General features: G+C 68.3%; 55 protein-coding genes (2 of these 55 cut by a window edge). 35 read left to right on the top strand and 20 right to left on the bottom strand.

Annotated features, from left to right (window positions below):
* The 10 genes from ACFQGD_RS19180 to ACFQGD_RS19135 all read left to right on the top strand — a co-directional run.
* Positions 1 to 708: the 3' portion of an AAA family ATPase gene (locus ACFQGD_RS19180; RefSeq protein ID WP_345390022.1), read on the top strand. Its footprint begins 504 nt before the window's first position; only the last 708 of its 1,212 coding nucleotides appear in the window; the start codon falls outside the window, past its left edge; it ends in the stop codon at positions 706 to 708.
* Positions 709 to 710: 2 nt separating this feature from the next.
* Positions 711 to 2,168, top strand: coding sequence for a CpaF family protein (locus tag ACFQGD_RS19175; RefSeq protein ID WP_345390025.1), 1,458 nt, complete (start codon positions 711 to 713; stop codon positions 2,166 to 2,168).
* Positions 2,168 to 4,183: a VWA domain-containing protein gene (locus tag ACFQGD_RS19170; protein WP_345390028.1), complete on the top strand. Its 2,016-nt coding sequence runs from the start codon at positions 2,168 to 2,170 to the stop codon at positions 4,181 to 4,183. The genes ACFQGD_RS19175 and ACFQGD_RS19170 overlap by 1 nt, the downstream gene beginning before the upstream one ends.
* Position 4,184: 1 nt before the next feature.
* On the top strand, positions 4,185 to 5,093 hold the full coding sequence (locus tag ACFQGD_RS19165; protein WP_345390031.1) for a type II secretion system F family protein: 909 nt from the start codon (positions 4,185 to 4,187) through the stop codon (positions 5,091 to 5,093).
* 159 nt (positions 5,094 to 5,252) lie between these two features.
* Positions 5,253 to 6,269: a type I glyceraldehyde-3-phosphate dehydrogenase gene (gap, locus tag ACFQGD_RS19160; protein ID WP_345390034.1), complete on the top strand. Its 1,017-nt coding sequence runs from the start codon at positions 5,253 to 5,255 to the stop codon at positions 6,267 to 6,269.
* 15 nt (positions 6,270 to 6,284) lie between these two features.
* Positions 6,285 to 7,496, top strand: a complete 1,212-nt coding sequence (locus ACFQGD_RS19155) for a phosphoglycerate kinase (protein ID WP_345390037.1) — start codon at positions 6,285 to 6,287, stop codon at positions 7,494 to 7,496.
* A complete protein-coding gene (gene tpiA, locus ACFQGD_RS19150) occupies positions 7,493 to 8,296 on the top strand; it encodes a triose-phosphate isomerase (protein WP_345390040.1) in 804 nt (267 codons plus the stop codon). The genes ACFQGD_RS19155 and tpiA overlap by 4 nt, the downstream gene beginning before the upstream one ends.
* Before the next feature lie 103 nt (positions 8,297 to 8,399).
* Entirely contained in the window at positions 8,400 to 8,630 is a 231-nt protein-coding gene (secG, locus tag ACFQGD_RS19145; RefSeq protein ID WP_034276840.1) for a preprotein translocase subunit SecG, read from the top strand.
* 62 nt (positions 8,631 to 8,692) lie between these two features.
* Positions 8,693 to 9,034: an RNA polymerase-binding protein RbpA gene (locus ACFQGD_RS19140; RefSeq protein WP_345390047.1), complete on the top strand. Its 342-nt coding sequence runs from the start codon at positions 8,693 to 8,695 to the stop codon at positions 9,032 to 9,034.
* 18 nt (positions 9,035 to 9,052) lie between these two features.
* Positions 9,053 to 9,652: a hypothetical protein gene (locus ACFQGD_RS19135; RefSeq protein WP_345390050.1), complete on the top strand. Its 600-nt coding sequence runs from the start codon at positions 9,053 to 9,055 to the stop codon at positions 9,650 to 9,652.
* A gap of 4 nt (positions 9,653 to 9,656) precedes the next feature.
* Here the strand turns inward: ACFQGD_RS19135 and ACFQGD_RS19130 are convergent, their stop codons facing one another.
* The 7 genes from ACFQGD_RS19130 to tkt all read right to left on the bottom strand — a co-directional run bounded on the left by ACFQGD_RS19130 (position 9,657) and on the right by tkt (position 19,407).
* Positions 9,657 to 10,838, bottom strand: coding sequence for a sensor histidine kinase (locus ACFQGD_RS19130; protein WP_345390053.1), 1,182 nt, complete (start codon positions 10,836 to 10,838; stop codon positions 9,657 to 9,659).
* 157 nt (positions 10,839 to 10,995) lie between these two features.
* A complete protein-coding gene (pgl, locus tag ACFQGD_RS19125; protein ID WP_345390056.1) occupies positions 10,996 to 11,751 on the bottom strand; it encodes a 6-phosphogluconolactonase in 756 nt (251 codons plus the stop codon).
* Positions 11,748 to 12,686: a glucose-6-phosphate dehydrogenase assembly protein OpcA gene (gene opcA / locus ACFQGD_RS19120; protein ID WP_345390059.1), complete on the bottom strand. Its 939-nt coding sequence runs from the start codon at positions 12,684 to 12,686 to the stop codon at positions 11,748 to 11,750. The genes pgl and opcA overlap by 4 nt, the downstream gene beginning before the upstream one ends.
* Before the next feature lie 37 nt (positions 12,687 to 12,723).
* Positions 12,724 to 14,241: a glucose-6-phosphate dehydrogenase gene (gene zwf / locus ACFQGD_RS19115; RefSeq protein WP_345390062.1), complete on the bottom strand. Its 1,518-nt coding sequence runs from the start codon at positions 14,239 to 14,241 to the stop codon at positions 12,724 to 12,726.
* A 54-nt stretch (positions 14,242 to 14,295) separates the two neighbouring features.
* Positions 14,296 to 15,918, bottom strand: coding sequence for a glucose-6-phosphate isomerase (locus ACFQGD_RS19110; protein ID WP_345390065.1), 1,623 nt, complete (start codon positions 15,916 to 15,918; stop codon positions 14,296 to 14,298).
* Between the two features lie 5 nt (positions 15,919 to 15,923).
* Entirely contained in the window at positions 15,924 to 17,039 is a 1,116-nt protein-coding gene (tal, locus tag ACFQGD_RS19105; RefSeq protein ID WP_345390068.1) for a transaldolase, read from the bottom strand.
* A 121-nt stretch (positions 17,040 to 17,160) separates the two neighbouring features.
* The gene (gene tkt, locus ACFQGD_RS19100; RefSeq protein WP_390221078.1) at positions 17,161 to 19,407 is read right to left on the bottom strand and encodes a transketolase; all 2,247 of its coding nucleotides are present in this window, start codon (positions 19,405 to 19,407) and stop codon (positions 17,161 to 17,163) included.
* A 215-nt stretch (positions 19,408 to 19,622) separates the two neighbouring features.
* Between tkt and ACFQGD_RS19095 the strand changes: the two genes are divergently transcribed.
* The 3 genes from ACFQGD_RS19095 to ACFQGD_RS19085 all read left to right on the top strand — a co-directional run bounded on the left by ACFQGD_RS19095 (position 19,623) and on the right by ACFQGD_RS19085 (position 23,709).
* Complete coding sequence (locus ACFQGD_RS19095) at positions 19,623 to 20,576, top strand: heme o synthase (protein ID WP_345402769.1); 954 nt, start codon at positions 19,623 to 19,625, stop codon at positions 20,574 to 20,576.
* Positions 20,577 to 20,741: 165 nt separating this feature from the next.
* A complete protein-coding gene (locus ACFQGD_RS19090) occupies positions 20,742 to 23,093 on the top strand; it encodes an ATP-binding domain-containing protein (protein ID WP_345402772.1) in 2,352 nt (783 codons plus the stop codon).
* 10 nt (positions 23,094 to 23,103) lie between these two features.
* The gene (locus ACFQGD_RS19085) at positions 23,104 to 23,709 is read left to right on the top strand and encodes an FKBP-type peptidyl-prolyl cis-trans isomerase (RefSeq protein ID WP_345402775.1); all 606 of its coding nucleotides are present in this window, start codon (positions 23,104 to 23,106) and stop codon (positions 23,707 to 23,709) included.
* 118 nt (positions 23,710 to 23,827) lie between these two features.
* Here the strand turns inward: ACFQGD_RS19085 and ACFQGD_RS19080 are convergent, their stop codons facing one another.
* Complete coding sequence (locus ACFQGD_RS19080; protein ID WP_345402778.1) at positions 23,828 to 24,796, bottom strand: quinone oxidoreductase family protein; 969 nt, start codon at positions 24,794 to 24,796, stop codon at positions 23,828 to 23,830.
* A 169-nt stretch (positions 24,797 to 24,965) separates the two neighbouring features.
* On the opposite strand from ACFQGD_RS19080, the gene ACFQGD_RS19075 reads away from it, so the two are divergent.
* On the top strand, positions 24,966 to 25,283 hold the full coding sequence (locus ACFQGD_RS19075) for a hypothetical protein (RefSeq protein WP_345402781.1): 318 nt from the start codon (positions 24,966 to 24,968) through the stop codon (positions 25,281 to 25,283).
* Positions 25,276 to 26,157, top strand: coding sequence for an ATP-grasp domain-containing protein (locus ACFQGD_RS19070; RefSeq protein WP_345402784.1), 882 nt, complete (start codon positions 25,276 to 25,278; stop codon positions 26,155 to 26,157). The genes ACFQGD_RS19075 and ACFQGD_RS19070 overlap by 8 nt, the downstream gene beginning before the upstream one ends.
* A gap of 49 nt (positions 26,158 to 26,206) precedes the next feature.
* Here ACFQGD_RS19070 and ACFQGD_RS19065 read toward each other — a convergent pair whose 3' ends face one another.
* From ACFQGD_RS19065 to mptB, 4 genes are all read right to left on the bottom strand, one after another.
* On the bottom strand, positions 26,207 to 27,211 hold the full coding sequence (locus tag ACFQGD_RS19065; protein ID WP_345402787.1) for a COX15/CtaA family protein: 1,005 nt from the start codon (positions 27,209 to 27,211) through the stop codon (positions 26,207 to 26,209).
* A 162-nt stretch (positions 27,212 to 27,373) separates the two neighbouring features.
* Positions 27,374 to 28,180: an ABC transporter permease gene (locus ACFQGD_RS19060; RefSeq protein WP_345402790.1), complete on the bottom strand. Its 807-nt coding sequence runs from the start codon at positions 28,178 to 28,180 to the stop codon at positions 27,374 to 27,376.
* A complete protein-coding gene (locus ACFQGD_RS19055; protein WP_345402793.1) occupies positions 28,177 to 29,136 on the bottom strand; it encodes an ABC transporter ATP-binding protein in 960 nt (319 codons plus the stop codon). Before ACFQGD_RS19055 ends, ACFQGD_RS19060 begins: the two co-directional genes overlap by 4 nt.
* Positions 29,129 to 30,802: a polyprenol phosphomannose-dependent alpha 1,6 mannosyltransferase MptB gene (mptB, locus tag ACFQGD_RS19050; protein WP_390183389.1), complete on the bottom strand. Its 1,674-nt coding sequence runs from the start codon at positions 30,800 to 30,802 to the stop codon at positions 29,129 to 29,131. Before mptB ends, ACFQGD_RS19055 begins: the two co-directional genes overlap by 8 nt.
* Before the next feature lie 135 nt (positions 30,803 to 30,937).
* On the opposite strand from mptB, the gene ACFQGD_RS19045 reads away from it, so the two are divergent.
* From ACFQGD_RS19045 to ACFQGD_RS18990, 12 genes are all read left to right on the top strand, one after another.
* Entirely contained in the window at positions 30,938 to 31,753 is an 816-nt protein-coding gene (locus ACFQGD_RS19045) for a helix-turn-helix transcriptional regulator (protein WP_390183388.1), read from the top strand.
* Positions 31,750 to 33,216: a Fe-S cluster assembly protein SufB gene (gene sufB / locus ACFQGD_RS19040; RefSeq protein ID WP_345402796.1), complete on the top strand. Its 1,467-nt coding sequence runs from the start codon at positions 31,750 to 31,752 to the stop codon at positions 33,214 to 33,216. Before ACFQGD_RS19045 ends, sufB begins: the two co-directional genes overlap by 4 nt.
* Entirely contained in the window at positions 33,213 to 34,403 is a 1,191-nt protein-coding gene (sufD, locus tag ACFQGD_RS19035) for a Fe-S cluster assembly protein SufD (protein ID WP_345402799.1), read from the top strand. Before sufB ends, sufD begins: the two co-directional genes overlap by 4 nt.
* 35 nt (positions 34,404 to 34,438) lie before the next feature.
* Positions 34,439 to 35,209, top strand: coding sequence for a Fe-S cluster assembly ATPase SufC (gene sufC, locus ACFQGD_RS19030; protein ID WP_345402802.1), 771 nt, complete (start codon positions 34,439 to 34,441; stop codon positions 35,207 to 35,209).
* Positions 35,210 to 35,285: 76 nt separating this feature from the next.
* A complete protein-coding gene (locus tag ACFQGD_RS19025; RefSeq protein ID WP_390183387.1) occupies positions 35,286 to 36,671 on the top strand; it encodes a cysteine desulfurase in 1,386 nt (461 codons plus the stop codon).
* Positions 36,672 to 36,674: 3 nt separating this feature from the next.
* A complete protein-coding gene (gene sufU, locus ACFQGD_RS19020; protein ID WP_345402803.1) occupies positions 36,675 to 37,139 on the top strand; it encodes a Fe-S cluster assembly sulfur transfer protein SufU in 465 nt (154 codons plus the stop codon).
* Entirely contained in the window at positions 37,136 to 37,555 is a 420-nt protein-coding gene (locus tag ACFQGD_RS19015; RefSeq protein WP_345402805.1) for a metal-sulfur cluster assembly factor, read from the top strand. The genes sufU and ACFQGD_RS19015 overlap by 4 nt, the downstream gene beginning before the upstream one ends.
* A 123-nt stretch (positions 37,556 to 37,678) precedes the next feature.
* Positions 37,679 to 39,292 (top strand): SLC13 family permease, encoded by a 1,614-nt coding sequence (locus ACFQGD_RS19010; RefSeq protein ID WP_345402807.1) that lies wholly within the window; start codon positions 37,679 to 37,681, stop codon positions 39,290 to 39,292.
* Positions 39,293 to 39,338: 46 nt separating this feature from the next.
* Positions 39,339 to 40,922, top strand: coding sequence for a sensor histidine kinase (locus ACFQGD_RS19005; RefSeq protein WP_345402809.1), 1,584 nt, complete (start codon positions 39,339 to 39,341; stop codon positions 40,920 to 40,922).
* Positions 40,919 to 41,605, top strand: a complete 687-nt coding sequence (locus ACFQGD_RS19000; protein ID WP_345402811.1) for a response regulator — start codon at positions 40,919 to 40,921, stop codon at positions 41,603 to 41,605. The genes ACFQGD_RS19005 and ACFQGD_RS19000 overlap by 4 nt, the downstream gene beginning before the upstream one ends.
* 124 nt (positions 41,606 to 41,729) lie before the next feature.
* On the top strand, positions 41,730 to 42,332 hold the full coding sequence (locus ACFQGD_RS18995) for a LemA family protein (RefSeq protein ID WP_345402813.1): 603 nt from the start codon (positions 41,730 to 41,732) through the stop codon (positions 42,330 to 42,332).
* Between the two features lie 43 nt (positions 42,333 to 42,375).
* Positions 42,376 to 44,379, top strand: coding sequence for a M48 family metallopeptidase (locus ACFQGD_RS18990; RefSeq protein ID WP_345402816.1), 2,004 nt, complete (start codon positions 42,376 to 42,378; stop codon positions 44,377 to 44,379).
* Between the two features lie 25 nt (positions 44,380 to 44,404).
* Here the strand turns inward: ACFQGD_RS18990 and ACFQGD_RS18985 are convergent, their stop codons facing one another.
* From ACFQGD_RS18985 to ACFQGD_RS18970, 4 genes are all read right to left on the bottom strand, one after another.
* On the bottom strand, positions 44,405 to 45,124 hold the full coding sequence (locus ACFQGD_RS18985) for a hypothetical protein (RefSeq protein WP_345402819.1): 720 nt from the start codon (positions 45,122 to 45,124) through the stop codon (positions 44,405 to 44,407).
* Entirely contained in the window at positions 45,112 to 45,708 is a 597-nt protein-coding gene (locus ACFQGD_RS18980) for a TetR family transcriptional regulator (RefSeq protein WP_345402821.1), read from the bottom strand. The genes ACFQGD_RS18985 and ACFQGD_RS18980 overlap by 13 nt, the downstream gene beginning before the upstream one ends.
* A complete protein-coding gene (locus ACFQGD_RS18975; RefSeq protein WP_345402823.1) occupies positions 45,701 to 46,759 on the bottom strand; it encodes an NAD(P)H-dependent amine dehydrogenase family protein in 1,059 nt (352 codons plus the stop codon). Before ACFQGD_RS18975 ends, ACFQGD_RS18980 begins: the two co-directional genes overlap by 8 nt.
* An 88-nt stretch (positions 46,760 to 46,847) precedes the next feature.
* Entirely contained in the window at positions 46,848 to 48,017 is a 1,170-nt protein-coding gene (locus tag ACFQGD_RS18970; protein WP_345402826.1) for a tyrosine-type recombinase/integrase, read from the bottom strand.
* A 94-nt stretch (positions 48,018 to 48,111) separates the two neighbouring features.
* Here ACFQGD_RS18970 and ACFQGD_RS18965 point away from each other — a divergent pair, with 94 nt between their 5' ends.
* Positions 48,112 to 49,326, top strand: coding sequence for a coiled-coil domain-containing protein (locus ACFQGD_RS18965; RefSeq protein WP_345402829.1), 1,215 nt, complete (start codon positions 48,112 to 48,114; stop codon positions 49,324 to 49,326).
* Here ACFQGD_RS18965 and ACFQGD_RS18960 read toward each other — a convergent pair.
* The 3 genes from ACFQGD_RS18960 to ACFQGD_RS18950 are packed head-to-tail and all read right to left on the bottom strand — an operon-like array spanning position 49,323 to position 51,298.
* Positions 49,323 to 49,757: a DUF5990 family protein gene (locus tag ACFQGD_RS18960; RefSeq protein WP_345402832.1), complete on the bottom strand. Its 435-nt coding sequence runs from the start codon at positions 49,755 to 49,757 to the stop codon at positions 49,323 to 49,325. The genes ACFQGD_RS18965 and ACFQGD_RS18960 overlap by 4 nt on opposite strands.
* Positions 49,758 to 49,781: 24 nt before the next feature.
* Positions 49,782 to 50,693, bottom strand: coding sequence for an SDR family oxidoreductase (locus ACFQGD_RS18955; protein WP_345402834.1), 912 nt, complete (start codon positions 50,691 to 50,693; stop codon positions 49,782 to 49,784).
* Positions 50,690 to 51,298: a TetR/AcrR family transcriptional regulator gene (locus ACFQGD_RS18950; RefSeq protein ID WP_345402836.1), complete on the bottom strand. Its 609-nt coding sequence runs from the start codon at positions 51,296 to 51,298 to the stop codon at positions 50,690 to 50,692. Before ACFQGD_RS18950 ends, ACFQGD_RS18955 begins: the two co-directional genes overlap by 4 nt.
* 229 nt (positions 51,299 to 51,527) lie before the next feature.
* Between ACFQGD_RS18950 and ACFQGD_RS18945 the strand changes: the two genes are divergently transcribed.
* Together ACFQGD_RS18945 and ACFQGD_RS18940 are read left to right on the top strand one after the other, a co-directional pair.
* Positions 51,528 to 51,797 carry a DUF433 domain-containing protein gene (locus ACFQGD_RS18945; RefSeq protein WP_345402838.1) on the top strand — a complete coding sequence of 90 codons (270 nt, stop codon included), beginning with the start codon at positions 51,528 to 51,530 and terminating at the stop codon, positions 51,795 to 51,797.
* The gene (locus ACFQGD_RS18940; protein WP_345402841.1) at positions 51,794 to 52,162 is read left to right on the top strand and encodes a DUF5615 family PIN-like protein; all 369 of its coding nucleotides are present in this window, start codon (positions 51,794 to 51,796) and stop codon (positions 52,160 to 52,162) included. Before ACFQGD_RS18945 ends, ACFQGD_RS18940 begins: the two co-directional genes overlap by 4 nt.
* A 12-nt stretch (positions 52,163 to 52,174) precedes the next feature.
* Here ACFQGD_RS18940 and ACFQGD_RS18935 read toward each other — a convergent pair whose 3' ends face one another.
* Positions 52,175 to 53,875, bottom strand: coding sequence for a bifunctional diguanylate cyclase/phosphodiesterase (locus tag ACFQGD_RS18935; protein ID WP_345402844.1), 1,701 nt, complete (start codon positions 53,873 to 53,875; stop codon positions 52,175 to 52,177).
* Between the two features lie 215 nt (positions 53,876 to 54,090).
* Between ACFQGD_RS18935 and ACFQGD_RS18930 the strand changes: the two genes are divergently transcribed.
* From ACFQGD_RS18930 to ACFQGD_RS18910, 5 genes are all read left to right on the top strand, one after another.
* Entirely contained in the window at positions 54,091 to 55,575 is a 1,485-nt protein-coding gene (locus tag ACFQGD_RS18930) for a deoxyguanosinetriphosphate triphosphohydrolase family protein (protein WP_345402969.1), read from the top strand.
* Entirely contained in the window at positions 55,572 to 56,240 is a 669-nt protein-coding gene (locus ACFQGD_RS18925) for an acVLRF1 family peptidyl-tRNA hydrolase (protein WP_345402847.1), read from the top strand. The genes ACFQGD_RS18930 and ACFQGD_RS18925 overlap by 4 nt, the downstream gene beginning before the upstream one ends.
* A gap of 122 nt (positions 56,241 to 56,362) precedes the next feature.
* Positions 56,363 to 56,590, top strand: coding sequence for a type II toxin-antitoxin system Phd/YefM family antitoxin (locus tag ACFQGD_RS18920; protein ID WP_345402850.1), 228 nt, complete (start codon positions 56,363 to 56,365; stop codon positions 56,588 to 56,590).
* Positions 56,590 to 57,003, top strand: coding sequence for a type II toxin-antitoxin system VapC family toxin (locus ACFQGD_RS18915; RefSeq protein WP_345402853.1), 414 nt, complete (start codon positions 56,590 to 56,592; stop codon positions 57,001 to 57,003). Before ACFQGD_RS18920 ends, ACFQGD_RS18915 begins: the two co-directional genes overlap by 1 nt.
* A 168-nt stretch (positions 57,004 to 57,171) precedes the next feature.
* A protein-coding gene (locus tag ACFQGD_RS18910; RefSeq protein ID WP_345402857.1) for an ABC-F family ATP-binding cassette domain-containing protein crosses the window boundary here: on the top strand, positions 57,172 to 57,435 show its 5' portion. 1,365 nt of this gene lie beyond the right edge of the window; 264 of the gene's 1,629 nt are visible here — the first part of the coding sequence; it begins with the start codon at positions 57,172 to 57,174; the stop codon falls past the right edge of the window.

The raw sequence follows: 57,435 nt of genomic DNA, 5'->3' as shown, positions 1-57,435 counted from the left end.
CTCGCGTTCGGGGACGTCGCTATCAACCTGCAACTCGATCCGAATCGGACACTTACCAACGCACTGTCGATGGTTGGGCGGATGGATGAGACCGGGGCGACGTCGCTGCTCACGCCGTATCGTGACGGACTGTCCGTGCTGATGGCGCCAGTGACGCCTGGCGAGGCGGAGAAGATCCCTGCCGCGCTGGTCACCGAACTGCTCGACGCGCTGCGCAAGACCGTCGACTACGTTGTTGTCGACACGCCGTCGCAGTTCAGCGAGCACGTGCTGAACGCGATGGATGCCTCGCAGCACCACGTGTTGCTCACGACTCCCGACGTGCCCGCGCTGAAAAACCTACGCCTCACCCTCGACATGCTCGACCTGCTGTCGTACCCGAGGGAGATGCGCTCGGTTGTGCTGAACCGCTCTGACGCCAAGGTCGGTCTATCCACTGAGGACGTCGCGCGAGTGGTGCGCGCTCCCATCGCGGCGTACATCCCGTCCAGCCGCGACGTGCCGATCTCGATCAACAAGGGCACGCCGATCTGGACGTCGACGCCGCAGCACGCGGTCAGCCAGGCGATCACGCGGTTCGCGCGGGAGTCCTTGGTGACGGTGAGCTCGGCGACCGCCGCCGAAGCGATCGAGACGTCTCACGACTCGCGCGTTCCCTCGCCGCGCAAACAGGGCACGTTCGCGCGGTTGCGCAAAGGGAGGCGATGAATATGAGCCTGTCCGATCGCCTCGCGCAGCGGCAGCCCGCGACCACGAACAACGGCGCGAGCGCCACCTCGAACAACGGCCATAGTGCCACCAACGGCAACGGCAACGGCACGGTAGGCACCGCCGCCGCGACACCGACGAACACCGATGGCACGTCGGTCCCGCGGCGGCAGGCGCGCTACATCGACCCGTTCGCTGGCGTCAAACGCAGTGTGCACGAGGGTCTGCTGGAAACACTTGGCCCGAAGCTCTACGACGCGCACCTCGATCAGCGTGAGCTGGAAGAGAAGGTGACGCAGACACTGCGCGCGGTGCTGCAACGCGACGAGACACCGATGACGGCGGCAGACCGCGCCAGGGTCGCTCAGGAAGTCGCCGACGACATTCTCGGCCACGGACCGCTGGAACCGTATCTGCGGGACCCGGAGGTCTCCGAGATCATGGTCAACGGCTACGACCAGGTCTACGTGGAGCGCGGCGGGCAGCTACACGCGGTGGAAGCGGTGTTCACCGATGAGAGTCACCTGCGCCGCACTATCGACAAGATCGTGGCCCGGATTGGCCGCCGCGTGGACGAGGCGAGCCCGATGGTGGACGCGCGTCTGCCGGACGGCAGCCGCGTCAATGCCGTGGTGCCACCGATCGCGCTGGACGGTTCGCTGCTGACGATCCGGAAGTTCGCCGCTGATCCGTTCACAGTGGACGATTTGATCGCGTTCGGCACCATGACCGCGCCAGTCGCGGAGCTGTTGCGGGCATGCGTGCGTGGCAGGCTCAACATCCTCATCGGTGGCGGCACCGGGTCCGGGAAGACGACCAGCCTGAACGTCTTGTCGTCGTTCGTGCCAGCTGACGAGCGCATCGTCACTGTGGAGGACGCCGCCGAGCTGCAACTGCGGCAGGAACACGTGCTGCGCCTGGAATCGCGGCCGTCCAACACCGAGGGCAGGGGAGAGGTCGCCATCCGCGACCTGGTCCGCAACACGCTGCGGATGCGGCCGGACCGCATCATCGTCGGTGAAGTCCGTGACGGTGCCGCGCTCGACATGCTGCAGGCGATGAACACCGGCCACGACGGCTCGATCACCACGGTGCACTCCAACTCGCCCCGCGATTCGCTCGCCAGGCTGGAGACCATGGTGCTGATGGCGGGCGTCGACCTGCCATCGCGAGCGATCCGCGAGCAGATGGCCTCCGCGATCGATCTGATCGTGCACCAAACCCGGCTCAAAGACGGCACCCGTCGCATCACCCACATCACTGAGGTCGTCGGGATGGAAGGCGAGGTTGTCACGCTGCAGGACCTGTTCCTGTTCGACTACCACGCCGGGGTTGACCCTAACGGCCGGTATCGCGGCACACTGCGCTCGGCGGGGTTGCGTCCCATGTTCCTCGAGAAGCTGCTCGACAAGGGCGTGCGAGTGCCGCAGGGGCTGTTCGAGTTCCAGGAGCCAGGCTGATGACGGCGCGGCGAACGCTGCTCAAGATCACCGCGGCGAGTGCCGCGGCGGTGGCGCTGCTCGCGGCAGGTCCCGCCATGGCCGGGGTGGCGAGCGGCATGGCAGGACCAGCGCCACGGCCACAGGCGCCGTCAGCGCAGATCGACGACGTACGTGTCTCGCCCGGGCGGGCGGAGGTCAGCCTGACGACGTCGGATCTGCCATCCGAGGTCTCGCTGTCCGATGCCGACGTGCGGGTCACGCTCAATGGCAGCCCAGCGCCCGCCGAGGTCTCATCGCAGGACAGAGACCGCACCGACCGGGGCTCCGGCGCGGCGCAGGAACCCCCCTCGCGCACCGCGATGCTGCTGCTCGACACCAGCGGCTCGATGGCGGGCACCAACCTGACGGCGGCAAGGACGGCGGCCCTGCACTACCTGGACTCGGTGCCAGACGACCTCCTCGTTGGTCTGATCACGTTCGCGGACAAGCCGGTGCTCGTTGCTCGGCCGACCACCGATCGCGCGCCGCTCCGACGTGGCCTCGACGGCCTGAAGGCTGACGGCGAGACCGCGCTACACGACGCCGTCGAGCTCGGTGTGTCCACACTGGACGGCGTCGAAGAGGCGGCGCGGCGCAGGCTCGTCGTGCTGTCCGATGGCATCGACACCGTCAGCGAGGCTTCGCTCGAGAAGGCATCGGGGTCGCTAGAAGACCAGGGCGTCGGCGTGGATGTCGTGGCGTTCCAGTACAAGAACGAAGACATCTCGACGGTGCGTGACCTGGCCAAGGCTGGCGGTGGTCAGGTGATCACCGCCGACGACGCGGGTCAGTTGTCGGCTGCCTTCCAGTCGATAGCGCGCCGTTTCACTGAGCGGGCGCAGGTGACCGTGACGATCCCGGATTCGTTCGCGGGTGAGTCGGCGCTGCTGCGGGTGCGGGTGGACTCCGAGGCGGGCGCGTTCGAGGCGAGTATGCAGGTGAGCCTGGCGGGTGCAGCTGCGCCCAGCGCCCCGGCCGAGCCGTGGTACGAAGCGTTGCTGCCGGACACGCGGGGCTGGACCTGGCAGCTATGGGTCGTCATCGGCATCAGCTTCGTTACGCTGCTGCTCGTGGGTTTGGTGCTGTTCACCAGCATGGGTCGCACCAAGGACACCGGGTCGCGCGTCGTGGCGGCGATCGCGCGATACGGCGAGAATCAGGAAGCCAACTCACCGGAGACCAGGGACGAGAACCCGTTCGCTCGGAGTGCCGTCGGGCTCACCGAACAAGTGTTGCGGTCTGGTGGTTGGGAAGCGGGGCTCGCTGAGCGACTCGACCTCGCGAGCATTCGGATGAGACCAGCGGAGTGGACGTTGCTGCGCGTGTGCGCCGGGGTGGTGCTCATCGCGCTGCTGACACTACTCGGTGTGCCGTTGCTGTTCAGCATTCCGCTCGGCGCGCTCGTGTCGTGGGCCGTGTCATCGGCGCTGGTACGGATCAAGATCAGCAGGCGGCGCGCCGCTTTCGCCGACCAGTTGCCCGACGTATTGCAGTTGATCGCCGGATCACTGCGGTCCGGATTCTCACTGGCGCAGGCCCTAGACGCCGTCGTCCGTGACGGGACCCAGCCCGCGGCTGGCGAGATCTCGCGCGCGCTGGCGGAGACCAGGATCGGCTCGCAGCTCGAACCCGCGCTGGAACGGGTCGCGGGCAGGATGGCAAGTGACGATCTGCGCTGGATCGTGATGGCGATCCAGATCCAGCGCGAGGTGGGGGGCAACCTCGCCGAGGTGCTACTGACCACGGTCGCCACCATGCGAGAGCGGGCGCAGGTGCGCAGGCAGGTGCGGGCGCTGAGCGCGGAGGGCAGGTTGTCGGCTTACATTCTGATCGCGCTGCCCATCGTCATTGGGACGTTCTTCGTAACGACCAAACCCGAATACATGGCACCGCTCTACACCACAGCGGTCGGGTGGCTGATGCTCGCTGGCTCTGTGGTGCTGATGGCTGTCGGCACGTTCTGGATGAGCCGTCTCGTCAAGGTGGAGGTGTGACATGAGCTTGCTGTTGCTGCTTGGCCTTGGCGCCATCGTCACGGCCATCGTGGTCACCGTCGTGGTCACCGTGACCCGCCCCGCGCAGGAAGGTGTCTCGCGAGGGTTGGCCAGCATCGAGGACACCTACGCCGCGCGAGAGGCATCCAGGGCGGAGGCGGTGCGGGACAGGTTCGAGTCGCTGCCCGGCTGGTTACGCTCGGTCGCGGAGCGGCTGTCACCCAGCGGGATCGCGGACAGGTTGCAGCACCAACTCGACCTCGCGGGTAACCCGGCCGGGTGGACACCGGATCGAGTGCTCGCCGCCAAGGGGCTCGGTCTGTTCGGACTCGCCGGCCTTGGTGCGTTGTATGGCTTGTCCTTCTCGGCCGGCTGGTTCATCATGTGCGCCGCACTTGGTGGCGCGTTCGGGTTCTTTCTGCCGGATCTGCTGGTTTACAACGCGGGCATCAAGCGTCAGGAGAAAATCCGCTGTGCCCTGCCGGACGCACTGGACATGCTGACGGTCTGCGTCGAGGCGGGGCTGGGGTTCGACGCCGCGCTCGCACAGGTCGCACGGAATACGAAGGGTCCGCTCGCCGCGGAGTTCTCGCGCGCGCTCAGGGAGATGCAGATTGGCACCTCCCGCAACGCGGCGCTGCGCGGCATGACCGCCCGAACAACGGTCACGGAGCTGCGCGCGTTCGTGTCCGCGCTGGTGCAGGCGACCGAGCTGGGCATCTCGATAGCTACGGTGTTGCGGGAACAATCCAGGGAGCTGCGGCTACGACGTCGGCAACGTGCGGAGGAACGAGCGCAGAAGGTGCCGGTCAAGATCCTCTTCCCGCTGATCGTATGCATCTTCCCGGTGATCTTCGTCGTCATCATCGGACCAGGGGCGATCACGATCTCGGAGACGCTGTTCCGCTGAATTCCTTCCCACGGCGGTCATGACCTGGGGCGCCGTGCGGCCTGTCACACACCCCGGACGCCTTCTCGTGACCATGGGCGGTTGCCGCTAGGGTGGCAACCGAAGTCAGCCCGGTTCCTGGATCGAATCAGCCAGGGGAAACGCAAGGAGACAACAGCAGTGACGGTTCGCGTAGGTGTGAACGGCTTCGGCCGTATTGGCCGCAACTTCTTCCGTGCCGTAGCAGCCCGAGCGGCGGCGGGAAACACTGACATCGAGATCGTCGCGGTCAACGACCTGGTCGACAACAGTGCTCTCGCCCACCTGCTCAAGTACGACAGCGTGCTCGGCAGGCTGAATGCCGAGGTCAGCGCCACCGACGAGGGCATCGTCGTCGACGGCCGCACCGTGAAGGTCTTCGCCGAGAAGGACCCGGCCGCGCTGCCGTGGGGCGACCTTGGCGTCGACGTCGTCGTCGAGTCCACCGGTCTGTTCACCAAGGCCGAGGACGCCGCCAAGCACGTCAAGGCTGGCGCCAAGAAGGTCATCATCTCCGCGCCCGCGAAGGGCGAGGACCTGACCGTGGTGCTCGGCGTCAACGACAACGCCTACGACGGCACCCAGACGGTCATCTCCAACGCCTCCTGCACCACGAACTGCCTCGCCCCGCTCGCGAAGGTGCTGCACGACAACTTCGGCATCGAGCAGGGCCTGATGACCACGATCCACGCCTACACCGCTGACCAGAACCTGCAGGACGGACCGCACAAGGACCTGCGTCGCGCCCGCGCCGCCGCGCTGAACATCGTGCCGACCTCCACCGGCGCCGCCAAGGCGATCGGCCTGGTGCTGCCGGAGCTGAACGGCAAGCTCGACGGCTACGCGCTGCGCGTTCCCGTCCCGACCGGCTCCACCACGGATCTGACCGCCACCCTGTCGAGGGACGTCACCGAGGAAGAGGTCGACGCCGCCTTCAAGACCGCCGCCGAAGGACCGCTGGCTGGTGTGCTGCGCTACAGCGACGAGCCGATCGTCTCCTCGGACATCGTCACCGATCCGGCCTCCTGCATCTACGACGCGCCGCTGACCAAGGTCATCGGCCGCCAGGTCAAGGTCGTCGGCTGGTACGACAACGAGTGGGGCTACTCGAACCGGCTGTCCGACCTCGTCGCCCTCGTCGGCTCGAAGCTCTCCTGAGCCATGCTGGCAGGTATGAAAACGGTCGCTGACCTGGTCGCCCAGGGCGTCGCGGGCAGGACGGTGCTGGTCCGCTCGGACCTCAACGTCCCGCTCGACGGCGGCGTCATCACCGATGACGGCCGCGTCCGCGCCGCCGCGCCCACCATTCGTGCGCTCGCCGAGGCGGGCGCACGGGTGGTGGTCACCGCCCACCTCGGCAGGCCCAAGGGTGCGCCGGACCCGGCGTTCTCGCTCGCGCCGGTGGCCACCCGGCTCGGTGAGCTGCTGGACACCGAGGTGACGCTGGCTGGCGACGTCGTCGGCGAGAGCGCCCAGGCTGTCGTTACGAACATGGCCGACGGGCAGGTCGCGCTGCTGGAGAACGTGCGGTTCGACCCGCGCGAGACCAGCAAGGTCGACGCCGAGCGTGTCGCGCTCGCGGAGGACTTCGCCACGCTGGTCGGCCAGCATGGCGCGTTCGTCTCCGATGGGTTCGGCGTGGTGCACCGCAAGCAGGCGTCGGTATACGACGTCGCGACGCTCCTACCCGCGTTCGCGGGTGACCTGGTGCTGTCCGAGGTCGACGTCCTGCGCACGCTGACTGGCGACCCAGCCCGGCCGTACGTCGTCGTGTTGGGCGGCTCGAAGGTGTCCGACAAGCTCGCCGTGATCGAGGCGCTGCTGCCAAAGGTGGACAAGCTGCTGGTCGGCGGCGGGATGTGCTTCACCTTCGCCGCCGCGCAGGGCGGCCAGGTCGGCGGGTCGCTGCTGGAGAAGGACATGATCGGCACGTGCGAGCGGCTGCTGGCTGAGGCTGGCGACAAGCTGGTCCTGCCGACCGACGTCGTCGCGGCTGATGACTTGAAGGCGCCGACCGTTACCGACGTGCTGCCGGTGGGGGAGATCCCCGCGGACAGGATGGGCCTCGACATCGGACCGGAGAGCGTGCGGCGGTTCGCCGGGGAACTGGCCAGCGCGAAGACGGTGTTCTGGAACGGCCCGATGGGCGTGTTCGAGGTACCGGACTTCGCGGCGGGCACCAAGGGCGTCGCACAGGCAATCATCGACAGCGACGCGTTCAGCGTCGTCGGTGGCGGCGACTCGGCGGCCGCGGTGCGCACGCTGGGGCTTGCCGAGGACGGCTTCTCCCACATCTCCACCGGCGGTGGCGCGTCGCTGGAATACCTCGAAGGCAAGGACCTACCCGGCGTGACCGTGCTGAGCACAGGAGGCAACACTCCATGACGACCAAACCGCTGATCGCGGGCAACTGGAAGATGAACCTCAACCACCTCGAGGCCATCGCTCTGGTGCAGAAGATCGCGTTCACGCTGCCGGAGAAGTACTACGCGAAGGTGGACGTCGCGGTGCTGCCGCCGTTCACCGACATCCGCAGCGTGCAGACGCTGATCGACGGCGACAAGCTCAAGCTCACCCACGGCGCGCAGGACATATCGGTGCACGACTCCGGCGCGTACACCGGTGAGGTGTCCGGGCCGATGCTGGCCAAGCTGGGGTGCGGCTACGTCACCGTGGGTCACTCGGAGCGCCGTGAGCACCATGGCGAGACCGACGAGCTGGTGAACAAGAAGGTCAAGGCGGCCCTGCGTAACGACATCCGGCCGATCCTCTGCGTCGGTGAGCGGCTCGACGTGCGGGAGGCAGGCGACCACATCGAGCACACCAGCAGCCAGCTCATCGCCGGTCTCAAGGGACTCAAGGCCGAGCAGGTGGGCCAGTGCGTCATCGCCTACGAGCCGGTGTGGGCCATTGGCACCGGCAAGGTCGCCACGCCGGCTGACGCCGAGGAGGTGTGTGCCGCCATCCGGAACGCGCTCACCGAGAAGTACGGCGAGGAGATCGCCGGACAGGTACCAGTGCTCTACGGCGGCTCGGTGAAGTCGAGCAACATCGTCGACCTGGTCAAGCAGCCCAACATCGATGGTGCGCTCGTCGGTGGTGCCAGCCTGGATGCCGAGGAGTTCACCAAGCTCTGCGCGCTCGCGGCCAACGACCCCGGCCTGTGGGGCAATTCGGGCTCGTGAGCCAAGGGGTGCTGTGGTGGCGATCTCGTCACCCGGTAGCCTGGTGCATCACAGACAGCGGAACACGGCGGCCGAACAACGGCCCCCATACCATGAGGATGAGATGGAATTCTTCCTGAAGGTCTTGCTCGCTGTGACCAGCGTACTGCTGATCGTGGCGGTCCTGCTGCACAAGGGCAGGGGTGGCGGACTGTCATCGCTGTTCGGGGGTGGCACGCAGTCCAGTCTCGCGGGATCGAGCGTTGCCGAGAAGAACCTGGACCGGATCACGCTTGGCCTTGGTTTGGTGTGGATCATCTGCATCATCGGCGTCGGACTGCTACTGAAGCTCTAAGTCCGGTGCTGGTGCGCCGGAGCGGCTACTTCCACATGTAAAACACAGGGGGTGTGAGAACCATGGTTGGCGGTAATGCCATTCGGGGTACGCGCATCGGAGCCGGGCCGGTCGGCGAGTCGGAGCGCGGCGAGTCCGCGCCCCGGATCAAGGTGTCGTACTTCTGTGCCAACGGCCACGAGGCGACGCCGTCGTTCGCGGTAGACGCCGAGATCCCGGACGAATGGGAGTGCCAGCACTGCGGCCTCCCCGCCGGTAAGGAGCGGGAGAACCCGCCGGAGGCCCGCAGGACCGAGCCGTACAAGTCGCACCTGGCGTACGTGAAGGAGCGCCGCAGCGACGAGGACGGTGAGGCGATCCTGGCGGAGGCGCTGCAGCGGCTACGGGAGCGCAGGGGCGCCTGACGCCCCGCGCTGAGGGCCGTGGCCGGCATCCTCTCTGGGGCACTGATCACCGCTTGGTGCGCAGGTTTCGGTCTGCTCACCGGGGAGGTCGGTTGGCTGCTGCTCGGCCTGGCCGTTGGGCTTTGTCTCAGTGCCGTCTACGGCTGGGCGGTCGCCGTCGCGCCGGTGTACGACCTGAGGTCGTCGCGCGGCGTCGTGGCGTTCGTCGTCGACCACACCTGGAGCCTGCCGAACACCTTGGTTGGGGCGGTGTTCCTCGCGGTGAGTGTGGCGTTCGGTAATCGGCTGGATCGGGGCTTCTCCGGCCATATCGGGCTGCGCTCACCCGCGATACCCGGCTACGCGGGCACCACGATCGGTCCGGTCCAGGCAGGTACCGGGACTGGCGTCGACCGGCACGAAGCGGTGCACGTGCTACAGGCGCGGCTGTTCGGACCGTTGTACCTGCCGCTAGTGGGGCTGAACTACGCGGTGGCCACCGCGCTGCCGTATTGGTGGTTCTATCACGACCATGCTGCTCGTCCTATTCGCGGCATCCGCGCGTATTTCACCCGGGGCGTGTATCCGCACACCTGGCACGAGGAGTGGGCCTACCGGGTGGAGGGCACCCCGCCATAGCCGATCAGGTGCGCAGCGGGTAGTCCGCACGCACCTCGAAACCGCCGTCGTCCGTGGAGCGGGCGTGGAACGTACCGTCAAGCCGTAACGCCCGCTCAGCCAGGCCCGCGAGGCCGTGTCCGCCGGACGGCAGCGACCGTGAGGGCTGACAGGGCGGGTCGTTGCGCACCGCGACGTGCAACGCCCCGTCGTCCACCGCGACCCGAACCGTCGCAGCCGCTCCCGGTGCGTGCTTGTGCACGTTGGTCAGCGCTTCCTGCACGGTGCGGAACGCCGCCGCGGAGACCTGGCTTGGCAGCGTCTCCGGCACGTTCTCCACTTTGAGCCGCACCGGGACGTCGACGTCGCGGATCAGCGAGCCGAGGTCGGTGAGCTGCGGCGCGGGCAGCTCCTCGTCCGTGCTGGAGCGCAACACACCAACCAGCGAGCGCAGCTCTTCCAGCGTGCGGGTGCTGAGCTGTCGGATGGTGTCGGCGGCAGCGGTGACGTCGTCGGGGGTCTTGGCGCATTCGAGCGTGTTCGCCTGCATCGCGATGAGTGTGACCTCGTGCGAGACGACGTCATGCATCTCCCGGGCGAGCCTGGCACGTTCATCGGCCCGCACGGCGCGGGCGTGCATGCGCCGCTCGCGATCGCGGCTGGCGTCAAGTTCGGCGAGCCTTCGGGCCAGGTCTTTGCGGGCAAGGATCAGCAGTGCCAACACGACGGGCATGCCCGCGACGATCAGGCCGTAGATGAAGTCGAGCACGTGCTGGCGCCAGTCAAGCGCGAGCATCTCGGGCCATGGCCACAGGACGAAGCGGCACGCGACGACGAGACCTGCCCCGACCCAGGTCTGCCAGTGCATCCCTTTGCGGTAGGCGAGGAACCCGAGCGCGATCATCGCCGCGAGCTGTGACCAACCGACGAAGAACCCCGGGATGGTGGCCAGGACGGTGAGGAAGGGCGCTCGCCTGCGGCAGGCGAGCGCCGCGCAGGCGATGCTGGAGAACACAAGGGAGTAGGTGGGCGCGTCCTCGGGAATGACCAGCCACACGTCGAGCACGGCGATGCCGATGGCGAGCGTGGTGAGCAGGAGCGAGGACAGGGAGGGACGGTCACGCGAGATGCCGCTCAGGGTAGCGACGAGCGCCTTTGGTCGCGGGCCGACCCGCAGCGCCGGGATAGACAGTCCCTGAGTACTCATGCTGAAGACCTCCGGCCGCGTTCGCTTCTCGTTATGAAAGAGGCTCACAAGGGCCGGATGGGACGGTCGGCGCACGAAAAGTGTGCGCACGCAAATGTCACGCCGTGGTCAGGGCGTCACAGTGGGTGTCGGGACCAGCGGTGGACTCGCGGTAGCCTCAGCGGTGGTCTAGCTTGGCGGCTGCCGCGTCGTCGACGAGCCACAGGGTGCGGCCTCGGCCGGTGGCGCCCGCGACGGGCAGCTGGATCTCGCCAGCGCCGGACAGTGCGAGCGCGAGGGCGTCCGCCTTGCCTTCACCCGCCGCGAGCAGCCACACCTCGGAGGCGTGCCGGATGGCGGGCAGCGTCAGCGAGACGCGCGTCGGTGGCGGCTTCGGGCAGTTGCGCACCGCCACCACGCTGGCCTCCGTTTCGTACACGGCGGGCGACTCCGGGAAGATCGACGCGATGTGGCCTTCCGGGCCCATACCCAGCAGGAGGACGTCGAAGGCTGGTACGTCGCCGCGACCGCCCGCGTGCTCGGTGAGCAGCCGGGCGTAGGCGTCGGCGGCGGCGTCCGGGTCGTCGCCGAACGCGCCGTCTGACGCTGCCATCGGGTGCACCCGCGCGGGATCGACCGGCACGTGGTTCAGCAACGCCTCGCGGGCCTGCCGCTCGTTGCGCTCGGCGTCGTCGCCGGGCACGAATCGCTCGTCGCCCCAGTACAGGTCCAGCCGGGACCAGTCGACAGCCTCACGGGCAGGGGAGCGGCACAGCTGCTCGAGCAGCGCGATCCCGACCCCGCCCCCGGTGAGCACGACCGATGCGCTGCCCTTGCTCGCCTGCAGGTCCACCAGTGTCGTCACCAGCCTGGCCGCGGCCGATGCGGCGAGGACGTCGGCGGTGCGGTGAACGAGGATCTGCGGTCCGGTCATGCGGTTGCGCCTTCCTGGTTGTGGGGCAGCAGGCCCACCCCGTGCAGGGCGCGTTCATATACCTCGTCGGGGTCGAGCCTGCGCAGTTCTTCGACCAGCACGTCGGACAGTGACCGTCGGTGCAGGTCGATCGTCCGGTCCGGCTGGCCGTGTTGCCGGAGGATGCCCACTTTGCCGTCGGGTCTATGCAGGTCGACCGACCCCGACGCTCGCTCGAGCGATACCGAGACGATGCCCGGCGCGTCGCTGGCCCGCTCGCGGCGCACCGGCACTCGCAGGTAGTAGGCGAGCCAGCCTGCCAGCAGTTCGGTGGACGGCGAGTCGCTGTCGCCGGTGACGGTCGCGGCGGTTACCGGCTCGTGCGGCGGCAGGTCGAGCGCGGCGACCAGCTGAGCGCGCCAATGCGTCAGCCGTGCCCACGCCAGGTCGGTGTCGCCATCGGTGTAGGACGTCACGCGGCGGCGTAGTGCGGCGACCGGGTCTGCCTCGGCGGCGGCGTCGGTGATGCGTCGCTGCGCGATGCGCCCGAGTGGGTCGGTCGCCGGTTCGGTGGGGGCGGCGCCGGGCCACCAGGTCACGATCGGCGCGTCGGGTAGCAGCAGCGGTACCACCGCGCTCTCCGCTTCCCTAGCGAGCGGCCCGTACAGCCGCAGCACCAGCACCTCGCTCGCACCGGCGTCGCCACCGACGCGGATCTGCGCGTCGATGCGCGGCGCGGCTTCTCGCAACCCGCGCGCGGCGACGATGATCCGCGACGGGTGCTCGCGGCTGGCCTCGTTGGCCGCGTCGACCGCGTCTTCGATGGTGGCGCCGTCCTCAGTGACGATCACGAGCGTCAGCACCCTGCCCAGCGCGACAGCTCCGCCGCGTTCGCGCAGCTCGACCAGCTTCTGGTTGACCTTCGACGTCGTGGTCGACGGTAGATCGATGATCACCGGCGGCTCCCGGGGCGCGTGTGGACGTCCACAGTGCTCATGGCCTGCGCCAGTTCCTGCCGTCGCGAGCGAGTACCGCGTCCGCCGACGACGGACCCCACGAGCCGGGCGGGTAGGGTTCCGGCGCGCCATGCTCGGCCCAGTGGTCCAGCACCGGATCGAGGATGCGCCAGGACTCCTCGACTTCCTCGTCGTGGGGGAACAGCGACGGCTCACCGCGCAGGACGTCGAGCACCAACCGTTCGTATGCCTCGGGGGAGGACTCGGTGAACGCGTGCCCGTAACCGAAGTCCATCGTGACGTCGCGGACCTCCATCGTGGTGCCCGGCACCTTGGAGCCGAACCGCATTGTGACGCCCTCGTCCGGTTGCACCCGGATGACCAGCGCGTTTTGGCCCAGTTCCTCGGTCGAGGTCGAGTCGAACGGTAGGTGGGGCGCCCGGTGGAACACCACGGCGATCTCGGTGACGCGCCTGCCGAGCCGCTTGCCGGTGCGCAGGTAGAACGGCACTCCGGCCCAGCGCCGGTTCTGCACAGCCAGCGTCACCGCCGCGTACGTCTCGGTCCTCGACTCCGGCGCGAACCCGTCCTCGTCGTGCAGCGCGGGCACCTGCTCGCCGCCCTGCCAGCCGCCCGTGTACTGGCCGCGTGCCGTGGTGGCGTCGAACGGTCCGACCGGCTGGGTCGCGCGCAGCACCTTGACCTTTTCCGTGCGCAGCGCCGCGGGCTCGAACGACAGCGGCTCCTCCATCGCGGTGAACGCCAGCAGTTGCAGCAGGTGGTTCTGGATGACGTCGCGGGCGGCGCCGATGCCGTCGTAGTACCCGGCTCTGCCGCCAACGCCGATGTCCTCGGCCATGGTGATCTGCACGTGGTCGACGTAGTGGCAGTTCCAGATCGGCTCGAAGAGCTGGTTGGCGAACCGCAGCGCCAGGATGTTCTGCACCGTCTCCTTGCCGAGGTAGTGGTCGATGCGAAACACCGACTCCTCGGGAAACACGGCACCGACGATGGAGTTCAGCTCGCGGGCGCTGGTCAGGTCATGGCCGAACGGTTTCTCGATCACCACCCGACGCCAGGTGTCCTGTGTGGACGTCGCGAGCCCGAACTTCGCGAGCTGCTGGGTGACGACACCGAATACGCTGGGCGGGATGGACAAGTAGAAAGCGTGGTTGCCGCCGGTGCCACGCTCGACATCCAGCTGCTCGACGGTCTTGACCAGCCGCTCGAACGTCTCGTCCTCGCCGAAGTCGCCCGGCACGAAACGGATGCCTTCGGCGAGCCGCCGCCAGACCGACTCCTTGAACGGCGTGCGGGCGTACCGCTCGACGGCGTCACGAGCGATGGCCGGAAAGTCCTCTTGCTGTCCGCGTGCGCAGCCGACGAGCGCGAACCCCGGTGGCAGCAGGCCGCGGTGGGCGAGGTCGTAGACGGCGGGAAGGAGCTTTTTGCGGGCGAGGTCGCCGGTCACCCCGAAGATGACCAGGCTGGACGGTCCCGCGATGACCGGGAGCCGCTTGTCCCGGTCATCGCGTAGCGGGTTCGTCCAGGTCATAACCTCTCCAGCTCTGTGACCTTCGCCGATGGGCGCAGCAGCTCCCAACCGCACTCACAGATCCTGTACGGCACGCACCAGCTCCGCCAGCCCGGCGAGCCGGTCGGTCAGGTGCAGCCGCAGCACGGGACGTCCTCGGTCGGTCAGCACCTCCGCGTCGCCGCGTGCCTGCGCGAGTTGCAGGGTGCTGAGCTGGTACGGCAGACCAGGTACGTCCAAATCTTCCTCGACCGCGCCGGTGAGCTGCAGGAACACACCGTTCGGGTGACCACCCTTGTGGTACTGGCCGGTGGAGTGCAGGAACCTCGGCCCCCACCCGAACGTGACCTGCACGCCGGTTCGCTTGGCCAGCTCGGCCCGCAACAGTGACGCCGAGGCGTCGTCCTGCCGGTCCAAATAGGCCTGCACCGCCAGGTAACCGTTCTCCGGCACGGTGGCGACGAACTGCCGCAGCAGGTCGGTCAGCGAACCCTCACCGGACACCCCGGACGACGCGTACACCTCTATCGATCCCATCACCGCCGACGGCGCGATCGTGCTACTCGCCGACCCGTCGAGCAGCGTGCGGGCGGCGCGCTTGGCTGCCTCGACGTCCGGCTGGTCGAACGGGTTGATCCCGAGCAGCCTGCCGACGATCGCGGTGGCGTACTCCCACAGCAGGAACTGCCCGCCGAGTGAGCCCTCGGTGACGATGGCTGCCGCACCGGGGTGGTCGGTGATCTTGCCGATGCTGACGGTGGTGGCGTCGTCGCCGGCGTCGGTGAAACCGGGTGCCTCGGCGGACTCCACCACGACCGGCAGCAACCCGGTGCCGTGCTTGCCGGTGGACTCCGCGACAAGCTGCTCGATCCACGCCGACAACCCGACGATGCCGGAGCCGGTGTCGGTGAGCGCGATCTTCTCCGCGCCCGCCTCGTGCGCCGCGCCGAACGCGGCGGCGAGCTGGATCGCGGGATTGGCGACCGAGTCGTCAGAGAGCTGGTTAGCCGCCGCCGTCGCCTGGTCAAGCAACCGGGCGATGTCGGCTCCCGCCAGGCCAGCGGGTACCAGTCCGAACGCCGTCAGCGCCGAGTAGCGCCCGCCCACGGTCGGGTCAGCGAGGAATACCTTGCGGTAGCCCTCCTGGGTGGCCAGTTCCGCCAGGGGAGAGCCGGGATCGGTGACGACGACCATGCGGCTGGCGGGGTCGATGCCTTCCTCGGCGAACGCCGCCGCGAAGATCCGGCGCTGGCTTTCGGTCTCGGCGGTTGTGCCCGACTTCGACGACACCACGAGCACCGTGCGGGTGAGGTCACCCGCGAGTGCGTCGGCGACCTGGCCTGGGTCGGTCGTGTCGAGCACGGTCAGCGTCACCGGCTCGGTGGCCGCGATGACCTCCGGCGCGAGTGACGACCCGCCCATGCCCGCGAGCACGACGCGGTCGATGCCGTCGGCCTGGAGTTCGGTGTGGAGGTCGGTGATCTCGCCGATGAGCTGCCGCGATGTCACGTGCAGCGTCGTCCAGCCCAGCCGGATCGCCGCCTCCTGCTCGGCCTCGGCACCCCACAGCGTCGGGTCCTGCGCCGTGATCTTGGACGCGACCTTGTCCTCGACGAGCCGCGCCGCGAGCGGCGCCGCGGCGGCGGCCAACCTGGAGTCGGTGATGTCGACGGTAACCGTGGTCGTGGATGCCGTCATGCCGGTCAGTCCTCGTGCGCCGCGACGAGCTGGCTGTTGACCGTTTCGAGTAACTCCACCCAGGACTTCTCGAACTTGGCCACGCCCTCTTCCTCCAGCACGTGGAACACGTCGTCGAGGTCGACGCCGATCCGGGTGAGCCGGTCGAAGATGTTGGTCGCGACCGCCTGGGTGTCGGTCACCGTGTCGCCGATGATGGTGGCGTGGTCGGCGACCGCGTGCAGTGTCGCCTCCGGCACCGTGTTGACCGTGCCCGCCACGACGAGCTGGTCGACGTAGCGGGTATCGGAGTACGCCGGGTCCTTCACACCGGTCGACGCCCACAATGGACGTTGCGGGTGCGCGCCCTGCTCGGCCAGCGCACGCCAGCGCGGCGTGGCGAACTCCTCGGTGTAGAGCGCGTAGGCGAGGCGGGCGTTTGCGATGGCCGCCTCACCGCGCAGCGCGGCGGCCTCGTCGGTGCCAATCGCATCGAGCCGCTTGTCCACCTCGGTGTCCACGCGGGACACGAAGAACGACGCGACGGAGTGAATGGCGGAGACATCGAGGCCGTTGGCCCGCGCCTGTTCCAGCCCGGTCAGGTAGGCGTCGATTACCTCGCGGTAGCGCTCAGGGGAGAAGATCAGCGTCACGTTTACGCTGACGCCCTCGGCGAGCACCCGGCTGATCGCGGGCAGCCCCTCGACCGTCGCGGGGATCTTGACCAGCAGGTTCGGCCGGTCGACCGTCTTGGCCAGGTCCAGCGCCTCGGCGACGGTGGCGTCGGTGTCGCGGGCGAGGCGCGGGTCCACCTCGATGGACACCCTGCCGTCCACGCCGCCGGTGGCCTCGTAGGTCTCCCGGAACAGATCGCACGCGTCGCGCACGTCGGTGGTCGTCAGCTCCCGCACGGCCTGTTGGAGGTCAGCGCCCCGCGCGGCGAGCTCGCGGATCTGCTCGTTGTATGCGGCGCCGTTGGACAGCGCCCCCGCGAAGATCGTCGGGTTCGTCGTCACCCCGGTGATGTGCGAGTCCGCGATCAACTCGGCCAGATTGCCCGACGCAAGTCTTTCTCGGGACAGGTCATCCAGCCAGAGGGATACCCCGGCGGCGGACAGTTGGGCGAGTCGATCGGTCGTCATAATCTGCCATCCCTTGTGTGCGCAGTATGTAGTCGGAGTCACGCGGCGCCGGTGTTCCCGCTGCGGGACCGGTCGCGTGATCAGCGCCCTCTTCGGTTGTACCGCAGTCGCTCCTGCCCGCCTAGCCCGCGTTGGCCAGTGAGCGGCGTGCCGCGTCGGTGACGGCGTTGGTGGTGATGCCGAACTCGCGGAACAGGGTGGTGTGGTCGGCTGAGGCGCCGAAGTGTTCCAGCGAGACGATCTCGCCGTCATCGCCGACGAAGCGGTGCCACGACTGGGCGATGCCCGCCTCGACCGCCACCCGCGCGGTGACCGATGGGGGCAGCACGGACTCGCGGTAGGCGACGGTTTGGGTGTCGAACCATTCGACACATGGCATGGACACCACCCTGGTGGGCACACCCTCGGCGTGCAGGGTGTCGCGGGCGGCGAGGGCGAGTTGCACCTCGGAGCCGGTGCCGATCAGGATGATCTCCGGCGTGCCGCCGTCGGCGTCGGCCAGCACATAACCACCGCGGGCGACACCCTCGGTCGCCTTCTCCCGGGTGCCGTCGAGCACGGGCACGTTCTGCCGTGTCAGGCACAGCCCGGTGGGGGCGTCGGTGATCTCCAGGGCGCGTCGCCACGCGGCCGTGGTCTCGTTGGCGTCGGCGGGGCGCACGACGTTGAGCCCGGGGATGGCGCGCAGCGACGCGAGGTGTTCGACGGGCTGGTGGGTGGGCCCGTCCTCACCGAGACCGATGGAGTCGTGCGTCCACACGTAGGTCACCGGCAACCCCATCAGCGACGCGAGCCGCACGGCCGGGCGCATGTAGTCACTGAAGATGAGGAACGTGGCGCCGTAAGGGCGGGTGCCGCCGTGCAGCGCGATGCCGTTGCAGATCGCGCCCATGGCGTGTTCGCGCACCCCGAAGTGCAGGTTCCGCCCATATGGCTGGGCGGTGAACATGCCGGTGCTGGCCGAGGCGGGGCCGAACGAGTCGGAGTTCTTGATCAGGGTGTTGTTCGAACCCGCCAAATCCGCCGAGCCACCCCACAGCTCGGGCAGCACATCGGCGACGGCGTTGAGCACCTCACCCGAGGCCTTCCGCGTCGCAATCCCCTTCGCGTCCGGGCCCCAACTGGGCAGCGCGTCGGCCCAGCCCTGCGGCAACGCACGCGCGGCGAGCCGATCCGCCAGTGCCTTGGCCTCCGGGTGGGCCGCGGCCCAGGTGTCGTAGCGCTCGTTCCACTCCGCGTGCGCCCGCTTGCCGCGCTCCGCGACCGCCCGGGTGTGGGCCAGCACGTCGTCGTCGACGGCGAAGTGCTGATCGGGATCAAACCCGAGGACCCGCTTGGTGGCGGCGACCTCCTCAGCCCCCAGGGCGGCGCCGTGGACGGCGCCGGTGTTGGCCAGCGTCGGCGCCGGATACCCAATCACGGTGCGCAACACGATCAACGACGGCTTCGACGTCTCCGCCCGCGCCGCCGCCAGGGCCTTTTCGATCGCGACGATGTCCTCACCACCAGTGACGGTCTCGACGTGCCAGCCGTACGCCTCATAGCGCTTGGCGGTGTCCTCCGACAGGGCGATCGCGGTGTCGTCCTCGATAGAGATCTGGTTGTCGTCATAAATCACCACCAGATTGCCCAACTCCTGGCGACCCGCCAGCGACGACGCCTCCGACGTCACCCCCTCCTCGATGTCCCCATCCGAAGCGATCACATAAACATGATGGTCGAACACACTCTCCCCAACCGGGGCCTCGGGATCGAACAGGCCCCGCTCACGCCGAGCGGCCATCGCCATACCAACGGCATTGGCCAGGCCCTGCCCCAACGGGCCGGTGGTCGTCTCCACACCCGGCGTGTGGCCATACTCCGGATGCCCCGGAGTCTGCGAACCCCATGTGCGCAGCGCCTTCAAATCCTCCAGCTCCACGCCATACCCCGCCAGGAACAACTGGATATACAACGTCAGGCTGGAATGACCCGCCGACAACACGAACCGATCCCGACCCAGCCAGTTCGGGTCGGCCGGGTCGTGGCGCATGATCCGCTGAAACAAGCTATACGCCACCGGCGCCAAACTCATCGCCGTGCCAGGATGCCCACTACCGCACCGCTCCACCGCATCAGCGGCCAACACACGAACAGTATCCACAGCACGGGTGTCAAGATCCGTCCAGTCCGCAGGCACGTTCCGTCGAACCAGCGGGTTGTTGTCGGCGGTAGTGGCGGTGTCGGACACGAGGGCTCTGACTCCATTCAGGTGCTCGCACGGCGTCGTGCGGGTGGTGCGTGCGGTGTCGGCAGGTATGTCGGGCGCTGATGCGCGTGCTGGCATCCGTGCCCGATGACGCGACGTCGGCCGAGCCGATCGGGTCATCGGGCACACGGTATTCCGGACGGCGGCGGCCAGACAGTATTCAAGGGTAATGGTTCACGCGCGCGAAGTACTGCCTGGTGTGGTTACCGTGCGGTTACTACCCGGCTCAGGTGGTGCCCGTCACCGCGATTACCATCTGTTGGTGGTCTACGGCGCCGGTCGTAGACCACGCGACACCGACCCGACATGACATCCGACCTGCCGCTGGGAGCGACATGACACTGGTCGACGGTGCTCGCTCTCGGACGTCGGACCACGGTGTCAGCGGGATCGAGCGCGCCAAACGCCGTATCGGCGCCTACGCCGCACTGGCGAAGCCCAGGGTCATCGAACTCCTCCTCGTGACGACCATCCCAGCGATGTTCCTGGCGGGCAGGGAGTTCCCGGACCCGTGGCTGGTGCTGGCCACGTTGGTCGGCGGCACCATGGCAGCCGGGAGCGCGAACGCGTTGAACTGCGTCGCGGACTCCGACATCGACAAGGTGATGAACCGCACCAAACGACGTCCGCTCGTGCGGGACTCGGTGTCGCCGCGTGGCGCGCTGGTGTTCGGCATCGCGCTCGGCGTCGCCGCGTTCAGTGTGCTGTACCTCACGGTGAACCTGATCTCGGCGGTACTGGCCGTCGCGACGATCCTGTTCTACATCTTCGTCTACACCTTGGTGCTCAAGCGCCGCACCGCGCAGAACGTCGTCTGGGGTGGCGCGGCGGGCTGTATGCCGGTCGTCATCGGCTGGTCGGCGGTCACCGGGACGGTGGAATGGCCCGCCCTTGTGATGTTCGGCGTGATCTTCTTCTGGACACCGCCGCACACCTGGGCGCTGGCGATGCGCTACCGGGAGGACTACGAGCGCGCCGGGGTGCCGATGCTGCCGGTGATCGCCACCCCGGAGCACGTCGCGAAGCAGATCGTCATCTACTCCTGGGTGATGGTGGGCTGGACTCTGCTGCTGGCGCCCGCGACGAGCTGGTTGTACGCGAGCTTCGCGCTGTTGGCGGGCGGCTGGTTCCTGTTCTACGCGCACCGGCTCTACTCCGGGGTGCGCGCGGGCGAGAAGACGAAGCCGATGCAGTTGTTCCACCGCTCGAACACGTATCTGATGATCGTGTTCGTCGCGCTCGCCGTTGACTCCGCCATTGGACTGCCGGTCATCGGCCTGCCCTTCTGAGGCTGAGCACGGTGCCGTTCGGCGTCCGGATTGTCGCCTGACGACGGAATAAATCGGTACGCTGAACAGTCGGTCGGATTGGTATCTACCGCACAGCAACCAGGGATCAGCAGGAAGTGGGGCACCGCTTTGTCCGGACCCGGTGACGCCAGCGCACACGAGCCCGTGACCAACACGACGACCGAGACCGACGCCGACTTGGCGGTCGAGCAACGGCACGTCACTACCGCCTATGCCAAGCTGGACGCCGAACGGGAGGAGACGTCGACACGACTGGCCCGCATTCTGCGCAATGGCAGCGGTAGCAGTCCGCAGGAGCGTACCGACCGCGACGTCGCGACCACCACACTGCGGGAACGGCTGGACCAGCTGGAAGCCGTCGAAGCGGGGCTGTGTTTCGGCAGGCTCGACAACGCCGACGGCAGCAGCATGCACATCGGCCGTATCGGGCTGTTCGACGCCGACAACGACTACGAGCCGCTGCTGATCGACTGGCGCGCCCCCGCCGCGCGGCCGTTCTACCTGGCGACGGCCGCGTCTCCGCTCGGGGTGCGCAGGCGGCGGCACCTGCGCACCAGGCTGCGTCAGGTCGTCGATATCGACGACGAGGTGCTGGATCTCGACGCCGAGGACACCGGCGCCGATCTGGGGCTGGCGGGGGAGGCGGCCTTGCTGGCCGCGCTGAACCGGCAGCGTGACGACTCGATGCACGACATTGTCGCCACCATCCAGGCCGAGCAGGACGAGATCATCCGGGCCGATCTCTCGGGCGTACTCGTCGTCCAAGGTGGACCCGGCACCGGCAAGACCGCCGTCGCGCTGCATCGCGCCGCGTATCTGCTCTACGAGCACCGCGAGACGTTGTCCAGCAGGGGAGTGCTCGTGCTCGGTCCGAACGAGACATTCCTGCGCTACATCGGCCAGGTGCTGCCGTCCCTTGGTGAGACCGGTGTGCTGCTGTCCACCGTGGGCGGCATGTTCCCCGGCGCGCGGGTGCGCGAGACCGACGACAGGGCCGTAGCCGAGATCAAGGGTAGGGCGGCGATGGCCGACGTCCTCGCCGCCGCCGTCGCGGATCGGCAGCGGGTGCCTGACACCCCGGTGGCGGTCGTCGCCGACGAGGAGCGGCTGGTGCTGCGCCCAGACGACTGCGCGGTGGCTCGCGACAAGGCACGCGCGACCCGGAGGCCGCACAACCTCGCCCGGCGGGTGTTCGTCGATGCCATGCTGGACACTCTCGCGGAGCAGGCGGCGGGCACGCTGACCAGCACCGTGCTCGACGACGTCCCCGATGTCACCTACGCCGAGGACGAGGACCCGGACGCTGTGCTGCTCGACGCACGTGACGTTGCCGACATCCGGGCCGAACTCGCACGCGATGACGCCGTCCGCCACGCGCTTGATGCGCTCTGGCCGGAGCTGACGCCGCAACAGGTACTTGGCGACCTACTGACTGACCGTTCCCGGCTCGACAGCGCCGCCGACGGGGTGCTCAGCGCGGCAGACAGGGCGGCCCTGCTGCGGACGAAGCCCCGGCGGTGGACCAGCGGTGATATCGCGCTGCTCGACGAGCTGGCGGAACTGCTCGGTGAGGACGACACCGAGGAGGCGGAGCGCCGCGCTCGGCAGGAGCGCGAGCAGCGGGCCTACGCCGAGGGCGTGCTGCACGTACTCGACCAGGACGACGAGATCGCGGATGAGGAACGGCTGCGCGTCGCGGACGTGCTCGATGCCGAGTTGCTTGCCGAGCGTGAGCAACATCGCAGCCAACTGAGTGCGGTGGAACGCGCCCGGGGCGACCGCAACTGGACCTTCGGACACGTCATCGTGGACGAGGCGCAGGAACTGACCGCGATGGACTGGCGGATGGTGATGCGTCGCTGTCCCAGCCGCTCCATGACGCTTGTGGGTGACATCGCGCAGACCGGCGCCGCTGGTGGAGCGGCATCGTGGCAGCAGATGCTCGCGCCACACGTCGACGGCCGGTGGCGGCTCGCCGAGCTGACCGTGAACTATCGCACGCCCGCGGAGATCATGACGCTGGCGAGTGACGTGCTCGCCGAGATCGGGCCGGACTTGACGCCGCCGAAGTCGGTGCGCGCTACCGGCGTCGAACCATGGCGGCACGATCTCGACGGCGCGGCGCCCCTGGACGGTACTGGCGCCTCGAACGCCGACGAGATCGCCGAGGCGGTCGCGCCGCTGGCCAAGGCCGAGCGCGCTGAGGCCGACGGGGGCACGGTCGCCGTCGTCTGCCCGCAGCGGCTGCAGGGGTCGCTACGGACCTCGGTCGCGGGCGAGCGGGTGTCGGTGCTCACCGTTGACCGCGCCAAGGGGCTGGAGTTCGACTCCGTGATCGTCGTCGCGCCGGGAGAGATCGCCGCCGCGTCCTCGCGTGGGCTCGCTGACCTGTACGTGGCGCTGACCCGCGCCACCCAGCGGCTCGGCGTCGTCACCGCGGGGGAGTCGCTGCCGCGCTGCCTGGGCGGTGTCAAAGCCGCCGTGAGCGATGGTTAATCTCTGCTGCATGCGGATTCGAGCCAACAACGTCGTATCGGGTGTGTGCGTGGCCGCCGTCGCCGCCGCGCTCACCGCGTGCTCCCCCTCCCTGGAGGAGCCCTCCGACATGCCCCCTGGTCAGGAAGTGCCGATGTCGCTGTCGGCGCCGGCGAGCCTCACGCGGGCGCCGGAGCACGACGCCGCGGACGACGCGTGCCCGATCGAGGACTTCACCGTGGAGGGCGGTTCCGACCGCAAGCCGAGCATCGTCGTGCCCGACCACTGCGAGACACCGACGAAGCTCCAGCAGACCACGCTCAAGCCTGGCTCTGGACCCGAGGTCAGCAAGGGTGACACGGTGTCGGTGAACTACGTCCTCGTCGGCGTCACCAGCGGCAAGGAAGTCACCAGCTGGACATCGCCAACCGAGACCACGCCCGAGCAGATCACCGTCGGCGCCGGTGAGGTCATCCCCGGCTGGGACAAGGCGCTGGTCGGCATGAAGGCCGAGGGCCGCGCGCTCGTCGTCATCCCGCCCAAGCAGGGCGCGGCGGCGACCACCGGCACTCAGGAGCTCGACTACGCCCAGGACGAGACCCTGGCGCTGGTCATCGAGGTACAGGCCATCAGCTGAGGCTCGGCTACCGTGGCCGCATCCTCGGCGCGGTCACGCATACCAAGCAGGCCGGCAGCGAGTGTGCGTGCGATCCCGGCTTTCCCACACGTTCACTCGCTGCCGGTCGAGTTGGTAGCTACGAGCACCGCAGGAGCAGCTTGCCCGTCGTCTTCCTGGCTTCCAGGTCAGTGTGTGCCTGACGCGCCTCGGCCAGCGAGTACTTCCCGCCGATGTGGACGGTCAGGTCACCTGAGCTGAGCGCGTCGAACAACTCCCCGGCACGCCACTCCAGCTCGTCGCGGGTAGCGATGAAGTTCGCCAGGTTCGGCCGGGTCAGAAACACCGAGCCCGCCGAGTTCAGCCGTTGCGGATCCACCGGCGGCACCGGCCCGCTCGACGCACCGAACAGCGCGAGCGTGCCACGTACCCGCAGGGAGTCAAGACTGCCGTCGAACGTCGTCTTGCCAACCCCGTCGTAGACGGCGGCGACACCCTCACCGGCCGTGATCTCGCGCACCTGCGGGGCGAAGTCGTCGTAGCCGAGCACGGTCTCCGCGCCAGCGCCTTTCGCGAGTTCGGCCTTCTCCCGCGTCGAAGCGGTGGCGATCACCCTGCCGCCGCGCGAGCGCACCAACTGCGTCAGCAACAGCCCGACACCACCGGCCGCCGCGTGGACAAGAATGACGTCGCCTTGGCGGACCGGATACACCGACGTGACCAGGTAGTGTGCGGTTAGCCCCTGCAGCAGCACGGCGGCGGCCAGCTCGATGTCCGCCTCGTCCGGAACCGGCACCGCCGACGACGCGGGAATCACCGCCTGCTCCGCGTAGCTGCCAGGTGTCATCGCCCAGGCCACCCGGTCACCAACCCGGACCCCGGACACGCCACGACCGACCGCCGCGACCGTGCCCGCCCCCTCGACCCCGGCGATGAACGGCAGGTTCCTCGGGTATAGCCCGCTGCGCTGGTACGTGTCGATGAAGTTCACACCGGCCGCGACGACGTCGACGAGCAGCTCACCCTCACCCGGTTCCGCCACGCTGACGTCGGTGTACTCCAGCACGTCCGGGCCGCCGGTCTTGCCGACCACGATCGCCTTGGGCATGGCTCGTTCCTCCGTTCGTCGGTGTGAGTGAGTCCACTACTGTGTCAGTAGATACCAATCCAACCGAAAGCTCGCCGGGTGGGTCGGCGCACGATCGGCTTCCTTGGTATGACAAGTGCCACGGCGCTGGACGCACCCGCTGGTGCGTCGTCCGATCTACACTGCCGCTGTGAGCGAGGAGAAGACCACCCCCACAGCGACAGCGACCCGACAGCAGGTGGCGAGCGCCCGCGCGTTCGCCAAGGCGCACGGTACCCCGGTGCGCGCCGTCGTGGAGCCGATCGGCCGGTCAGGTGCGCGCGTGGTGCTCGTCGGCGACGACGGTGCGATCGGCGATGTCCTCGTGCCGTCGGTCGAGACCGGTACCGCGCTCATCGATGCCGTCGATGACCTGGAGAAGTCCGAATGGGACTCCGACACGGTCGGCGCCACCACCATCGGACCGGCGCACCGGCGCCGAATGGGCCCCTCGCTACTACGTGGCTGAGCCGAAACGGGTGCTGCTCGCCGGGTGTGCTGACTTGCCACGCGGCGACGGTGACGAGGACGTCCTGCTGCCCGCGCTCGCCGAGGCGGGCTGCAAGGCCGAGTGGATCGTGTGGGACGACCCCAGCGCGCCGATCTCCGACGCTGACCTTGTGATCCTGCGCGCCACGTGGGACTACGCCGGACGCCGCGACGAGTTCCTCCAATGGTGTGAGGCCGTGCCGATGCTGCGGAATCCTGCGTCGGTGGCTCGGTGGAACACCGACAAGGCGTACCTGGCCGAACTGTCCGCCGCGAGGCTGGCGACCGTGCCAACCGAGGTCGTCCCGCCAGGTCGCCTGCCGGAGTGGCCTGCTGGGGAGTTCGTGGTCAAGCCGTCGGTGGGCGCTGGCTCGCGCGGCGCGCGACGATTCGCCGCTGACGACGTCGACGGCGCGTGCGAGCACCTGGCCGAGCTGCACGCTGACGGCCATACTGCCCTGGTTCAGCCATACCAGGCCGACGTCGACGCGCACGGCGAGACGGCGTGCGTGTTCATCGCCGGCCGCTACTCGCATGCGTTCGTCAAAGGCCCGATGCTGTCCGGGGCCGGTATGGACGACTCGGGGCTCTTCGTCGCGGAGAAAGTCCACGCCGAGCAGCCCGCGGAGGACGTGCTCGCCTTCGCCGAGCAGGCGATGGACACCGCGACGTCAGTGCTGTCGCTGCGGCGTGACGACCTGCTGTACGCGCGGATCGACGTCGTCCGAGGCGTGGACGGCGCGCCGATGCTGCTGGAACTCGAGCTGACGGAGCCGTCGCTGGGGCTGTCCCTGGCCGGTGACGCCGCCGCGATCCGGATGGCTGAGGCGGTGCGGGAGCTGCTGGACGGCTGAAGCGCATGGCGTGCCCGCTGGGCTTGGTGCGGTGAAGGAGCGAGGCTGATCAACTTCGCGTTGGCGCGGCAGCGGCCTCGGGCGACGACGCCGCGAGCGTCGACGGCGGCGGTGCGCCGCGGTCGCGGGCGGAGCACCACAGCGCGGCTGTGGTGATGACGACCAACGCCGAGCCGAGCACGTGCAGCGACACCAGTGACTCCGGGACACCCAACTCGTACTGCACCGAGCCGAGCGCGCCCTGCGCCAGCGCCGCCGCCCACAGCAGGGCGTAGCGGCGCGTGAAGCGGCGAGAGCCAGCCGCGTGCAGCGACGTCAATCCGAGCAGCACCAGCACGCTGAGGAACACCACCAACGCGCCACCGTGGATCTTGGTCAGCAACGCGATCGAGACGTCGAGCCGAGGCGTCTCCGGATCACCGCCGTGCGGTCCCGCACCGGTGACGAATGTGCCCGCCGTCAGCACGACGGCGAGCGCAGCGACGAGCGCGACTAGCAGGCGACGTCCGATGTCAGGAACCAGCCAGCGGGGTGCGGACTCGCCCTCACGGAAAGCGTGCAGCAGCATCACCGCGATCCAGACCAACACGGCCGAAGCCAGGAAATGCAGCGCGACCGTCCACCACAGCAGTTCCATTCGCACGGTGATGCCGCCGAGCACCCCCTGGAAACCGGTACCGCCGAGCACGGCGAGCGCGTACTTCACCAGCCGGGGACGTCCGCGTGATTCCAGGTGCAGCCGCCACGCCGCCAACACGCACGCGATCGCGACGACCCCGACGACGCCGGTGAGCAGTCGGTTACCGAACTCGATCCACTGGTTGAGCGTCTCGTACTCGGTGTGCTCGACGGGGAACATCGAGCCGTCGTGGCACTGCGGCCAGGTCGAGCATCCGAGCCCGGAGCCGGTCACGCGAACCACGGAGCCAGTGACGCCGATGCCGGCCTGCGTGGCCACCGCGGCGAGGCCGAGCGCCTGCTGCGTGGCGGCGGATGGCCGCGGCAGGCGAGCGATCAGCGAGTTGGTCCACGAACGGACGCGGGCGAAACGCACTTCACGATCGTAGGTCGAGCGCGCTGACGCCGTGCGGTGTGGGGTGGCGAACCGTGGTCGAGACCACGCTGATCCTGCGGTCGCCAGGCCGAAGGTGAGTCGTTGTGGTCGCGACGACGACCACAACGACTCACCTTCGCGAGGAGAGCGGGCGCTCCCGCCCTACGACAGCTTCGTCGTGCGTGTCGCCAGCGCGCCCGCGGCCACGCCCCACGCGGCGAGCACGCCCAGCTCGGTCCAGGCCGCAGCGCCATCAACCAGTGCCGCGCGCAGCCCCTCGGCCAGTGCGCCGGACGGCAACAGCCGCACCACCACCGCCAGGGTGTCCGGCAACGCGGCGGGCGCGAGCAGGATGCCGCCCGCGAGAAGCAGCACAAACCACACGATGTTGGCCAGCGCCAGCACGATCTCCGCACGCAGCGCGCCACCGAGCAGCACACCGAGCGCGCCGAAACACACCGTGCCGACGACCAGCAGCAGCACCGCCATCAGCACCCCGGACAACTCCGGCTGCCAGCCCAGCAGTGCCGCGACCCCGCCGAGCACGATCACCTGTGCGGCCATGACCACGAGCGCCGCGACGATCCGGCCGGTCACGAGCGTCCAGCGGGGGAGCGCCGTGGCGGAGAGCCGCTTGAGTACGCCGTAGCGGCGATCGAAACCCAGCGCGATCGCTTGCCCGGTGAACGCCGAGGACATCACGGCGAGCGCGAGGATGCGTGGCGTGATCCAGTCCACCTTGGCGACCCGCGACCCGTCGGCCGCGAGCAGGTCACCCATCGGCAGGACGTCGAGCAGCGTGAGGCCAACCAGCAGCGCCAACGGAATCAGGAGCGTGAGCAGGATCTGTTCGCCGTGGCGCAGCGTGAGTAGTGTCTCGACTCGCGCGTGGCTGAACAGCATCCGCGCGACGCTGCCGCGCCCCGGTGCGGGGGCGAAGGTGCCTGGGGCGAAGCGCGGGGATGTCATGTGCGCAGCTCCCGTCCGGTCAGCTCGAGGAAGACATCCTCCAGGTCGCGCTTGCCCACCTGGAGGTGCTCGGCGAGCACGCCTTGCTGCGCGCACCACGCCGTCACCGCCGAGATCACCTGCGGGTCGACGCTGCCGTCGACGCGGTAACTGCCTGGCGACGTCTCGCGCACCGCGTAGCCTTCCGGCAGCGCCGCCGCCAGCAGTCTCGTGTCGAGTCCAGCCCGTGCGCGGAAGCGGACTTGGGTGTTCTCCGGGTCGCCGTTGGTGAGTGCCGTTGGCGAGCCGGAGGCGACGATCTCGCCGTGGTCGATGATCACGACGTGATCGGCAAGGGTCTCGGCCTCTTCCATCAGGTGGGTGGTGAGCAGGACGCTCACGCCGTCCGCGCGCAGTGCGGCCAGTAGTTCCCACACCAGCCGCCGCGCCTGCGGGTCCATGCCCGACGTCGGTTCGTCGAGGAACACCAACTCCGGCCGGTTCACGATGGCGCAGGCGAGCGAGAGCCGCTGTTGCTGGCCACCGGATAGTCGCTTGAATGGCGTGCGTCCACAGGTACTGAGGCCGAGGACGTCGAGCAGCCAGTCGACGTCGAGCGGGTTCGCGCCGCAACTGGCGACCAGCCGCAGCATCTCGGCACAGCCGATGCCGGGGTAGGCGCCGCCGCCCTGCGGCATCACACCGATCATCGGGCGCAGCGCCGCACCGGAGGCGATGGGGTCGAGGCCGAGCACGCGCACGGTGCCCGCGTCGGGCCGCAGGAACCCCTCGCACAGCTCGATCGTGGTCGTCTTGCCCGCGCCGTTCGGGCCGAGCAGCGCCAGCAGTTGCCCGCGCGGCATGCGCAGGTCGATGCCGTTGACGGCGGTGGTGGCGCCGAACCGCTTGGTCAGTCCCACAAGATCGAGCGCGGGCTCACGGCTGTCGCCATCGGCGCGCTGGGGGGACTCACTCACAACTGTCAAGGGTAGAACTTCCTGCCGTGATAGCTGAGGCCGGTTCCCGCTGCGGGCCGGGCGGGATCGGCGCGCGGACGAACAACGGCACGGTACGGCGCACCACGAGCAGGGCGACGGCCGTGACGACGATGGCGGCGAGGTACGCCTGGGGCAGCACGAAACTCCTGCCGTCGAACGGGCTGCCGGTGGGTGTGACGACCACGGCGAGGATGGCGCTGCCGATGGTGGCCGCGACTCGGAAGCGTGATGTGCCCGCCGCGGCCGCCAGGGGGATCACCGCCCACAACATCCACCACGGGTGCAGCGCAACGTGCAGTCCCATGACCACGGCCATCGCCACGCCGAGACCGATCATCGGCCGGAGTTGCCAGTGGAAGCTGCGCCACAGCAGATGCACCGTGATCACCGCGGCGATGGCGAGCCCGAGCAGGCTCAAGATGTCCATGATGGCGTGGGTGTGCACGCCGAGGTCGAACGCGATGCCGATGCCGCCGGTGAGGTAACCGAGCAACGTCGCGGGCGAGATCAGCGTGCGGGCCATACCGGGTGTGCCGAGCGCGCCGATCCAGCCGAACCCGAGTCCGGTGCCGACGGCGACCCCGATCATCACCGTGACGAAGATGACGGTCAGCCCCGCTGCCGCGCGGGCAAGGTCGCGGAGCCCGCCATACCAGCGGCGGGCGATCATCACCCCGAAGAAACCCAGCGCTAGCGCCGCGTTGATCTTGACAGCGGCGGCGAGCGTCATCACTACCGCGCCGAGCGCGATGTAGCGCAGCTCGCCTGGTGCCAGCGGCGGTGTGGAGTCGCCCTTCACCCGTATCGGCAGCCTGCGCAGCCCAAGCTCCAACCCGGCCATCATCAGGCCGATCCCGAGTGCCTCGTTGTGCACTCCCGCGACGAGATGAAAGATCAGCAGTGGGTTGAGGCCGCCGAGCCACAGCGCCGTCGTCGGCTCCACACCGAACCGCTTCGCCAGCCGGGGCAGTGACCAGATGATCAACGCCACCCCGATCAGCGCGATGGCGCGTTGCAACATCACGCCGAGCACGATGTGGTTGCCGCTGATCCCGGACATCCAGCTGCCGAGCTCGAGGAACAGCGGCCCGTATGGCGCGGGTGTATCGCGCCATACGTTGGACACGCCCATGGTCAGCGGGTCACCCACGCCGAGCGCCTGGGCGGGACCGAGCGAGTAGGGGTCGAGGCCGCGATGCACGATCTCGCTTTGCGCGAGGTAGCTGTAGACGTCGCGGGAGAACAGCGGCGGGATGATGACCAGGGGCGTCAGCCACATCACGACGGTGCGGATGGTTTGTGCCGTGGTGGCCATCCGCGCCCGGCCAGGTCTGGCGTAGCGGCCGAAGAGCAGCCACGCGATAACCATCAGCAACATCCCCGCGATGGCGATCGCCAGCGATACCGTGGTCACCCGGGTGAACAGGCTCAGTACCGGAATGTCGTGTGCCGGGTTGATCACCGGCACCGCGCCCGCGCCGAGCGAACCGATGGCGAGAAAGAGCGCGCCGAAGGTGCCGAGCCTGCGGACAGTGGTCAGCGCACGCAGCTCGGTGGTGTTCAACGGGGCGGGACCGTCGTCGTCGAGCCAGGGCAGGCTGAGCTCGGTGCTCCCAGCCTGTCGTTCTCGCTCACTGACCGCCACAGCACGACAGACTATCGAGAACGGCGTTCGCCGTCGGCACCGGAATGCTACGGCGGGCCTAATAGCAGAGTGAGCCCACTCACCTCGCAGGGGGTGGTCTTTGCGGGCGGCCCGTAAATAAGACACACTTGTGTTGTGAAAAAGACCGGGAGCACCGACACGGTGGCGACAGGAGGCGGCGCACGCGGCCGCGACCTGCCGCTTGTTGGTGCGCCCGCACATACTGGACATGAGGGCCGGACGCGGCACGAGGTCGCCCGGCTGCTGCTGGAGCAGGGCCCGATCACCGCGGCGTCGGTCGCCGACCAGCTCGGTATCAGCCCGACGGCGGTGCGCAGGCATCTCGACGCGCTGCTCGCCGACGGCGAGGCGGAGACGCGGGACGCGCCGAGTAGGGTCCGCAGGGGAAGGGGGCGGCCAGCGAAGTCGTTCCTACTGACCGACGCGGGTAGGGCGCGCTTTGGCCATGCCTATGACGACCTCGCCGTCGCCGCTATCCGGTTCCTGGCAGAGCACGGCGGTAAGGACGCCATCCGCGCGTTCGCCGAGCATCGGGTCGCCTCCCTCGTCGGCCCGCACCGCGAGGCGATCATGCGGGTCTCGGACCCGCAGGCGCGGGCTGAGGCCCTCGCCGCCGCGTTGACGAGGGAAGGCTACGCTGCGTCGACTCAGCGAGTCGCCCCGGGAACGGGGCAGCAGCGCGAGTCGGTCGGCGGTGCGAGCGCACAATTGTGCCAGCATCACTGTCCGGTCGCGCACGTCGCCGCCGAGTTCCCGCAGCTGTGCGAGGCCGAGACGGCGGCGTTCGCCGAGCTGCTCGGCACCCATGTGCAGCGGCTGGCGACCATCGCACGGGGCGACGCCGCGTGCACCACACACGTACCCACGGATGTGCAGAATCCTCCGAGGGACGCAAGAGCAGGATCCGCGAAGAAAGGGATGCCCGCATGACTGCCGCTGCAGAGCAGCGCACCCCCACCACGGTGCAGACCAAGCCTGGGGAACAGCTCTCCCAGGAAGAGACCATTGCCTCGCTCGGTAAGTACGAGTACGGCTGGGCCGATAGCGACGACGCGGGCGCGAGTGCGACACGCGGGATCAACGAGGAGATCGTTCGAGACATCTCCTCGAAGAAGGACGAGCCCGAGTGGATGCTCGAGCAGCGCCTGAAGGGCCTGAAGCTGTTCGAGCGCAAGCCGATGCCGACCTGGGGCGCCGACCTGTCGGGCATCGACTTCGACAACATCAAGTACTTCGTGCGGTCCACCGAGAAGCAGGCCCAGAGCTGGGACGACCTGCCGGAGGACATCAGGACCACCTACGACAGGCTCGGCATCCCCGAGGCGGAGAAGCAGCGCCTGATCGCCGGTGTCGCCGCGCAGTACGAGTCCGAGGTCGTCTACCACAAGATCCGTGAGGACCTCGAGGAGCAGGGCGTGCTGTTCCTCGACACCGACACCGCGCTGCGTGACCACCCTGAGCTCTTCCGCGAGCACTTCGGCTCGGTCATCCCCGCCGGTGACAACAAGTTCTCCGCGCTGAACACCTCGGTGTGGTCGGGTGGCTCGTTCATCTACGTGCCGAAGGGCGTGCACGTCGACATCCCGCTGCAGGCCTACTTCCGGATCAACACCGAGAACATGGGCCAGTTCGAGCGGACGCTGATCATCGTCGACGAGGACGCTTACGTGCACTACGTCGAGGGCTGCACCGCGCCGATCTACCAGTCGGACTCGCTGCACTCGGCCGTCGTCGAGATCATCGTGAAGAAGGGCGCCCGCTGCCGCTATACGACGATCCAGAACTGGTCGAACAACGTCTACAACCTGGTCACGAAGCGGGCGCGTGCCGAAGAGGGCGCGACCATGGAGTGGATCGACGGCAACATCGGCTCCAAGGTCACCATGAAGTACCCGTCGGTGTTTCTGACCGGTGAGCACGCCAGGGGCGAGGTCCTGTCGGTCGCGTTCGCCGGTGAGGGTCAGCACCAGGACGCCGGTGCCAAGATGGAGCACCTCGCGCCGCACACCTCGTCGTCGATCGTGTCGAAGTCGGTGGCGCGCAGCGGTGGCCGCACCTCGTATCGGGGTCTGGTCAAGGTCGCGAAGCGGGCGCATCACTCGAAGTCCAATGTGGTGTGTGACGCGCTGCTGGTCGACACCGTGTCCCGGTCGGACACATACCCGTACGTCGACATCCGTAACGACGACGTGTCGATGGGCCACGAGGCCACGGTGTCGAAGGTCAGCGAGGACCAGCTGTTCTACCTGATGAGCCGCGGCCTGTCGGAGGAAGAGGCCATGGCGATGATCGTGCGTGGCTTCGTCGAGCCGATCGCGCGTGAGCTGCCGATGGAGTACGCGCTCGAACTCAACCGACTGATCGAACTGCAGATGGAAGGAGCCGTCGGGTGACGGTGGCTGACAACAACGTCGCTACTGCCGCGGAGGCCGTCATTCCGGCGGCCTCCCGTGGCGAGCGGTTCACCGGTTACGACGTCGAGGCGTTCGAGGTGCCGGGTGGCCGCGAGGAAAACTGGCGCTTCACGCCGCTGAAGCGGCTGCGCGGCCTGCACAACGGCACCGCCGTCGCCGACGGCAGCGTGACCGTCGACGTCGACGCGGTGTCCGACGTCAAGGTCGAGGTCGTCGGGCGAGGCGATGAGCGTCTTGGCGTCGCCGGTGCGCCCAGTGACCGGGTCGCCGCGCAGGCGTACTCCTCGTTCACCGAGGCCACCGTCGTCACCGTGCCCGCCGACACCAAGCTGGAGAAGCCGACCCTGGTGCGCGTCACCGGTCCCGGCGAGGGCAAGACCGCCTATGGTCACCTGCAACTACGGGTGGAAGCGTTCAGCAACGCGTCGATCGTGCTGGACCACGTCGGTTCCGGTACCTACGCCGACAACGTGGAGTTCGTCGTCGGCGAGGGCGCGAAGCTGACCGTGGTGTCGGTGCAGGACTGGGCCGACGACGCGGTACACGTCTCCGAGCAGCACCTCTCGCTCGGCAAGGACGCCACGCTCAAGCACACCGTGGTCACCCTGGGCGGTGACCTGGTGCGCGTCTCGCCGACCGCGCGGTTCGCCGAGGCGGGTGGGGACGTCGAGATGCTGGGACTGTACTTCGCCGACGCGGGCCAGCACCAGGAGCACCGGCTGTTCGTCGACCACGCCGTGCCGCACTGCCGGTCCAACGTGATGTACAAGGGCGCGCTGCAGGGCAATGGCGCGCACTCGGTGTGGATCGGTGACGTGCTGATCCGTGCCGCCGCCGAGGCGACAGAGACCTACGAGCTGAACCGCAACCTGGTGCTCACCGAGGGCGCGCGCGCCGACTCGGTGCCGAACCTCGAGATCGAGACCGGCGAGATCGAGGGTGCTGGCCACGCCAGCGCCACCGGCCGGTTCGACGACGAGCAGCTGTTCTACCTGCAGTCGCGCGGCATCGCCGAGGACCAGGCGCGCAGGCTCGTCGTGCGCGGGTTCTTCCACGAGATCCTGATGAAGATCGACGTGCCCGAGGTCCGCGAGCGGCTCGAGGCGGCGATCGAGGCCGAACTCGAAGCCGTCGAGACCGAAGAGACCGCTACCAGCACTGCCTGAGCCACCACCACGAATACAAGGAACTGAACAGAACCATGTCGACTCTGGAAATCAAGGACCTGCGCGCCAGCGTCACCACCGACGAGGGCGCCAAGGAAATCCTCAAGGGCGTCAACCTCACCGTGAAGTCGGGCGAGATCCACGCGATCATGGGCCCGAACGGCTCGGGCAAGTCCACCCTGTCGTACGCCATCGCCGGGCACCCCAAGTATGAGGTCACCGGCGGCGAGGTGCTGCTCGACGGGGAGAATGTGCTGGAGATGAGCGTGGACGAGCGCGCCCGCGCCGGACTGTTCCTCGCCATGCAGTACCCGGTCGAGGTGCCGGGCGTGTCGATGTCGAACTTCCTGCGCACGGCCGCGACCGCGGTGCGTGGTGACGCGCCGAAGCTGCGCCACTGGGTGAAGGAAGTCAAGGACGAGATGGCGAAGCTGGAGATCTCCGGCGAGTTCGCCGACCGCAGCGTCAACGAGGGCTTCTCCGGCGGTGAGAAGAAGCGTCACGAGATTCTGCAGCTGGCGCTGCTGAAGCCGAAGTTCGCCGTGCTCGACGAGACCGACTCCGGCCTCGACGTCGACGCGCTGCGGGTCGTCTCGCAGGCGGTGAACGAGGTGACGCAGTCCACCGAGATCGGCGTCATGCTGATCACCCACTACACCCGCATCCTCAAGCACATCCACCCGGATGTGGTGCACGTGTTCGCGGACGGCAAGATCGTTGAGTCCGGCGGCAAGGGTCTCGCCGACGAGCTCGAGGAGAACGGCTACGTCAAGTACATCGGGAAGCCGGAACCGGCGCGTATCTGACGACCCGTCGTGAGTGCGGATCCGGGTTAGAAACCCCGCTTACCACTCACGACCCGCACCCGAGAGGAGGCAGCGCATGACCACGAGCATGACGCCGGGTGAGACGGACAGCGTGGGGCGAGGCTCGACCGCGACCACCCCGGCCAATGTGCCGCTCGACGTGGCCGCGCTGCGCGCCGACTTCGCGATCCTGACCCGCACCGTGCGCGACGAGAAACCGCTGGTGTACCTGGATTCCGGGGCGACGTCGCAGCGGCCCCGCCAGGTGCTTGACGCGGAACGCAAGTTTCTGGAGACGGCGAATGCCGCCGTCCACCGCGGCGCGCACCAGCTCGCCGAGGAAGCCACCGACGCCTACGAGGACGCGCGCGCCAAGATCGCGGCGTTCGTCGGCGTTGATGTCGGCGAGGTCGTGTTCACCAAGAACGCCACCGAAGGTGTGAACCTGGTGGCGTATGCGATGAGCAACGCCGCCACGGCGGGCCCTGAGATGGAGCGCTTCACGCTCGGTGAGGGCGACGAGATCGTCATCACCGAGATGGAACACCACGCGAACCTGGTGCCGTGGCAGCAGTTGTGCCAGCGCACCGGGGCGACGTTGCGGTGGTTCGGCGTCGGTCAGGGAGACACAGCCGGCAGGCTTGATCTCTCCAACATCGATGAGCTGATCACCGAGCGCACCAAGGTGGTGGCGTTCACTCACCAGTCGAACGTGCTGGGCACCATCAACCCGGTGCGCCAGATCGTCGCGAAGGCACGCGAGGTCGGCGCGCTGACGGTGCTGGACGCCTGCCAGTCGGTGCCACACGGTCCGGTGAACTTCCACGAACTCGACGTGGACTTCGCCGTGTTCTCCGGGCACAAGATGCTCGGACCGTCCGGCATCGGCATCCTTTACGGCAGGCGTGAGCTGCTTGAGGCCATGCCGCCGTTCCTGACCGGCGGGTCGATGATCGAGCTGGTGAAGATGGAGGCGTCCACCTTCGCGCCGCCCCCGCAGCGGTTCGAGGCTGGCGTGCCGATGACCTCGCAGGCAGTGGGGCTCGGTGCCGCCATCGACTACCTGAACAGCATCGGCATGGACAACATCGCCAAGCACGAGCACGAGCTGACCAGGGCCGCGGTCGCCGGGCTCAGCGCCATCGAGGGTGTTCGCATCATCGGGCCAGGCATCGAGGCGGACGGCGACGTCCACGACCGTGGCGGCGCGGTGTCGTTCGTGGTCGACGGGGTGCACCCGCACGACGTCGGCCAGGTCCTGGACAGCCTCGGCATCGCGGTGCGTGTCGGTCACCACTGCGCGTGGCCGCTGCACCGGGCGCTGGGAATTCCCGCGACCGTGCGCGCGTCGTTCTATCTGTACAACCAGCCAAGCGACGTGGACGCGCTCGTCGCTGGCGTGCGTGAGGCGCGGCGGTTCTTCGGTGTCGCCGAGGACGGACAGGCAGGCGGTCAGGCATAACCCATGCAGTTGGAAAGCATGTACCAGGACATCATCCTGGACCACTACAAGAACCCGCACGGCCGTGGTCTGCGCGAGCCGTTCGACGGCGAGTCGTTCCAGGTCAACCCGACCTGCGGTGATGAGATCACGCTGCGGGTGCACGTCGACGGCGACACGATCACCGACGTCTCCTATGACGGCCAGGGCTGCTCGATCAGCCAGGCGTCGGCGTCGGTGCTCAACGATCTCGTCGTGGGCAACACCGTCAAGCAGGCGATGACCACGATGAACGCGTTCGTCGAGCTGATGCAGGGACGCGGCACGGTCGAGCCGGACGAGGACGTGCTGGACGACGGCATCGCGTTCGCCGGTGTCGCGAAGTACCCTGCCCGGGTGAAGTGCGCGTTACTCGGGTGGATGGCGTTGAAGGCCGCACTGGCCAGTGCCGGAGCGGCGGAAGCCGCACAGGGAGTTGAAGTGCAGTGACAGAGAACCAGACTGAGACGCCGCAACAGACCGATCCGCGTGCCGGGCGTACCGCCGCCGACCTGCCGGAGCAGGCCGAAACCACTGCCGGCGGGGGTGTGGCGACCGTCGAGGACGTCGAGGAAGCCATGCGCGACGTCGTCGACCCCGAGCTCGGCATCAACGTTGTCGACCTGGGGCTCGTCTACGACATCCGGGTCGACGAGGACAACAACGCCACTATCGACATGACACTGACCTCGGCGGCGTGTCCGCTGACCGATGTCATCGAGGACCAGACCCGGTCGGTGCTGGTCGGCAACGCCGGTGTCGTGGACGACTACACGATCAACTGGGTCTGGATGCCGCCCTGGGGACCGGAGAAGATCACCGAGGACGGCCGCGAGCAGCTGCGCGCCCTCGGCTTCACGGTCTGACCCACCCAGGCCACCTGAGTACACCGCACATCTGGAGACCGTTAAGCACGAAACCGCGACGACGCTCGTGATGCGTGTCACCTTCGTCAGCGTTTGATGACAACGACGTTGCGGAGGTTTCAGATGACGGCGACGCTCGAACGAGCGCGGGACGGGGCGGAGGCTTCAGCGGGCCAACGTCCCGGCGCGGATGAAAGCTACCTGTCCCCGGGTCGGATGTGGTTCGGCCGGGTGCTTGGCCCCGCGCTCGGGCTCGCGGTGTATTTCCTGCTCCCGGAGGACGACGCGCTGTCGAGCGCCGCCCGCGCCACCGCCGCTATCACGATCGTGATGGCGGTGTGGTGGATGACCGAGGCGCTGCCGCTCGCCGTGACGTCGCTGGTGCCGTTGGTCGCGTTCCCGCTGGCGGGCGTACTGGAACTCGACGCGGCGACCGCGCCGTACGCGTCCGACACGGTGTTTCTGTTCCTCGGCGGGTTCGTGATCGCACTGGCGATGCAGAAGTGGAACTTGCACAAACGGATCGCGCTGGTCGTGATGCGGGCGGTCGGCACGAAGCCGAAACAGCTCATCCTCGGCGTGATGATCGCGACGGCCTTTCTGTCCATGTGGGTCAGTAACACCGCGACCACCATGATGATGCTGCCGATCGGCATCAGCGTGCTCGCGCTGGTCGCCACCCGAAAGGCGACCCAGGACGCGGACGCCGACGGCGGCTCAGGTCCCGTCTCCGAGATGTTCGGGGACAAGGACACGAAGAACTTCGCCACCTGCATGATGCTGGCGATCGCGTTCGCCGCCACCATCGGCGGGCTCGCGACGCTGATCGGCAGTCCCCCCAACCTCATCCTCGCCGGGTTCGTCGAAACGTCGTACGACGGCGTGACAATCGGGTTCGCCGACTGGATGAAGATCGGCGTGCCGCTGTCCGCGACGTTCCTTGTCATCGCGTGGCTGCTGCTGACCCGTGTCATCTACCCGACGAAGCTGACCGACGTCGTCGGCGGCAAGGACGTCATCCAGTCCGAACTGGACAAACTCGGCCGGATGTCGCGCGGAGAATGGACGGTCCTCGCTGTCTTCGTCTCCACCGCGCTGCTGTGGGTGTTTCGCGAGCCGCTGGCCGAGTGGGACGCGCTGACGTCGGCGCTGCCGTTCGTGGCGAACCTCGACGACGCCATCGTCGCGATCACCGCCGCCATCGCGCTGTTCCTGTTGCCGGTCTCGTCCAGCAAGGGCAGGGCCGTCATGGCGATGGACTGGCGCACCGCGCAGTCCGGCATCCCGTGGGGCGTGCTGCTGCTGTTCGGCGGCGGCCTGAGCCTTGCCGCGGCCGTGCAGGAGACCAAGCTCAGCGAGTACATCGGCAGCAAGGTCGGCGGCTTCGACGTCCTGCCAACCGTCGTGATGGTCGCGGCCGTGTGCCTGGTGATCCTCCTGCTGACCGAGCTGACCAGCAACACCGCGACGGCGGCGACGTTCCTGCCCGTTCTGGGTGGCGTCGCGGTCGGCATGGGCATCGACCCGCTGCTGGTTCTCGTGCCCGCCGCGTTCGCGGCGACGTGCAGCTTCATGCTGCCCGTCGGCACCCCGCCGAACGCGATCGTGTTCGGCTCCGGCTACGTGACCATGGGCCAGATGGTGCGCGGCGGTGTCTGGCTGAACGTCGTCGGCGTCGTGCTGATCACCGGAGCCGCGATGGCGCTCGGCGGCTGGGCATTGGGCATCACGCTCTGACCGCGCTGACCACGAGCGCCCCGGCGTGACCTGGAACACTGCTGACATGCGAGTGCGGATGAGTCTGGCGCGACAGTTGTTCGTGCTTCAGCTCGCGGTCATCGTGTTCCTGGTCGGCACCGGGGCGCTGCTGGCCTTCCTCGACGCGCGCCGGGCCAGCGAGGTCGGAGCCGGGCGGCGGGTCATGACACTCGCCGCCGGGCTCGCCCGCGTGCCCGCTGTGCGGGAGGCGATGACCGAGCCGGACCCGTCCGCGGTGCTGCAACCCCTCGCCGAGTCGGTGCGCACCGCGACGGACACCGACTTCGTGGTGTTCATGGCGCCTGACCGGACCCGGTACTCGCATCCCGTGCCGGAACGCATCGGCCAGCGGTTCATCGGCACCGTTGCCCCGTCGCTCGCGGGCGGCACCGTCACCGAGACGTATGAAGGCACCCTCGGCCCTTCGGTGCGCGCCGTCGTGCCGATCACCGAAGACGGCGAGGTCATCGGCCTGCTGTCGATCGGCATCCTGCAACGCGAGATCGGCAAAGAGTTGCTGCAACGGGTGCCGGTCCTGCTGGCCGTTTCCAGCGGCGCCCTCGGGCTCGCCGCGCTCGGGTCGCTGTTCATCAGCAGACGCCTGAGCCGCCAGACGCTCGGCCTCGGGCCCGCCGAGATCACCCGCATCTACGAACAACACGACGCGGTGTTGCACGCGGTGGCCGAGGGCCTGCTGATCGTGGACCTGGACGGCAAGCTCGCGCTGGCCAACGACGAAGCCCGCCGCCTGCTGGACCTGCCTACCGACGCTGAAGGCAAGACTGTCGCTGAGCTGGCGCTCGACGAGCCGCTCGGCTCGATGCTGACCGAGCAAGCGCAGGTGTCCGACGAGCTGATCGTATACCGCGATCGGGTGCTTGTGGTGAACGAGGAACGCGCGGAGAAGGATGGCAGACGACTGGGCACGGTGACGACGTTGCGCGATCACACCGAACTGGAGGAACTGAGCGGCGAGTTGGACTCGGCGCGCGGGTTCGCGGAAGCGCTTCGCGCGCAGGCGCACGAGTCCGCGAACCGGCTGCACACGGTGGTGACGTTGATCGAGCTCGGACAGCCGGAACGGGCGGTCGAGCTCGCCACGGTCGAGCTGGCGTCCGCGCAGCAGCTTGCCGACCAGGTCGTCGGCGCCGTCGCGGAGCCTACGCTGGCGGCGGTGTTGCTCGGCAAGTCCGCGCAGGCGCACGAGAAGGGCGTGGAGCTGGCCATCACCGACGACACCGACGTGGGTGACGTCGCGATCGACTCGCGCGACCTGGTCACGCTCGTCGGCAACCTCATCGACAACGCGATCGATGCCGCCTTGGCCGCGCCACCACCCCGTCGAGTGACCGTGACCGCGCGGTCGGTCGACGGCGGCCTCTGGCTCACCGTCACTGACACCGGCACCGGAGTGGACGCCGCGCGGGTCGAGGAGATGTTCACCCGGGGCTTCTCCACCAAGCCCGAAGGCGCACCGCACGGCCGGGGTCTTGGGCTGGCGCTGGTCAAGCAGATCATCACCCGCTACGGCGGCAGCGTCGACGTGACCAGCGATAACGGGACGACGTTCGACGTCGAACTGCCGCCACGGGACGGAGGTGCACGGTGATTCGCACGCTGGTGGTCGAGGACGACCCGGACATCGCCGCGGGACACGCCGAGTTCGTGGCGCGCGTGTCCGGTTTCGAGTGCGTCGGCATCGTGTATCGCGGCGTCGAGACGTGGGACTTCCTCGCCACCCACGACGTCGACCTGGTGCTGCTCGACATCTACCTGCCCGACATGAGCGGGCTGGAGGTGTGCCGGGGACTGCGGGCGCGCGGCCACCTGGTCGACATCATCGCGATCACGTCGGCGCGTGACCTGCGGGTGGTGCGGTCCGTCGTCGCGTACGGCGTGGTGCAGTACCTGCTGAAGCCGTTCTCGTTCGCGGCGTTCAAGGACAAGCTGCGGCGCTACGCCGACTACCGCGCCCAACTCACCGGGGAGGGTGACGGTACGGCGCAGCACGACGTCGACCGTGCGCTCGGCGCGTTGCGGGGGAGTGCGGGCGGGCCGGTGCCGAAGGGACTGAGCGACGACACGCTGACCACGGTGGTCGACGCGCTGCGCGACTCCGGGCACGGGCTGACGGCCGCCGAACTGGCGGAACTCCTGGGCATGGCGCGGGTGACCGGCAGGCGCTACCTGGAGCATCTGACCGATCGCGGCCTCGTAGAGCGCGCGCCACGCTACGGCACGACCGGCAGGCCCGAGCACGTCTACCGCTGGCGGGACGCGGACGGCCGATGACTCGACGAATCCGGAATCGCTGATTCGGCGGTTTTGGACCCGTTGACCGTGACGGTGAGTATGCTGGCCGCACGGGAATCGGTCCGAATGGGGCCGGAGCCATCATTGGTGAGGAGGGACGCTCGTGGGTGTCGTTGGATGGATCATTCTCGGGGTGATCGTCCTGCTCGTGGTGATCCTCGTGTTCGTCGCGATCTCGGCCTACAACGGACTGGTCAAACGCCGCAACGCCTACAAGAACGCCTTCGCGCAGATCGACGTCCAGCTGACTAGGCGGCACGACCTGATCCCTAACTTGGTCGAGACCGCCAAAGGCTATATGAAGCACGAGCGGGAGACCCTCGACGCGGTCATCTCGGCGCGGTCCGGGGCGGTCAACGCGCAGGAGACGGCGCGGCAGAATCCTGGCGACCCGGAAGCGATGAACCAGCTGGGTCAGCAGGAGAACGCGCTCACCCAGACGTTGGGCAGGCTGTTCGCGCTGCAGGAGAGCTACCCGGACCTCAAGGCTAACCAGAACATGATGCAGCTCTCTGAGGAGCTGACGTCCACCGAGAACCGAGTCGCGTTCGCACGGCAGGCGTACAACGACTCCGTTATGGCCTACAACAACAAGCGCGAGGTTTTCCCGTCGAACATCTTCGCTGGCATGTTCGGGTTCTCCGAAGCGGCGCTGCTCGAGGTGGATCGGCCGGAGATGCGGCAGGCGCCGGAGGTGTCCTTCTGATCCGCTCCGCTAAGACCGTTGCCCGACAGCCGGACCCGAGGCCATGAATTTCTTCGAGCGCCAGGACCAGGTGCGCAAGGTGTCGGCGCGCCTGGTGTTCCTGTTCGTCATCGCCGTCGTCGGCATCATCGTCGTCATCGACGCCGCCGCGTTCTTCCTGCTCGGCCTGTACGAGCAGGGTGTGGGCAACGCGATCAACGCGCTGATCTGGATCACGCTGCTGGTGTTGCTGGTGATCGTGGGGACATCGTTCTTCCGGATGCTGAGCCTGCGCAACGGCGGTGGCGGCAAGGTCGCACGATCGCTCGGCGGGGTGTACGTCCCGGAGGACACCATGGACCCGCAACTGCGTCGGCTGCGCAACGTCGTCGAGGAGATCGCGATCGCGTCCGGCACCCCGGTGCCGGAGCTGTACGTGCTGCCACACGAACAGGGCATTAACGCGTTCGCGGCGGGCTGGTCCCCGGCTGACGCCGCCGTCGCCGTGACACGCGGGACGCTGGAACGGTTGAACCGTGACGAGCTACAAGGCGTCATCGCGCACGAGTTCAGCCACGTCGTCAACGGTGACATGCGGCTCAACATCCGGCTGATGGGAGTGCTGTTCGGCATCCTCGCGCTCGCCGTCGTCGGTCGGATCGCGTTGTACGCCGGTCGCGGTCGGAATGGATTGCCGATCGTCGTGATCGGCCTGTTCGCGATCATCGCTGGCTACATCGGGCTGTTCTGCGGCCGATTGATCAAGGCGGCGGTGTCACGGCAGCGGGAGTACTTGGCGGACGCGTCCGCCGTGCAGTTCACCCGGCAGACCGAAGGTATCGCTGGCGCGCTGAAGAAGATCGGCGGGCTGGATGCCGGGTCGCGGCTACGAAGCGGCAAAGCCGACGACGTCAGCCACATGTTGTTCGGTGAAGGCATGCGGTTCTCGTCGTTGTTCGCCACCCACCCGCCGCTGCCGAAACGTATCCAGCAGCTCGACCCGAGCTTCGACCCTGACGAGTTGCAGGCGCTGCGGCAGCGTTGGTCGTCACGGCCGCCGAACGGCATGGCCGAGGACGCCGCTCTCGGGCTAACCGAGGACGGGATGGCTGCTCCGTCTGGGGCGACGCGTGAGGCACCGGCCGCGCCACCGCCACCCACGCCGTCGGAACGGGCACCGGACGCCGTGCCGCCCACGCCGCAACGCGTTCCCGTCAACCCGGAGGGCGTGGTCGCCGGGATCGGTGATCCGTCGTCCGGGTCGTACGAACAGGGCCAGCAGCTGCTGCGTCGGATTCCCGCCGAGCTGCGGGACAGGGCACGCCGTGTCGACACGGTCGTGCAGCTGGTGTACGGCCTGCTCATCGCGAGCGACGACGAGGCACGGCAGCACCAGCAGGCCGCATTGACCAGCCGCTACGGGGAGGCGTTCGCGGACGCCGTCGCCGCCGAGGCCGCGACGCTGCGTGGGCTCGACCCGGAACTGCGGCTGCCGCTGGCTGAGCTGGCATTCTCCGCGCTGCGCAGGCGCGATCCGCGGGAACTGAACCAGGTCATGACCACGGTTGGGGAGCTGGTGCGCGCCGATGGTCGGGTCGACGTCTTCGAGTACTGCCTCTCGACGTTGCTACACACCGAGCTCTACGAGGTGCTGCATCATCGCCCGCCGTGGGGCGAGCGCAGGCAGCGGCTTGGTGACAAGACCACCGCGCACGCAGTGGCGCGGCTGTTCGCGCTCTTCGCTCGCATCGGCAGCGACGATCCTGCCGCTGGGCAGGCGGCCTACGACGCGGGCATGGGCCGGGTACTGCCCGGAGCGTCGATTCCATTCGCGGTGCCACGCGAAGGTCTCATCGCGCTGGACGCGGGGTGGGCGCTGCTCGACGGGGTGCACGGCCAGGAAAAGGCCCGCCTTGTCGAAGGCCTGGTGCTGGTCATCAGCCACGACGGCGTGATGACGGTGGCCGAGCTGGAACTCCTGCGCACCGTCTGCGCGCTGCTCCACGCGCCATTGCCGCCGATCGCGACGGCGGCGCGGCCGACAGGGCCTGTTTCCGGCCAGCCGTAACGGGGCTGTGGGGTGGGGTGCGTACTTATCGAAGGAACCCGTAAGAATCGGTGTTGATCAGGATGATGCTGGCGACCACGCCCCATGCCGGTGCGAAGATCCACAGGCTGTTGGTCCCGCCGATGAAGATCGCGAGGTCGCGTTTGGTGTGCCCGACGTGTTCCTTGTTGAAGAAGTAGGCCACGTAATAGAGGACCGTGCCGTAGAACATCATCCAGAAGATGACCAGGCCCATGATCCCCAACGTGCGCGCCGGCATGATGTCGAAGGTGAGGCCGTAGATGAACAGTAGCGACGGGATCAGCGTTACGTACCCGTTGCCGGAGTCGACCCAGAACCCGAACGACTTCCGGTTGGCATAGGCAGGATCGAACAGCGAGTACGACGACCAGACCTGCGCCCAGGTACTGGGCCGCACGATCTCGCGGAGTCGGATGGGGGCGGTGAAGAAGTCGATCACCCGGTCGAGTTCGCGTCCGCGGTAGTCCGCGACGAACCGCTTGTGCTGGCGCTCGATCAGGGAGATGCGTAGATTCAGCGAGATCTCCCACAGTGCGATCATCACGTTGATCCAGGTGAACGTCACCAGGATGAGCTGCCCGACGTTCGGGCCATATCGCGCGATATGCGAGGCGATGGGTACCGCCGCGCCGACCACGACGAACGCGGCGACCACCATCCAGACACGAAGAATACCGGCGCCGCGTACAGGGGGTGTCGCCGTGGACTCGGTTACTTCCAACATTGGGTTCGGGCTCCTTCTAGAGCTTGTTCGGTGAGTTGATGCAAGGTGGGGCCACGGGGATCGTCGTCTTCGAGCCAGCGCAGGAAGGCGAACTCGGCGGCGGCGAGCATCGTGTGGACAAGAAGGCCGGGCCCGAGGTCCTCGTCGGGTCGCGCGCCCATCCGGTCGCCGAGGAGCTTGGTCAGTTGCGCGCGCTCGAACGGGCCGATCATCGCGGCTCGGTCGAGTACATGCGGTGCTGCCCGAACCGCGGCGCGCCAGTTTTCCAGCGCCTCCTCCTCGGCGATGAATGCTCGGCTCCACCGCAGGCTCGCCTGGCACAGCGCTTCTTCGGCCGACTCGCCGCGAGGCCGTGCCCGCAGGTTGTCGACGATGACCGCGCCGGCGCGGCGAAGCGTGCCCAACAGCAGGTCTTCTTTGCTGGTCACATACCGGAAGTAGGTGCTGTGCCCGATACCCGCGGCCGCCGCGATTTCCTCGGTGGTCACCGCGTCGAAACCGCGCTCGGCGAACAGTCGCAACGCCGCCCGTTGAATGTCTTGACGGATCAGTGCCTTCTGCCGGTCCCGCAACGATTCAGCCACGTGCGGCCTCCAGGTCTGGATGTGCGCGCCCGGCGACGACGGGCAGGTCCAGGCTGGACTTGATCCCGGGTGCGGCCGCGCAGACGTACGGGATCGAGTTGACGCAGTGGTTCGCGGTCGCCACGATGCCGGGATTGCGTTTCAGCCCTTCCGCGATGGTCGCGGGCTGCCAACCCCGAATGGTCACGAAGGTGTCGGGGTCTCCCTTGATCTCGATCTCGTAGCGTTCCCCCTCGGGGCCGAACTCCCAGGCAGGCTCCAGGTTCTGCTCTCCCATCAGCCAGTTGACGGCGATCCGGACGACCGGCTGATCGCCGACCATCGCCTCCCACCCGAAGCGCTGCCCCGCGACCTGGCCCGGCTCGATGATCCCCAACGGCGACTCGATGGGCGCGGTCGCCACGGCGATCTCGTGGGAGGTCTGGATCGGGGCGTCGGCGAATCCGAGCGTGTCCAGACACATCCGCACCGACTGGCTGAACCCACCGGTCAGCAGACCGAGCATCGGGGAATCGCGCGCCTGCTCGGGGGTGCCGCCGAAGCCCATCACCTCCCGCAGCACCTCGGGGGCGTCGTAGCCGCGCATGTCGGAGAACTCCTCGGCCCGCACGAACGTCACCTTCGACGACATCGCCGAGAGCACCAGCGGATGCAGATCGGTCGTCCCACCGGGATTGATGCCGGTGCCGTGCAACGTGACGCCGCCGTCGACGCACGCCCGAGCCAGTTCGGCATCACGTTCGCTCGGATAGAACCAGCCGACCGGGGTGACCACGTTCTTGCCGGATCGCAGGATGCGCGCCACCTCATCCGCATTCGGGATTAGCGGGGCATACACCACCACGTCCGCGTCCAACGCCAGGATGTCCTCGACGTCGTCGGATGCGGTGACACCCACCTGCTGCGTGCCGAGGATGGCACCGACGTCCTTGCCGCGCTTGGCCTTGGAGTGGACATAGCAACCGACCAGCTCCAGCTCGGGATGAGCCTGGACGGCTTCGATCGCAGCCTTGCCGACTCCGCCGGTAGCCCACTGGACAACCCGCAGCATGAACTCTCCTCGAAGATAGAGACTCTTAATATGAGAGAGTCTCTCTCGAGGAGGTGAGGTCTCGCAACCTTAGGGCGGCGGGTTCGTGCTATCCGTCGCTGTCGCCCTGCCGGTGACGGGCGTCGCCGAGCAGCTGCGCCAGTGCGTGCACCGGCGACGTCTCCAGCTTGTGCCGGTGCGCGTCGTAGTGGTCGCGGGTGGTGCGGATATCGGCGTGGCCGAGCAGGTCCTGCACCTTCTGCACGGGGACGTCGTTGGCGAGCAGCAGCGTGCCGGTGGTGCGCCGCGCGGTGTGCGGGCTGATCGAGTCCGCACCGGAGATGCCCGCCGCTTGCGCCTGGGTCCGCAGCAGATGCCAGATGTGGCGCTGCGTCAACGGCTTGCCACCTGGTTTGGCCGAGTCGTACGGGTGTGGTGACGTCGCCAGCAGCGGACCGGTGAGCCCGTCCGCACCGACGCCAAGCCGAGCGGCACGATGCCGCAGGTAGTTGCTGAGCGGGTGCAGCGCCGCGGGGGCAAGCGGCACTAGATCGCGGTGCCCGCCCTTGGCGAGATAGCGCAGGATGGTGTGGCCCGCATCGGTGTCCAAGTCCTCGATACGCGCCGTCGTGATCGCCGAGACGCGCACGCCTGTGTAGAACAGCAGCGCCACAACGGCCGCGTCGCGCCAGGACGCCTCGGTGTCGTTGCGTGCGGCGCGCTGCTCGACGTGGTTGAGCAGCCGCGCGGCGGCCGAGCCGTCTAACGCGGGCAGCGGTGACGTTCTGCCACGCTTTGGTCGCGACACCGCGGCGACCGGGTTGCGCTCGGTGACGTCGTTGGACTGTAGGTAGCGGTACCAACTGGACACTCCGGCGAGCGTGCGGGAGATCGTCGACGCGGACGCGGGCCGGGGCACGCCGTCCTTGCCGGTGACGGTGAGCCCGTTCTTCCAGGCATCGACATCGGCTCGTCGTGCTTGCAGCGGATCGAGCCCGGTGCGGTCGCACCACGACAGCCATGCCGCGAGATCGGCGTAGTACGCCCGGCGAGTGTGTTCGGTTTTGTCTGTTTCCAGCCACAGCACGGTGATCTGCCGGATGCCGTAGCGGTCGAGGGGATCGGCGGGCGGTAGCGCCGGCAGTAGTTCCACGGCGGCGGTGATCGCGTGCCGGAGCCCCGTCCGCGTGCTCGCGGAGAGGTCCGGGACGCGGTTGGTATCGCGTGCGAGGTCGAATGAGCGACCGGGGGAGCCCCCTGCTTCCAAATGCTCGGTCATAACTGGCATTATCACCAAGTAAAATAACGCAAAGATTTAGCAGTATCGCGTGTCGCGATACGAAAACACGATTGCGTACGCGAAACTAGAAGGCATGACGATGGGCGAAAATCTGGACACGGAGCAGGGAAACGAGCCGGAGGCGGGCGCTGAGCGCGATGTGGAGCACGGTGGAACCACCGATGACGTGGGTGACCGCGAAGATGGCGTTGACAGCGGCGACGAGAGCACAACTATCGAGCACACGGCTGACGAGCCGCCCGCGCTCTGCGCTCTGGATGGCTGTGACAACCCGTTGCCGCCGCGACCGGTAGATCAGCACGGCCGACGCAAGGGTGGTCGGCCATCGTCGTACTGCTGCAAGTCACACGCGGATGCGGCGTCACGTGCGCGGCGGGTGGCTCAGGCGGCGGCGGTCATCGACCCATTGTCGGACCTGCGGCAGGCGAGCGAGTCGCTCAGCGCGGTGACAACGCCAGTGGTTGAGGCGATTACGGCGCTGCAGGAGCGGTTCTCGGCTGCTGAGGAGGGCGCGATCGCGCAGGTGCGTAGGGCCGAGGAGGAGGCTGGGGCGGCACGCAGCGAGGCAGAGGACGCTGTCGCGCGGGCCGAGCGGAGCGACCGCGCGCGGAACGCGGCACTGGTTCAGGCGCGGGAGGACAGGCAGGCGCGCGAGAAAGCCGAGAAGGCGGCGGTGACCGCGACGGCGGAGGCCGAGGCGGTCACGAAGCAGGCGTGGGAGAAAGTCGCCGAGCACGAACGCGCGGCAGGTGCGGCCGACGCCGCGAGAGTCGTCGCGGAGAACGCGCGGGACGAACTCGCGGCGACGCTGCGGTCCGCGCGGGCGGAACTGGACGCTCTGCGCGAAGAACGGGAGGCGCTCCGGCGGGAACGGGACGAGGCGCGCACCGAGCTGGAGGAGCAGCGGTCCGAAGTGGCGCTGTTGTCGGAACGGCTGTCATCCGCCCGCGCGCAGCAAGCCGCCGCGGAGAACGCGGCCGAGCACGCCAGGAAGGAGGTCGCGCGCACCCAGGATCAGGCGGCAGAGTTGGTCGAGGAGGCGCGACGGCAGCGGGCGGACAGGGACGACGCCCTGAACCGGTTGGCGGAGGAGCACGCCGCCCGCCGTGTCGCCGAACAGACAGCCGAGGCGGCGCAGGCCACGGTGGAATCACTGCGCACAGCACTGGCCGAGGCTAACGCCAGGGTGGACACCCTGCTCGGCTCACAGCGATCACCGAACGACATCACGCACGAATCGGCGGAGCCGGAAAACGTTGCGGTGTCAACGGAGCGAGCGGAAGGCTAACCCGCGGCCAGGATCAATGCTGGCTGCCGAAGCCGAGCACAGCGTGGGCCGCCGCGCTCATCGGTCAGGTCGACCGTGGCGATGATTCGTTGCTCGGAATGCGTTGGGTGAACGAGAGGGTTCAGATCGGCGAGCATGAGCTTGGCGCGGCGGAACATCGTGAAGCTGCCGTCGGTGTTGAGGTTGCCCCATGTCAGGTAGACGAACCGATCGTGCCTGCGGCCCTGCACCGCCGGGCCACGGAAATCGATACCCTCGTCGCCCTGGACGACGTCGATCTCGACGGTCCATACCGTGCCAGGGGAGTCGCCGGGAACGAGATCGCTCGGCTCACGTCCCAGTTGGACCCCGACATGAACGTTGTCGCACGGTTCACCGTCGATATGCCAGGAGCGGCCGGGAAAGTGTTGTCCCCGAATTTCCAGCAGCATGGCGCCATGCTTCCATGTCGGCCGTTACAACGCCTGCCCAAGCGGTCCGTACTCCGTCGCCAGCGCGTCGTCCCAGTGCGCACCCCAGTCTGGCTGTGTGCCGTCGGCGTCGGTGAACCCGTATTCCCGGTACAGCTCCCAGGTGGCCAACGCGCGTCCGGTCTTGCGCAGGACGTCGGGGTCGGCGGCGAGCGCGGCGACCGCGCGGCCCAGGTAGGTCGGCATCTCCGAGTAGGCGAAGTGGGGGTCCTTCGCCGCGCCGTCACGCCATGTCGCTTCGGTGACGCCGAAGTGATCCAGCATCGCCTCGGACCGCAGAAAACCCGGCGTCACCGCGACGGCAGCGACGCCGTGCGGCCGTAGTTCCTCGGCCTGTGCGACGGCGAGGCGGATCACCGACGACTTCGCGAGGTCGTAGAAGACCGAGCCGCGATACCGGTCGGTGTTGCCGTCGGTGACCTCAACGACAAGGCCACTGCCTCGCGCGATGAGCAGCGGCAGCGCGAAGCGGCTGGTGATCACGTGTGTCTCCACCGCTTGCCGCAGCAGCCGCAGCCCGGTGTCGAGGTCTTGCTCCCACAGCGGGTGTTCCCAGTCGGTGAGCGGATCGCCGCCCCACACCGAGTTGACCAGGACGTCGAGCCGCCCGTCCTGCTCGGCCGCGATCTGCTCGACCAGCGCGCGGACCTCGTCCGGCTGGCTGTGATCGGTACGGACGGCGATACCCAGGCCGCCAGCGGCCGTGACGCGCTCCGCCGTGTCCTCGATGGTCTCCGGTCGGTCCATAGGGGACCGCCCGGACGCGCTGCTGCGGCCGGTGACGTACACCGTCGCGCCCGCGGCGCCGAGCTCGACGGCGATGCCCCGCCCGCCGCCTCGGGTGCCGCCCGCGACCAGCGCGACCTTGCCGGTGAGCGGGTGCGTGTCGCTGTTCATGTCGCCTCCTGGCTGGTTGGTGAGAGGTGCGGCGCCAGGACGTCGTCAAGCTGCTGCGCCAGGCGGTGCGGCAACGTGCCCTCGCGGTCGAGTGCCCAGGTGAGCCCGGCGCCGGCGATGACCGACCGCACGATTCTGGTCAGCGTCTCGACGTTCGTGTCAGGCGTGAGCTCCCCGTCGGCTACGGCCTCGGCCAGCAGCGTTCGGATCGCTTCGCCCTGGGCTTCGTGGATCGCCAGCGCGTGCTGGTGGAACTCCGGGTCCGTGAGGTCGACGCAGAGGAACGCGAGGTGGTTCGCGAACGCTTCCGGCGTCACCATCGGGGCCAGCTGGTCCACCGCCATTGCCGTGAGCGCCGCGAGCGCGGAGCCGTGTTCCGCCCGCGCCCGTTTGGGCAGCGTCCGCGCGTCCTGCGCGGACTGCTCGGCCAGCGTCAGCAGCAGCCCGCGTTTCGAGCCGAACCGCTGCACCAGCGTGCCTGGCACCATCCCGACCTCGCGCGCCACCGCCGCCAGGGTGAGTTTGGCTGGACCGACCTGGCCGATCACCTCGGCCGTCGCGCGCAGGATCACCGCGTCGTCGACCCCTCGGGGACGTCCTGCCACCGCACCTCCCATTAATAAATGAACGTACATTTAATAATAGGGCAGTGGCGGCACATGCGCAATAAGCGCAACAAGCACAGGGAACACCCGACGAGATCGGCCTCGACGTTGGTGGCCATGAGGGACAGCAGCCGCCAGGTAGCGGTGAGGACGATCAGGTCGCGGGCTAGGAGAGTTGCGTGGTCTGTTCGACACGTGCAACCGGTTCGTGAGGCTTATCGCTGCTACGATGGCGAAGCGGTGTCTATCGCTGCCAGGAGGAACTGTGGTACTCGATCGCATCACCACGCAGCCAGGGGTAATGGGGGGGCAGCCCTGCATCCGTGGCATGCGATTCCCCGTGAAGACCATCGTTCGCATGGTTGCCCAAGGCATGTCTGCTGAACAGATCCTCGCCGAGCATCCCGACCTGGAAGCGGAGGACATCCGGCAGGCACTCGAGTTCGCGGCCGCGTCCCTTGATGCGGACAGCTACCTTCCGCTGCGCCATTCGGCATGAGATTTCTGCTCGACGCGAATCTGTCGCCGCTCATCGCTGCCTGCCTGACTGAGGCGGGACATGACACGAAGCATGTTCGTGACGTTGACCTCCGGCGCGCGAGTGATGAGCAGATCATGGACTTCGCGGCTGAGCATGGCTTCGTGATCGTGTCGCAGGACACCGACTTCACCAACCTGCTGCACTATCGGAAAGCCTCGGGGCCGTCACTTGTTCTGCTCCGAAACCTGCCAGAGGTAACGGCGGCGCAGGTCAGTTCTCTCATTCTGGGGAACCTCGATCAGTTCGAAGCCGCACTCGTCAAGGGAGCTGTGGTGTCGATCGTGGGCGACCGAATTCGAGTTCGCCGCCTGCCGTTTCAGTGAGCGCCCACGGCCTTACGCCGCGCCCGGCGCCGCCCGGCCGCGCAAGACGTCGACGTGCTCCACACCCGGCCTGCCGAGCACCCAGCTCGTGCCGCCGATCGACTTCGCGCGCTGCTTCAGTCGCGCCAGCTCACGCGACACCTCCTGATAGGAGGTCACCGTGCCAGGCGCGCAGGTAAGCCCCGCGAGCGTTACGTTGACCGCCATGCCTTCCACCGTCCATGGGGTGTCGAGCAGCGTGGGCGCGAGGGTGCCGATCTCGTCCATGTCGGCGGTGATGAGGAAGTCGTCCCCGCCGACATGGCTGACGGTCATCTTGGGCAGCTGTCCCGCGAGATCGGTCAGCGTCTCGCCGAGGGAGCGGATCAGCTCGTCTCCGGCCGCGTAGCCGACCTGCACGTTGACCTGCTTGAACTCGTCGATGTCCAGCGACGCCGCGATGAACGGCTCCCCGGCGACGATGCGCCGTTCGACGTCTTTCGCGATGGTGGCGCTGCTGGGCAGACCGGTGATGGGGTGCAGCGAGGCGGCTTCCTCCACTTTGGCCTCCGCGACGCCGCGCACCACCTCCGCCACCCGCACGATGCCGAGGCACACGCCGTCCCTACCGATGACGACGATGTCGTCGTGCATCCGGTTCGCCTCGGCCGCGGCCACGACGTCGAGCAAGTCGAGCGCTCCGGCGCCCGCTGGCACGGTGTGCGGGGTGTCGGCGAAGGTCGCCGCAGGCTTGTTCGCGTGCAGCGCGTGCCCGTAGCGACCGGACAGCGCCAGCAGGAACCGGCTCCTGTCCACCGTCCACTCCGGACGTCCATACTCGTCGAGTCCCACCAGCGCCTGCGGCTCGTCGTCCGCGGCCAGGGCGTTGCGGGCGTCGTCGCAGGTGGCGTCGGCGGGCAGCGTCACGGCGGGCCGCACGAAGTCCGCCACGGTGGGAATCCCGAACGACGACAGCGCGGCATTGTCCTGCCGCGCGCCGCTCAACGCCGTGCGCACCGTGAGCGATCCGGCGTCGGCGTCCAGTAGCGGTCCTTGCAGGATGCGGAGCCCGGCGTCGCGGGCGGCGGCGAACTCGTCCTCGGTGTGGACTCCGGTCGCGGCCAGCCGCGCTCCGGTGTGTGAGGCGACGTGCAGCAGCGAGTGTACGAGCGCGGTCGACGTCGTCCCGCCAGGTAGCGCGCGCACGATGGAGCGGTCCAGCTTGAGGACGTCGACCGGCGCGGCGGTGAGCACCGTAAGCGGCAGGTCGCCGGAGCCAAGGCCGTCGAAGGCGACCTGAAGTCCCAGCTCACGCAGCCACGAGACGGCCGTGATCAGCCGGTTGGGGTCAGCTTGGGCGAACGGCGGGCCGAGTTCGATGACGACCTGGCTTGTGCGGCGGCCCGCCCGCTCGAGCGCGTCGAGCAGCGGATGCAGCGACACTTGATCGGCGGCCATCGAGACCGCCAAAAGGTTGACGTGCAGCGGCAGCAGTGTCGGTGTCTCCGCCTCCTGCTCGACCGCGGCGGCCGCGAGCGCGACGTCGGTCTCGACGAGACGTCCCTGATCACCGGCGTGGCGCAGGATCTCTCGCGGCGTCGGTCCCGACGTCCCGGCGAGCGCTTCGACGGCTACGGCGTCGCCGGTGTGCAGGCTGTAGAGCGGCTGAAACGCGAACCGCACGGAGTCGGAGAAGCCAGCCACGGCGCCGATGCTGCCGCAGGACGTCGTCACCCGACAGTGATGTCAACGTATATTCACGCCGCACATCCGGGTGTTCACCTCGACGACACCGCGTGGCCACTTGGCGTGGGCGGTCACGTCCGTGCGCCGCTTGGTGTGCCGATTACGGTGGATGTGTGAACGACGACCGAAGAGTCAGACAGACAACAACGGCCAACACCGACCGGGCGACGCGCCGCGACGGAACCGCGACCCCGCCGATCGGCGTGGCCAGCGACTTTCGCATCGACCGGGACCGGGTCGCGGTCTCGCCGTTCTTCGCTCGATTGGGTGGAGTCACTCAGGTGGTCAGCGGTACCGATGCGGGCGTGCTGCACAACCGGCTGACCCATAGCCTCAAGGTCGCGCAGGTCGCGCGCGCCGTCGCGGAGCGCATCAACGCGTCGGCCGAGTACGGCGCGCTCGCCGAGAAGCTGGGCGGCTGCGACCCCGAGGTCGCCGAAGCCGCGGCACTCGGCCACGACCTGGGCCACCCGCCGTTCGGCCACCTCGGTGAGCAAGTGCTGGACTACATCGCCCGCGACCGGTTTGGCCTGGCAGACGGTTTCGAGGGCAATGCGCAGAGCTTCCGCATCCTCACTACCACGGACGTGCGCGGGCCCTCCGGCGTCGGGCTCGATCTGACCGCCGCCGTGCGGGCGGCCGTGCTCAAGTACCCGTGGGCGCGCTCGCGCTACCCGCGGCCGCACCCGTCCACCATGGATGTTCCGCCGCGTGGCGCCGCCGAGTCTGCTGAGGCACCCGGGTGGGGGTCAAGCAAGTTCTCCGCGTACGTCACCGAACTGGACGACCTCGACCAGGCGCGGGCTCCCTTCGCGGACGCGATCGAGCCGTGGCAGCAGACGATCGAGGCGTCGGTCATGGACACCGCGGACGACATCGCCTACGCCATCCACGACCTGCAGGACTTTCACCGGATTGGCGTGCTGCAGCACGCGTCGGTGTCGCCGGAGCTGAGTGTGTGGCTGACGGCGTCCCGCGAGCTGGCGCACCTGGACGACGCCACGCTGGCCACGCACTCACGGCGCCCTGGCTATTCCCTGGAGCAGCTACGGCGGCGGATGCATGCCAAGGATGCGGCGATGGTCGATGACGATGCCTTCCGCGCGGCGGTCACCACGGTGCGCACCGAGCTGGTCGACGGGCTGCTCGCGCAGGTCTTCGACGGTTCGGTCGAGTCGGAGCAGGCGCTCGCGGACTTCTCGGCGCGATGGACGTCCCGGCTGGTCGACGGCGTCGCCGTCACCGACTCGCCGTCCACCCGTTCCGGGCATGTGACGTTGCGCCCCCAGCAGTGGCATGAAGTGCAGGTCCTCAAATTCGTGCACCGCCGGTTCGTGCTGCTGCGACCCGACCTGGCGCTGCACCAGCGCGGCCAGGCGTCGCTGATCACGAACCTGGTCGGCGAGCTGGATGCCTGGCTCAGCGACGCGCGGGAGTCGTCGCGCATCCCGCGCAGGCTCCACGACCTGGTCGAACTGGCGCACGCGGAGTACGCCGCACTCGCCAAGGACCGTCCCGAACTGCTTGTCGCGCCGGACGGCACGGCGGCACCGGACGTGGCGTCGCTCGCCAAGGGGCGCGCGATCGTGGACTTCGTGGCATCGCTGACCGACAAGCAGGGAGCGACATTGCTGGACGCGCTCGCGGGCCGGGTCAGTGCGCCCTGGTCGGATTCGTTCGTGCTGTGAGGGTTCGCGAGGTCGCGGGCGGCGGGCGTGCCGTCGAGGTGCCGCCGGAACGACTGGCGCGGTGGTTCGCCGGGTTCGAGCGGCGCAACGGCCCGGCCGAACGCACCGTGCTTGGCCCCACGGAGGTCGTGATTACGGCGGCCAATGGCACCACTGCCACGGCGGCGGTGCCGTTCCCGCCGCTGGACGTCTCCGGCGAGCGTGCTGGTCTCGACGTCGATGCCCTGGTCCGGCACGCACAGGTCGAGCGCCGGATCGGGCTGGTGCTGGTCCGGCTAGGGGCGCACAGCATCGGCATCGCCGAGGGGGAGCGGGTGGTCACGTCCCGCACGGATCGGCATCTGGTGCACGGCCGCACGGCGAAGGGCGGCTGGTCGCAGCAACGGTTCGCCCGACGGCGCGGGAACCAGGCGCGGCAGGCAATCGACCGCGCCGCTCGCGACGTCTCCGACGTCCTTGGTCCCGAGGCGACGTCGTTGGACGTCGTCGTGTGCGGGGGCGACAAGGCGGCGTTGGACGACCTGCTCACTGACTCCCGGCTGCCGCGTGCGCTCACCGAGCGGGTGGTGCCGTGGGTGCTCGACGTCGCCGAACCCCGGAAGTTGGTGCTGGAGGACGCCGCGCGCCGAGCGCGTGCGGTGGAGATCGTCGTGCGTGACGCCTAACCGATGTCGGTCCAGCGACCGCGCACCCCGGGACGTCGAAGGTGAGTCATTCTGGTCGCGATCGCAACCGCAATGACTCACACCTCACCAGCACACGGCGTGCGATGTAGGTGCCGATCGGTGTGCTGGCCAGGGTTAAGCGTGGTGACACCGTCGACGTGACCGAGCGAGGCACCGTTATCGCACGGTTGGTACCCGCGCAGCCCGCCCCGATGGCGGACCTCATCGCGTCAGGCGCCCTGCGACCGGCGACGGCGACTGGTCCGATCCCTCGTCCAACTGGTCCGATCCGCACCGAGAGCCAGGCGGGTGATCTGCTTCGCGAGATGCGTGACGACGAACGGTTCTGATGATCTACCTCGACACGGCCGCGCTGGTGAAGCTCGTTCGGCGCGAGCCGGAAAGTGACGCTCTTGCCGACTGGCTCGACGAAGCCACCGACACCTCCCTGGTGTCGTCCGCGTTGTGCGAAGTCGAGTTGCCGAGAGCGTTACGGCGAACGGAGCCAGAGTTGCTTGCCGGGGTGCCCGCATTGCTGGCCCACATCGGTCGCTACGCGATTGATGACGTGGTCCGTTCGACAGCCGCGAGCTACACGGACCAGCACTTGCGCACAGTGGACGCGATCCATTTGGCCACCGCACATGGCGTCTTCGGACCCGCACGCATCACGGCATTCGTCACGTATGACCGCACGTTACTCGCGAGCGCCGCACGATGGGGTTTGAGTACAGCGAGCCCTGGTCAAGAGCCGTCGGAATGAGCCACGTCACCGGGCCACAAATCACTCGACACCGACCCGTACACTGGGTTCCGTGGTCGTTCGATTGGAATAGCTGACTAACGGCGTCCCGCACGCTCCCCGGAACCGGGTCCGAGCGCGGGACGCACGCATGTCCTGCCCTTTCACGACCACGTTCGGAGTTCTTAGGTGATTTCCGCTTCCGGCCTTGAGCTGCGCGCCGGGTCCCGCATCCTGTTGTCCGACACCGCGCTGCGCGTCCAGCCCGGCGATCGGATCGGCCTCGTCGGCAGGAACGGCGCTGGCAAGACGACGACGTTGAAGGTGCTCGCCGGGGAGGGCGAACCCTACGCGGGGGAGTTGCGCCGCAGTAGCGCGCTCGGCTACCTGCCGCAGGATCCGCGCGAGGGTGACCTGTCGGTGACCGCCAAGGACCGCGTTCTCTCGGCGCGC

The organism is Haloechinothrix salitolerans (genome assembly GCF_042662605.1).
GTDB classification, from domain to species: Bacteria; Actinomycetota; Actinomycetes; order Mycobacteriales; family Pseudonocardiaceae; genus Haloechinothrix_A; species Haloechinothrix_A salitolerans.
The sequence above is the reverse complement of the archived record's forward strand: the minus strand, read 5'-3'. Positions and strand labels throughout refer to the sequence as shown.

Coding starts and splice junctions, on each gene's coding strand:
- ACFQGD_RS19175 (WP_345390025.1), top strand. CDS start 711: ATGAGCCTGTCCGATCGCCTCGCGCAGCGGCAGCCCGCGACCACGAAC.
- ACFQGD_RS19170 (WP_345390028.1), top strand. CDS start 2,168: ATGACGGCGCGGCGAACGCTGCTCAAGATCACCGCGGCGAGTGCCGCG.
- ACFQGD_RS19165 (WP_345390031.1), top strand. CDS start 4,185: ATGAGCTTGCTGTTGCTGCTTGGCCTTGGCGCCATCGTCACGGCCATC.
- ACFQGD_RS19155 (WP_345390037.1), top strand. CDS start 6,285: ATGAAAACGGTCGCTGACCTGGTCGCCCAGGGCGTCGCGGGCAGGACG.
- tpiA (WP_345390040.1), top strand. CDS start 7,493: ATGACGACCAAACCGCTGATCGCGGGCAACTGGAAGATGAACCTCAAC.
- secG (WP_034276840.1), top strand. CDS start 8,400: ATGGAATTCTTCCTGAAGGTCTTGCTCGCTGTGACCAGCGTACTGCTG.
- ACFQGD_RS19140 (WP_345390047.1), top strand. CDS start 8,693: ATGGTTGGCGGTAATGCCATTCGGGGTACGCGCATCGGAGCCGGGCCG.
- ACFQGD_RS19130 (WP_345390053.1), bottom strand. CDS start 10,838: ATGAGTACTCAGGGACTGTCTATCCCGGCGCTGCGGGTCGGCCCGCGA.
- pgl (WP_345390056.1), bottom strand. CDS start 11,751: ATGACCGGACCGCAGATCCTCGTTCACCGCACCGCCGACGTCCTCGCC.
- zwf (WP_345390062.1), bottom strand. CDS start 14,241: ATGACCTGGACGAACCCGCTACGCGATGACCGGGACAAGCGGCTCCCG.
- ACFQGD_RS19110 (WP_345390065.1), bottom strand. CDS start 15,918: ATGACGGCATCCACGACCACGGTTACCGTCGACATCACCGACTCCAGG.
- tal (WP_345390068.1), bottom strand. CDS start 17,039: ATGACGACCGATCGACTCGCCCAACTGTCCGCCGCCGGGGTATCCCTC.
- tkt (WP_390221078.1), bottom strand. CDS start 19,407: ATGACCCGATCGGCTCGGCCGACGTCGCGTCATCGGGCACGGATGCCA.
- ACFQGD_RS19095 (WP_345402769.1), top strand. CDS start 19,623: ATGACACTGGTCGACGGTGCTCGCTCTCGGACGTCGGACCACGGTGTC.
- ACFQGD_RS19085 (WP_345402775.1), top strand. CDS start 23,104: ATGCGGATTCGAGCCAACAACGTCGTATCGGGTGTGTGCGTGGCCGCC.
- ACFQGD_RS19080 (WP_345402778.1), bottom strand. CDS start 24,796: ATGCCCAAGGCGATCGTGGTCGGCAAGACCGGCGGCCCGGACGTGCTG.
- ACFQGD_RS19060 (WP_345402790.1), bottom strand. CDS start 28,180: ATGACATCCCCGCGCTTCGCCCCAGGCACCTTCGCCCCCGCACCGGGG.
- sufB (WP_345402796.1), top strand. CDS start 31,750: ATGACTGCCGCTGCAGAGCAGCGCACCCCCACCACGGTGCAGACCAAG.
- sufC (WP_345402802.1), top strand. CDS start 34,439: ATGTCGACTCTGGAAATCAAGGACCTGCGCGCCAGCGTCACCACCGAC.
- ACFQGD_RS19025 (WP_390183387.1), top strand. CDS start 35,286: ATGACCACGAGCATGACGCCGGGTGAGACGGACAGCGTGGGGCGAGGC.
- sufU (WP_345402803.1), top strand. CDS start 36,675: ATGCAGTTGGAAAGCATGTACCAGGACATCATCCTGGACCACTACAAG.
- ACFQGD_RS19010 (WP_345402807.1), top strand. CDS start 37,679: ATGACGGCGACGCTCGAACGAGCGCGGGACGGGGCGGAGGCTTCAGCG.
- ACFQGD_RS19005 (WP_345402809.1), top strand. CDS start 39,339: ATGCGAGTGCGGATGAGTCTGGCGCGACAGTTGTTCGTGCTTCAGCTC.
- ACFQGD_RS18990 (WP_345402816.1), top strand. CDS start 42,376: ATGAATTTCTTCGAGCGCCAGGACCAGGTGCGCAAGGTGTCGGCGCGC.
- ACFQGD_RS18985 (WP_345402819.1), bottom strand. CDS start 45,124: ATGTTGGAAGTAACCGAGTCCACGGCGACACCCCCTGTACGCGGCGCC.
- ACFQGD_RS18975 (WP_345402823.1), bottom strand. CDS start 46,759: ATGCTGCGGGTTGTCCAGTGGGCTACCGGCGGAGTCGGCAAGGCTGCG.
- ACFQGD_RS18970 (WP_345402826.1), bottom strand. CDS start 48,017: ATGACCGAGCATTTGGAAGCAGGGGGCTCCCCCGGTCGCTCATTCGAC.
- ACFQGD_RS18965 (WP_345402829.1), top strand. CDS start 48,112: ATGACGATGGGCGAAAATCTGGACACGGAGCAGGGAAACGAGCCGGAG.
- ACFQGD_RS18960 (WP_345402832.1), bottom strand. CDS start 49,757: ATGCTGCTGGAAATTCGGGGACAACACTTTCCCGGCCGCTCCTGGCAT.
- ACFQGD_RS18955 (WP_345402834.1), bottom strand. CDS start 50,693: ATGAACAGCGACACGCACCCGCTCACCGGCAAGGTCGCGCTGGTCGCG.
- ACFQGD_RS18945 (WP_345402838.1), top strand. CDS start 51,528: ATGGCGAAGCGGTGTCTATCGCTGCCAGGAGGAACTGTGGTACTCGAT.
- ACFQGD_RS18940 (WP_345402841.1), top strand. CDS start 51,794: ATGAGATTTCTGCTCGACGCGAATCTGTCGCCGCTCATCGCTGCCTGC.
- ACFQGD_RS18915 (WP_345402853.1), top strand. CDS start 56,590: ATGATCTACCTCGACACGGCCGCGCTGGTGAAGCTCGTTCGGCGCGAG.